This is a genomic window from Vibrio sp., assembly GCF_047973365.1.
Taxonomy (GTDB): domain Bacteria; phylum Pseudomonadota; class Gammaproteobacteria; order Enterobacterales; family Vibrionaceae; genus Vibrio.
The window spans coordinates 1-57,671 of sequence record NZ_JBKEBW010000050.1; the positions used below are offsets into that span (position 1 = coordinate 1).

44 protein-coding genes and 2 pseudogenes are annotated in these 57,671 nt (G+C 42.6%); 18 read left to right on the forward strand and 28 right to left on the reverse strand.

Annotation, left to right across the window (positions count from 1 at the left end; all coding sequences use genetic code 11):
* The 3 genes and pseudogenes from ACK5MF_RS06985 to ACK5MF_RS06995 all read left to right on the forward strand — a co-directional run.
* Positions 1-239: pseudogene (locus ACK5MF_RS06985) on the forward strand (GGDEF domain-containing protein); the annotation flags it as partial.
* A gap of 66 nt (positions 240-305) precedes the next feature.
* Complete coding sequence (locus ACK5MF_RS06990; RefSeq protein ID WP_416920783.1) at positions 306-761, forward strand: GGDEF domain-containing protein; 456 nt, start codon at positions 306-308, stop codon at positions 759-761.
* A 114-nt stretch (positions 762-875) separates the two neighbouring features.
* Positions 876-1,787 (forward strand): ZIP family metal transporter, encoded by a 912-nt coding sequence (locus tag ACK5MF_RS06995; protein ID WP_416920681.1) that lies wholly within the window; start codon positions 876-878, stop codon positions 1,785-1,787.
* Positions 1,788-2,063: 276 nt separating this feature from the next.
* Here the strand turns inward: ACK5MF_RS06995 and ACK5MF_RS07000 are convergent, their stop codons facing one another.
* The 5 genes from ACK5MF_RS07000 to ACK5MF_RS07020 all read right to left on the reverse strand — a co-directional run bounded on the left by ACK5MF_RS07000 (position 2,064) and on the right by ACK5MF_RS07020 (position 7,115).
* Positions 2,064-2,654, reverse strand: a complete 591-nt coding sequence (locus ACK5MF_RS07000) for a TorD/DmsD family molecular chaperone (protein WP_416920683.1) — start codon at positions 2,652-2,654, stop codon at positions 2,064-2,066.
* A gap of 90 nt (positions 2,655-2,744) precedes the next feature.
* A complete protein-coding gene (locus tag ACK5MF_RS07005) occupies positions 2,745-3,530 on the reverse strand; it encodes a dimethyl sulfoxide reductase anchor subunit family protein (RefSeq protein WP_416920684.1) in 786 nt (261 codons plus the stop codon).
* A gap of 2 nt (positions 3,531-3,532) precedes the next feature.
* Entirely contained in the window at positions 3,533-4,153 is a 621-nt protein-coding gene (locus tag ACK5MF_RS07010) for a DMSO/selenate family reductase complex B subunit (RefSeq protein WP_416920686.1), read from the reverse strand.
* 17 nt (positions 4,154-4,170) lie between these two features.
* On the reverse strand, positions 4,171-6,591 hold the full coding sequence (locus ACK5MF_RS07015) for a DMSO/selenate family reductase complex A subunit (RefSeq protein WP_416920688.1): 2,421 nt from the start codon (positions 6,589-6,591) through the stop codon (positions 4,171-4,173).
* Positions 6,592-6,629: 38 nt separating this feature from the next.
* Positions 6,630-7,115, reverse strand: a complete 486-nt coding sequence (locus tag ACK5MF_RS07020) for a 4Fe-4S binding protein (protein ID WP_416920690.1) — start codon at positions 7,113-7,115, stop codon at positions 6,630-6,632.
* Positions 7,116-7,452: 337 nt separating this feature from the next.
* Here ACK5MF_RS07020 and ACK5MF_RS07025 point away from each other — a divergent pair, with 337 nt between their 5' ends.
* Entirely contained in the window at positions 7,453-8,574 is a 1,122-nt protein-coding gene (locus ACK5MF_RS07025) for a 5-methyltetrahydropteroyltriglutamate--homocysteine S-methyltransferase (RefSeq protein WP_416920692.1), read from the forward strand.
* A 148-nt stretch (positions 8,575-8,722) separates the two neighbouring features.
* On the opposite strand, the gene ACK5MF_RS07030 is transcribed toward ACK5MF_RS07025, so the two are convergent.
* The 12 genes from ACK5MF_RS07030 to ACK5MF_RS07085 form a co-directional block, all read right to left on the reverse strand.
* Entirely contained in the window at positions 8,723-9,763 is a 1,041-nt protein-coding gene (locus tag ACK5MF_RS07030; RefSeq protein WP_416920694.1) for a TRAP transporter substrate-binding protein, read from the reverse strand.
* Between the two features lie 78 nt (positions 9,764-9,841).
* Positions 9,842-11,164, reverse strand: a complete 1,323-nt coding sequence (locus ACK5MF_RS07035; protein WP_416920696.1) for a TRAP transporter large permease — start codon at positions 11,162-11,164, stop codon at positions 9,842-9,844.
* Positions 11,161-11,670, reverse strand: coding sequence for a TRAP transporter small permease subunit (locus tag ACK5MF_RS07040; RefSeq protein WP_416920698.1), 510 nt, complete (start codon positions 11,668-11,670; stop codon positions 11,161-11,163). The genes ACK5MF_RS07035 and ACK5MF_RS07040 overlap by 4 nt, the downstream gene beginning before the upstream one ends.
* A 585-nt stretch (positions 11,671-12,255) precedes the next feature.
* Entirely contained in the window at positions 12,256-13,815 is a 1,560-nt protein-coding gene (locus ACK5MF_RS07045; protein WP_416920700.1) for an AbgT family transporter, read from the reverse strand.
* A gap of 460 nt (positions 13,816-14,275) precedes the next feature.
* Positions 14,276-15,319 (reverse strand): substrate-binding domain-containing protein, encoded by a 1,044-nt coding sequence (locus ACK5MF_RS07050; protein ID WP_416920702.1) that lies wholly within the window; start codon positions 15,317-15,319, stop codon positions 14,276-14,278.
* 88 nt (positions 15,320-15,407) lie between these two features.
* Complete coding sequence (locus ACK5MF_RS07055; RefSeq protein WP_416920704.1) at positions 15,408-16,463, reverse strand: sialidase family protein; 1,056 nt, start codon at positions 16,461-16,463, stop codon at positions 15,408-15,410.
* Positions 16,456-17,979 carry a tripartite tricarboxylate transporter permease gene (locus tag ACK5MF_RS07060; RefSeq protein WP_416920706.1) on the reverse strand — a complete coding sequence of 508 codons (1,524 nt, stop codon included), beginning with the start codon at positions 17,977-17,979 and terminating at the stop codon, positions 16,456-16,458. The genes ACK5MF_RS07055 and ACK5MF_RS07060 overlap by 8 nt, the downstream gene beginning before the upstream one ends.
* Positions 17,979-18,452 carry a tripartite tricarboxylate transporter TctB family protein gene (locus ACK5MF_RS07065; protein ID WP_416920708.1) on the reverse strand — a complete coding sequence of 158 codons (474 nt, stop codon included), beginning with the start codon at positions 18,450-18,452 and terminating at the stop codon, positions 17,979-17,981. The genes ACK5MF_RS07060 and ACK5MF_RS07065 overlap by 1 nt, the downstream gene beginning before the upstream one ends.
* A 68-nt stretch (positions 18,453-18,520) precedes the next feature.
* Positions 18,521-19,474 carry a tripartite tricarboxylate transporter substrate binding protein gene (locus ACK5MF_RS07070; protein WP_416920710.1) on the reverse strand — a complete coding sequence of 318 codons (954 nt, stop codon included), beginning with the start codon at positions 19,472-19,474 and terminating at the stop codon, positions 18,521-18,523.
* A gap of 50 nt (positions 19,475-19,524) precedes the next feature.
* On the reverse strand, positions 19,525-20,469 hold the full coding sequence (locus ACK5MF_RS07075) for a dihydrodipicolinate synthase family protein (protein ID WP_416920712.1): 945 nt from the start codon (positions 20,467-20,469) through the stop codon (positions 19,525-19,527).
* 9 nt (positions 20,470-20,478) lie between these two features.
* Positions 20,479-22,119 carry a hypothetical protein gene (locus tag ACK5MF_RS07080; protein ID WP_416920714.1) on the reverse strand — a complete coding sequence of 547 codons (1,641 nt, stop codon included), beginning with the start codon at positions 22,117-22,119 and terminating at the stop codon, positions 20,479-20,481.
* A gap of 8 nt (positions 22,120-22,127) precedes the next feature.
* Positions 22,128-23,735: an FGGY-family carbohydrate kinase gene (locus tag ACK5MF_RS07085; RefSeq protein WP_416920716.1), complete on the reverse strand. Its 1,608-nt coding sequence runs from the start codon at positions 23,733-23,735 to the stop codon at positions 22,128-22,130.
* Positions 23,736-23,950: 215 nt separating this feature from the next.
* Here ACK5MF_RS07085 and ACK5MF_RS07090 point away from each other — a divergent pair.
* A pseudogene (locus tag ACK5MF_RS07090) lies at positions 23,951-24,079 on the forward strand (IS982 family transposase); the annotation flags it as partial.
* Between the two features lie 136 nt (positions 24,080-24,215).
* On the opposite strand, the gene ACK5MF_RS07095 reads toward ACK5MF_RS07090, so the two are convergent.
* The 8 genes from ACK5MF_RS07095 to ACK5MF_RS07130 all read right to left on the reverse strand — a co-directional run bounded on the left by ACK5MF_RS07095 (position 24,216) and on the right by ACK5MF_RS07130 (position 37,344).
* Positions 24,216-25,235, reverse strand: coding sequence for an HD-GYP domain-containing protein (locus ACK5MF_RS07095; protein ID WP_416920718.1), 1,020 nt, complete (start codon positions 25,233-25,235; stop codon positions 24,216-24,218).
* 30 nt (positions 25,236-25,265) lie between these two features.
* A complete protein-coding gene (locus ACK5MF_RS07100; protein WP_416920720.1) occupies positions 25,266-30,584 on the reverse strand; it encodes a PAS domain S-box protein in 5,319 nt (1,772 codons plus the stop codon).
* 328 nt (positions 30,585-30,912) lie between these two features.
* Entirely contained in the window at positions 30,913-31,374 is a 462-nt protein-coding gene (locus ACK5MF_RS07105) for a low molecular weight phosphotyrosine protein phosphatase (protein WP_416920722.1), read from the reverse strand.
* Positions 31,375-31,642: 268 nt separating this feature from the next.
* Positions 31,643-32,722, reverse strand: a complete 1,080-nt coding sequence (locus ACK5MF_RS07110) for an XrtA/PEP-CTERM system-associated ATPase (RefSeq protein ID WP_416920724.1) — start codon at positions 32,720-32,722, stop codon at positions 31,643-31,645.
* Between the two features lies 1 nt (position 32,723).
* A complete protein-coding gene (locus ACK5MF_RS07115) occupies positions 32,724-34,214 on the reverse strand; it encodes a TIGR03016 family PEP-CTERM system-associated outer membrane protein (RefSeq protein WP_416920726.1) in 1,491 nt (496 codons plus the stop codon).
* Positions 34,171-35,097: an XrtA-associated tyrosine autokinase gene (locus tag ACK5MF_RS07120; protein WP_416920728.1), complete on the reverse strand. Its 927-nt coding sequence runs from the start codon at positions 35,095-35,097 to the stop codon at positions 34,171-34,173. The genes ACK5MF_RS07115 and ACK5MF_RS07120 overlap by 44 nt, the downstream gene beginning before the upstream one ends.
* A 13-nt stretch (positions 35,098-35,110) precedes the next feature.
* Positions 35,111-36,679 (reverse strand): XrtA system polysaccharide chain length determinant, encoded by a 1,569-nt coding sequence (locus ACK5MF_RS07125; protein WP_416920730.1) that lies wholly within the window; start codon positions 36,677-36,679, stop codon positions 35,111-35,113.
* A gap of 17 nt (positions 36,680-36,696) precedes the next feature.
* Positions 36,697-37,344, reverse strand: coding sequence for an XrtA/PEP-CTERM system exopolysaccharide export protein (locus tag ACK5MF_RS07130; RefSeq protein WP_416920732.1), 648 nt, complete (start codon positions 37,342-37,344; stop codon positions 36,697-36,699).
* 705 nt (positions 37,345-38,049) lie between these two features.
* On the opposite strand from ACK5MF_RS07130, the gene ACK5MF_RS07135 reads away from it, so the two are divergent.
* From ACK5MF_RS07135 to ACK5MF_RS07185, 11 genes are all read left to right on the forward strand, one after another.
* Positions 38,050-39,456, forward strand: coding sequence for a TIGR03013 family XrtA/PEP-CTERM system glycosyltransferase (locus tag ACK5MF_RS07135; RefSeq protein ID WP_416920734.1), 1,407 nt, complete (start codon positions 38,050-38,052; stop codon positions 39,454-39,456).
* A 33-nt stretch (positions 39,457-39,489) separates the two neighbouring features.
* Entirely contained in the window at positions 39,490-40,335 is an 846-nt protein-coding gene (locus ACK5MF_RS07140; protein WP_416920736.1) for an XrtA system polysaccharide deacetylase, read from the forward strand.
* Positions 40,328-41,383 (forward strand): FemAB family XrtA/PEP-CTERM system-associated protein, encoded by a 1,056-nt coding sequence (locus ACK5MF_RS07145; protein ID WP_416920738.1) that lies wholly within the window; start codon positions 40,328-40,330, stop codon positions 41,381-41,383. The genes ACK5MF_RS07140 and ACK5MF_RS07145 overlap by 8 nt, the downstream gene beginning before the upstream one ends.
* 4 nt (positions 41,384-41,387) lie before the next feature.
* On the forward strand, positions 41,388-42,608 hold the full coding sequence (locus ACK5MF_RS07150) for a TIGR03087 family PEP-CTERM/XrtA system glycosyltransferase (protein WP_416920740.1): 1,221 nt from the start codon (positions 41,388-41,390) through the stop codon (positions 42,606-42,608).
* Complete coding sequence (gene xrtA, locus ACK5MF_RS07155) at positions 42,598-44,049, forward strand: exosortase A (RefSeq protein WP_416920742.1); 1,452 nt, start codon at positions 42,598-42,600, stop codon at positions 44,047-44,049. Before ACK5MF_RS07150 ends, xrtA begins: the two co-directional genes overlap by 11 nt.
* Positions 44,050-44,064: 15 nt before the next feature.
* Positions 44,065-45,948, forward strand: coding sequence for an XrtA/PEP-CTERM system amidotransferase (locus ACK5MF_RS07160; protein WP_416920744.1), 1,884 nt, complete (start codon positions 44,065-44,067; stop codon positions 45,946-45,948).
* Entirely contained in the window at positions 45,948-47,150 is a 1,203-nt protein-coding gene (locus tag ACK5MF_RS07165) for a glycosyltransferase family 4 protein (RefSeq protein ID WP_416920745.1), read from the forward strand. Before ACK5MF_RS07160 ends, ACK5MF_RS07165 begins: the two co-directional genes overlap by 1 nt.
* Before the next feature lie 55 nt (positions 47,151-47,205).
* A complete protein-coding gene (locus ACK5MF_RS07170) occupies positions 47,206-47,991 on the forward strand; it encodes a glycosyltransferase family 25 protein (RefSeq protein ID WP_416920747.1) in 786 nt (261 codons plus the stop codon).
* 33 nt (positions 47,992-48,024) lie between these two features.
* Positions 48,025-49,185 carry a glycosyltransferase family 4 protein gene (locus ACK5MF_RS07175; RefSeq protein WP_416920749.1) on the forward strand — a complete coding sequence of 387 codons (1,161 nt, stop codon included), beginning with the start codon at positions 48,025-48,027 and terminating at the stop codon, positions 49,183-49,185.
* Between the two features lie 217 nt (positions 49,186-49,402).
* Complete coding sequence (locus ACK5MF_RS07180) at positions 49,403-50,500, forward strand: glycosyltransferase family 4 protein (RefSeq protein ID WP_416920750.1); 1,098 nt, start codon at positions 49,403-49,405, stop codon at positions 50,498-50,500.
* Between the two features lie 9 nt (positions 50,501-50,509).
* Positions 50,510-51,379: a glycosyltransferase gene (locus tag ACK5MF_RS07185; protein ID WP_416920752.1), complete on the forward strand. Its 870-nt coding sequence runs from the start codon at positions 50,510-50,512 to the stop codon at positions 51,377-51,379.
* Between the two features lie 238 nt (positions 51,380-51,617).
* Here the strand turns inward: ACK5MF_RS07185 and ACK5MF_RS07190 are convergent, their stop codons facing one another.
* From ACK5MF_RS07190 to ACK5MF_RS07200, 3 genes are all read right to left on the reverse strand, one after another.
* Complete coding sequence (locus ACK5MF_RS07190; RefSeq protein WP_416920754.1) at positions 51,618-52,709, reverse strand: acyltransferase family protein; 1,092 nt, start codon at positions 52,707-52,709, stop codon at positions 51,618-51,620.
* Positions 52,693-53,967: a putative O-glycosylation ligase, exosortase A system-associated gene (locus tag ACK5MF_RS07195; protein ID WP_416920756.1), complete on the reverse strand. Its 1,275-nt coding sequence runs from the start codon at positions 53,965-53,967 to the stop codon at positions 52,693-52,695. Before ACK5MF_RS07195 ends, ACK5MF_RS07190 begins: the two co-directional genes overlap by 17 nt.
* A gap of 135 nt (positions 53,968-54,102) precedes the next feature.
* Complete coding sequence (locus ACK5MF_RS07200; protein ID WP_416920758.1) at positions 54,103-55,239, reverse strand: glycosyltransferase; 1,137 nt, start codon at positions 55,237-55,239, stop codon at positions 54,103-54,105.
* 179 nt (positions 55,240-55,418) lie between these two features.
* On the opposite strand from ACK5MF_RS07200, the gene ACK5MF_RS07205 reads away from it, so the two are divergent.
* Both ACK5MF_RS07205 and ACK5MF_RS07210 read left to right on the forward strand, forming a co-directional pair.
* Positions 55,419-56,447: a hypothetical protein gene (locus ACK5MF_RS07205; protein WP_416920759.1), complete on the forward strand. Its 1,029-nt coding sequence runs from the start codon at positions 55,419-55,421 to the stop codon at positions 56,445-56,447.
* A 130-nt stretch (positions 56,448-56,577) separates the two neighbouring features.
* Entirely contained in the window at positions 56,578-57,648 is a 1,071-nt protein-coding gene (locus tag ACK5MF_RS07210; protein WP_416920761.1) for an acyltransferase family protein, read from the forward strand.
* The last annotated feature ends 23 nt before the right edge of the window (positions 57,649-57,671 follow it).

Consider the following 57,671-nt stretch of genomic DNA (forward strand, 5'->3'; position numbering starts at 1 on the left):
ACATCGTTATGAACCGTGCGGCATTAAATAAATTATTGCGTGATTCGAACTCTCTTCCACCGATTGAAGAAGATGAACGAATTGGCACCTTTCTGGTTGAAAATATGACGATTGGTTTCGCAAAAAATGAAACAGGAGAATTATTGGTCGACCTTTTCAACCGGGCTTTACGTCTGGTGGATGTGTATTCTATTGTCCGTAATTATGATTACCAACCTAATTGGCGTACTGTAATTTAATATAAAAACAGCTTTTCAACTAAATAACAAATAAACTATAGCTTAGTCTTTATCGCTTTAGCTATTATATTAAGCAGATTATATCGTTTATCAACCAACGATAACATAACCCAACTGCATAACCGATTGTCGCTTTATCGTCGTTTCCGTAGAGGATTCCCAGCGAATATGCATATGGTTTATTTAGATGTGAATAAGTTTAAACAGATCAACGATACTTATGGTCATGACGTGGGCGATCAAATGTTACGCACGCTTGCTCATCATATAAAGTTGCACTGGAAAGGAAAGAGTTATCGTATTGGTGGTGATGAGTTTATCTTGGTGTCACAACGCCCTTATGCATCGATTATGCAGATGTTGAAGCCTATCCAGCAGTTCTCTCTTTTATCAAATAAAACTGGCGAGCTATTGGAGGTGAGTGTTTCCATGGGCATTGTTAAATCCGATGGCTCGCCAATAGATGAAATCATGCATCGTGCTGATCAGGAGATGTATCTCAATAAGCAGGGTAAAAAATAACGGGATAACGTTAAAATTTTCTGATCTGTTGTTCGACGGCATTGCATCAAAGCAGTAGTGAGCGCAATATAACCATATGATTTTCTGTACAAACTAATCATTAGGATTGGCTCTATGAATCACACTCAAGAACAGTCATGGGTTGATGTATTAAGAGGACACTCAAACCAACACCCCGTGATGGCGGGTGGATTGATTGTCTCTTTGCTTTTAATTGCGTTTTTCCTTTTCCAAGCTTTAACGGGTGAGAGACAACTCAACGGGCAATACGCACTTGTTGGTGGGAGTATTGCATTTCTGGCTACCGCGGTCGGTACTCTACCCGCGCTGTTTATTCGTGATATCCCGCAAAAAATGTCAGATTGTATGCTCGGCTTTGCGGCGGGGATGATGCTTGCAGCTTCTGCTTTTTCACTTTTATTGCCAGGTATCGAAACGGGTACAGAATTTTTTGAGAGCGGATTTCTTGGCGGCATCATCGTCATTCTCGGCATGATCATCGGTGTCGCGTTGATGCTTGGGCTAGACGCTTTTACTCCTCACGAACATTTAGAGACAGGTCCTTGTGGACCAGGACACGACAGATGCAGCCGAGCTTGGCTATTTGTATTTGCTATTGCTTTACATAACTTTCCAGAAGGAATGGCAATTGGCGTCGGTTACGCGCAAGGTGACTTATCTGTGGGCGTACCATTGACTTCGGCCATCGCATTGCAAGACCTTCCTGAAGGTTTAGCGGTTGCCCTTACACTAAGAGCCGCGGGTTTTGACGTAAAACTGTCCGTCTTAGTGGCAGCGTTAACCGGCATTCTAGAACCGATTGGCGCTCTACTTGGCGTAAGTTTGGCGGGTGGATTGGTCATCGCTTACCCAATCGGTCTTGGTTTAGCAGGAGGTGCCATGCTGTTTGTTGTCTCTCATGAAGTCATTCCTGATACCCACAGAAATGGGCATCAAACACTGGCGACCGTCGGTTTAATGATTGGCTTTGCCTTGATGATGGTATTGGATACCACGTTAGGCTAGGCATTCCGCAGTTCAATCGCTACTGCCAATTCGATGGATTATGGATGACAATGAGAAAAGGAACCATATCTTCGGTAATGCCAATCAGTTAAGAGAATCCTCGTTCCCATGCTCTGCGTGGGACTGCATATTTGACTCACAGAAAGTCAGATTAACTGCCTATTTTGGCTTTGGTATGCATTCCCACGGGGGACCGTGGGAACGATAACTCTGTCTTTTTGAGCTTAACTGACAGACATTACCATATCTTCGGTTCCTTTTTTATTTTCACAGTCTTTAAAGATAAAGTGTTTTCGCTGCCACTTGGTATTCAAATTCACTTTGCAGCGAAGCAAACAGCTCTTGCGTAATTTGAGCCAGTATTGCGTAATACTGACTAACTTCATTACTCGCGAGCAATTCAAGATAGCGTGCTCCCCAAGGCATTAAATGCTCGGTGATCAACACCATACCAGCTCCAGCATCACCTTTTTCTAATAACTGACTCAAAGCTAACAGCATCAAACCAAACTGGTCTTCGGGCTCTTTCATTGCACTGTGTATTTCTAACCCATTCTGACGAAGAAAAGCTCGGTAATGAGCCGTTGACTCACCGAAGACAATATTATCTTTATCTAGATACACTGAGCCCCAAGGCGGACAAGGCATTTCACCCTGACCTTCAAATAGTACCGAGAACTGATATTCAAGTTCATCTAACTGCAACTCTGGTAATCGTGAAACGAGATCGCCGATTTTGCCTTTATCGGACCAATTGAGTAACTCAGGTAAGTGTTTCAGATTGTCACGCATAGGTTGATTTTCAGCGCTAGGGTGAGAATAGAAGTTCTGTCCAAGCAGTTGAAACACAACAATAAGAGGATTCATTACATTCGCCTTTTGGTTCAAATAATAAGGTGCAGAGAGACATCTCTACACCTTATAACAACATCTATGCTTAATAACGCTTTTATTCGCTTACATGCCAATAGCCCAAAGGTCATAGAAACCAATGCGACCAGCAATTTCACCCACCACAATTAATACCGATGCCAACGCTGCTACACGAGCATTCTGTGCGCCTTTGGTCATAAATGCGGCGGCAATTAACATTACTAGTCCTAGTGCCAGTAATGCGTATTTAGCACCCCAGAACAACATATCTTGTTGATGGAACTGTACGTTCGCTTGAGACAAGAACGAGAAATAACCCGGAGTTAAAGCAAACAATACAACTGTCGCAATAGCCGTTAGCAGCCAAGCTCTTCCGCCGACATTGTTAGCCGTCATGATTGCGCCACCACAAATCACCGCAGTGAACACCATTTGCAGTGAAGTGAACGAGGTATTCCAAGCCGGGATAGTTTCAAGCTGATAAACACCCGGAATAAGGATGATAAGCGCAAGACCGGCAATCGCACCCAAGTAGCCGAAAATGTTCACCGTTGCCTCTGGAATGGTCTTTTTCAAATTGCCAACCACGTAGAGGAATACTAAACCGCCGAACAAGCCACAAGTAATGATCTCATTACTCATTGGCGAACGTCCCATACCAAACAAAGCATTAATAGCTCGTAGCGGTTGACCTAAGTGAGTTAGCGCAGAAATGCCTGCAATAACCACCATCACCAGTGAAATCAAAGCGATTTTGTTGGCTTGATTCTGATTAATCTTCTTCATTGAAGAGCAGATCTGCATCAGGATAAAAGCACCAGCGGAAGCTTGCGCCAATACAGTGAAAAATACTAATGGAAGTTCTTTCATGATTAGACCTCCTGTGGATTTAAGATAGAACCTGACGAATCACCGGTTGGTCTTGCTTGCGCATGCGCTTTAACCACTAGGTTTGGACGAGTCAGATGTGCTTTCGGCAATGGCGCAATTTCGGCTTGTGTACCATATTTCGCCCGTAGGACTTCGATATCATCAAAATCCAACGCGCGTTGTGGGCATGACGTTACACAGACCGGTTTTTCGCCACGGGCAACGTATTCGTAACAGCCATCACATTTAGCCATCACTTTCTTCTCTTCATCAAACTGTGGCGCGCCATATGGACAACGCATTTCACAGTAACGACAACCAATACATACATCTTGGTTGACCACCACAAGACCATCTTCAGCACGTTTATGCATGGCACCCGTTGGACAACCTTCAACACAGGTTGGGTTATCACAATGGTTACAACTGATAGACAAGTAGTAATTAAAAACATCCTGATCGAAGGTGCCATCTGCATTTTTTACCCAAGCACCACCACCGTATTCATAAACACGACGTAGCTTAGGACCGACATCGAGCTGATTGCGATCTTTGCAGCTCACCTGACATGTTTTACAACCCGTGCATTTAGACGAGTCGACATAAAAACCATATTGAGTCATAACTTTATCCTAATTCTTTATGCACGTTTAATTTCGACAAGGTTCGAATGCTGAGGGTTACCCTTCGCCAATGGCGATGGGTGCAGAGTGGTTAATGTATTAATACAACCACCGATGTCGATACCATTACGATTGGTTTGACGCCATGCACCTTGCGGTACGGCAACCACTCCTGGCATGATGCGTTCAGTCACTTTAACTGGCATTTGAACTTGTCCACGGTCGTTAAAGATAATGGTCATGTCGCCATGTTGTAGTCCACGCTGACTTGCGTCCATAGGGTTCATCCAAACTTCGTCTGGCACTGCTTCTCGCAACACAGCCACACTATGGTAAGTTGAGTGAGTACGGCGTTTAGTGTGAAAACCTGTCATTTGCAGCGGGAATTGTTTCATACGTTCTACATCACCCAAACCTTCGCGAGTTGGTAGATATTCAGCGACAGCAGGAATTCGATCACCTTCAGGTAACTCCCACTCTTTATCCAATGTAGCGAGCTGCTCTGAATAAATTTCAATTTTGCCAGACGGCGTTGAAAGCTTGTTCGTTTCCGGATCTTCTCTAAATTCTTTCAGCGCTATATGAGATTCAATGTCTACAAGTTCACGGTCAATAATACCCATGTCATTGGTTGCGCTAAACTCAGGTAAATAAGTACGTTTTTCGCGAATTTTGTTGTAGCTATGCTCAATCCATTGATCGAGTGTGCGACCTTCCGTAAATTTCTCACCAATACCTAACTTATACGCGATATCTGCGAGCACATCGTAGTTAGGACGGTTTTCCCACAGCGGAGTAATCGTCGGCTGCATACGAATCAAATAATGGTATGGACCAGTTGCGTACGAGTTATTCACTAAATCCGCCGCTTCTAACCAAGAAACGTCCGGCAGTAAAATGTCCGCATAACGAGCCGAACTGGTCATGTGGTGATCCCACACTAAGATAAATTCACATTTGGATTCATCAGATAAGATTTCATGAGTACGGTTTAAATCGGAGTGTTGGTTGCCCGTCACACCACTTGAATAACTCCAGAGAAATTTAACTCCAGTCTCTAAGCGAACTTTAACTTTAACGTAACTGTTTTTCGCCGTCATATTCTCATGATCGTCAATCGCCTTAGTCCATAAGAAGCAAGGAATTGAGGTTTTAACTGGATTAGGTAACGCAAATCCCGGGACTGGATAACTAGAACTGTAACCCCAGTTACCACTGTTAGTTCCCTGACGACCAAATTGTTTTGTTATCACAGGCAACATCATGATCGAGCGAGAGGCTTGCTCGCCATTCATCGTACGTTGTAATCCCCAGCCCTGAGAGATCCACGCGGCTTTTGCATTAAAAAGTTCGCGGGCAAGCTGACGAATTCGCTTCGCTGGAATGCCGGTAATTGCCGCCGCCCACTCCGGTGTTTTCTCAGTTTTATCTGTGCCCAAACCTAAAATATAAGATTTGTAAGAGGCGTTTTTCTCAGCCGAAGCTGGCAGTGTCGACTCATCCCAGCCCACCGAATATTTATTGATGAATTCATCGTCGGCCATGCCTTCTTTGATCAGTGTATGACCAATAGCCGCTACTAACGCAGCGTCGGTTCCAGGACGAATCGGCAGCCATTCTGCATTCAAACCTACAACTGAATCAGTGCGGCGAGGATCGATGATAATCACTTTTGCTTGACTGTCTTCTAAAGCACGATAAAGCTCTTGAACCTGACCACCGCCAGACATACGTGTCTCAGCAATGTTCTGACAGAACATCACGACCAGATCCGAATGCTTAATTTGCGCCATGTAACTACCTTGCGGAGTACCGTAGACAAACGGCTCTACACGACCAATTTGCGCGGTCGAATAAGTATTGTGCTGCTCAAGAAAACCACCCATGAGGTTCAATAAACGCTTACAAGCATTTCGCCCATGTAAATTTGCCCCTGTTGAGCCAGAACCGTACTGATAATAGATAGCTTCGTTACCATAGGTATCAATAGTGTGGCGCAATTTGTCGGCGATGATTGTGGTGGCTTCGTCCCAGCTAATACGTTTAAACTTACCTTCACCACGCTTACCAATTCTTATCATTGGGTATTTCAAGCGGTCCGGGTTGTAAGTTTTGTAGCGGTTCGAACGTCCACGCAGACAAGGGCGGATCTGATGCTGACCAAATACTGAATCATCAATGCCATCTTCAGTATTAATACGGACAATTTGATCGTCTTTGACGTGAACTTTTAACGGACATCGGCTACCACAGTTAACAAGGCAAGCGCTCCATTTGATCTTCTCTTCTGAACTGGTTGCAGGCGTTGCCGCATTGGTTACCGAAGAAAATGGGAGGGTTAATCCAGACGTTAATGCAGCAGCGGTAGCGGTTGTCGCGGAGGCTTTCATAAACCCCCTTCGAGACAACTCACTATCTAATAAGGTTTTATTTTTCATTGCTCTTTCCCATTTTAGTTAACCGGTTACATTTCCAGCTATTTCAATATTGATGTTGTTATAGCGTTGACAGGGCAGTGGTATTGGCAGGAATTGCAGCCATTACACAGATCCAAATCAATCGTTGGTTTATTATTCTTTTGCACAGTTATTGCGCCAACTGGACAGCCGTGCTGACATTCAGCACAGTAAAAGGCAGTTTGCGGATTACAGTTCGAAGTGATGACTGGTCGAACGTAACAATCACTGATGGTATGAGAGAGTGCGGATGTCGGACAGACCTCATTACACTGATGACAGTGTGAACAAAAGTTCAGCTCTAAATCGAGTTCCGCAAGTTGATTTTTTACGACGACAATACCGTTTGGGCACGCAGATACACATTCACCACAACCAGTACAAGTTTGAATAAAATCTTTCTCTTCCAACGCAGTTGGAGGACGAGGCACATTTCGAGCAACTGAATTCGATTTATTCGCATGGCGAACGATATTACGAAAGAAGTTGCGTTTCCCCACATCCATAACGCACCCTCACCTACTACTTTTGAGCTATAGTGAGGCATTGCGTTCGGTAACGAATTGATGAATATCAACTCAATGTAACTAAATATTAAAAAATATTACTAGATGATTATCATTCTCATGAATAAGTAGGAAATCAGTGGTTTTCTCTGTGAATAGCAAAGTAATGGGATAAGTTTAACACCTTTTCAATACTGCTAAATTGCGGTCATACCAACATCGTAATTGAAAATAATTCATACACTACATGATAAAAATGCGGTTGAGTTCATATAAATAAAACTTAATTATTTAGCCATCTAGACGTGTTTTTTTTTGTGTATTTAGAGGTAACAAGATGTCTGAACATATTAATCCGATGATCACTCCTTTCTTCGCTGACCAAGTTGGTAGCCTATTGCGCAGTGACAAACTCAAAGCTGCTCGCTTACAAAAGCAAAACAACGAAATTACGGCAGAGCAACTTATTCAAGTTCAGAGGGAAGAAACTCGCTTACATGTTGAACAGCAGAAGTTGGCTGGGCTTACTGCTATTACTGACGGTGAATACTCACGTGCATGGTGGCACTTTGATTTTCTTGAAGGATTAAACGGCGTTGAAGGCTACACACCTGAAGTACCTCTCAACTTTAAAGGCACCAAACCAAAAACTCACAGCATTAGAATCATCGACAAAATTGGCTTCGACTCTAACCACCCTTTTCTTGATGAATTTGAATTTCTAAACTCATTGCTTGAACCAGAGCAACATGTAGCGAAACAGACAATACCAAGTCCCAATATGCTTTTCCTGCGTGGTAAAAATGTCGCTGAATGCTATCGGGATAATGAAAGTCTGTTGATCAACGATTTAATTCAAACCTATCAGGATGCTATCCAGGCTTTTTATGACAAAGGCTGCCGTTACCTACAACTCGACGATACGTCTTGGGCTTCCTTCTTTTCTGAAGGTGGCGTGAATAGCCTTAAAGAGCAGGGATACGATACTAATAAGCTACTCGTGGTTTTCGAACACCTACTGAATGAATCGATTAAAAACAAACCTCACGACATGCTGATCACCATGCACATTTGCCGGGGTAACTTCAGATCGACTTACTTTGGCTCTGGTGGCTATGAAGCAGCCGAAGAAACCATATTTGGCCGGCTCAACGTTGATGGATTGTTCCTGGAGTTTGACGACGAACGCTCAGGCGGATTCGAACCGTTAAGACATGTGACCAAAAAAGATCTTTTCATCGTACTCGGTCTAGTAACATCAAAGACGCCAGAGCTTGAGCCAAAAGAATACATCAAATCACGAATTCTTGAAGCGACAAAGCATATTCCCCTTGAGCAGTTGCGCTTAAGCCCACAATGTGGGTTCGCATCCACGGAAGAAGGTAACATTCTTTCCGAACAAGAGCAGTGGAATAAGCTTAAACATATTGTTGAGATTGCTAACGAAGTTTGGGGATGAAAGCCGTTAACAAAGCAAGCTCACCGATAACTAAAGCTGTGTTGCAAGAGCTCAGTACTCTTTGGAATATTAACTAACTTTTATTAACCACCTAAAACAACATCAGCGACCAAAGCCGCTGATGTTGTGAGTCTCAAAAGGAAACAGATTAGCTATAACGATAAGGTCTGCCTGCTTTTTCCATATCTGAGTTGTATTTCTTAAATATCTCAACCACTTTTGCTTTGGTTGGCGATTCTTTCGCAATCTCATCCCAGAACTTGTGCGATTCAGCTTCAACAGTTGCCCACTCAGCATCTGGAATAGAGGTCAGTTTCATGTCTGCCCCCTCTACACGAAGTTTTGCTTCACCGCCCCAGTACCACCATTGTCGATAATAATGAGAGCTATCCATACAGAGTTGTAGCAGTTCTTTTAGATGTTCAGGGAGCGCATTGTAACGTTCCATATTGGCAAAGAAGTGTCCAATCCATGCACCAGAGATGTTGTTGGTTAGGAAGTAATCCGTCACCTTTGACCACCCCACAGTGTAGTCTTCAGTGATGCCCGACCATGCAATACCATCCAATTCACCGGTTTGAAGGCCCACTTCCACATCTTCCCAAGGAATAGATACTGGAACTACGCCGAACTTAGCAAGGAAACGACCCGCTGTTGGGAAAGTAAAGATACGAAGACCTTTAAGATCATTCAGGCTAGTGATTGGCTTTTTCGTTGCGAAATGACAAGGGTCCCAAGCACCTGCGGAAATGTGTTTCACACCTACTTTCGCGTACTCTTCTTTCCAAATTGCGTCCAAACCGTATTGGTTGAATAGCACTGGAATATCAAGTAAATAACGACTACCAAATGGGAAGTAGCCACCAAAAGTAGTGACTTCTGTTGGCGATGCCATAGAGTCATCATCAGACTGTACAGCGTCGATAATGCCTTTTTGCATCGCACGGAAAAGCTCACCGGTTGGTACTAGTTGGTCTGCAAAATACAGTTCAATTTGCATTTCATCGCCCGCGAGGCGGTTAAACATTTCGATGGCAGGTTTCACTACATGCTCAGCCAACGCAGGACCAGCGTACGTCTGCATACGCCATTTAATTTTCGGGTTCGCTGCAAACGTTTTAGCAGGAGCAAGCAAAGTTCCCGCGGTGAGCGCCGCTGCACTGGTTAAAAACTTACGTCTTGAATTCATGGATATCCCTCCGGTTAATTTTCCCTGTGGACTTCTCGTCCGACTGGTATTTTTATTTCTAAAAAATCGAGTTGTTGCTTATTTTCCGTATACGTAATCAGGCAGCCACAACGCCATTTGCGGAAAAATCATGATTAGGATCAGCGAGAGCACCATAATGGCAACAAAAGGCCCTATGGAGCTGTATATATCCCGTAGCGTAATACCCGGTGGAGCCATGGCTCGCATCAGGAACAGGTTGTAACCAAACGGTGGCGTGATATACGCAATCTGAGACGTGACGGTGTAGAGAACGCCATACCAAATGAGGTCAAAGCCCAATGCGTGAACCAACGGAACATACAACGGAGCCACGATAACCAGCATCGCGGTATCATCAAGAAAGGTTCCCATCACCAAGAATGAAAGCTGCATCAGGATAAGGATTGTCCACGGGCTTAAACCTAGTTGTTCCGTAAACAAAGTTTCGATGGATTTCACCGCCCCTAAACCATCAAACACCGCGCCAAAGCCCAAGGCAGCAAGGATGATCCACATAAACATACAGGAGATGGCTAATGTGCTGCGCACAGAGTTCTCAAACACAACGCGCGTCATACGTCTTTTAAGAATTGCCGCAAGAAACGCAGCCATTGCACCGATAGCTGAACTTTCCACTAGGCTTGTCCAGCCATTGACGAAAGGAACCATCATCACTGCGAAGATGCCTAGCGGCAGAATACCTGCACCAAGCAGACGAAGTTTTTCAGACATCGGAACATTGCGCTCTTCTGCGCTAAGAGCAGGACCAAGACTGGGGTTTATGCGACAGCGAATAGCCACGTAGAGAATAAACAATACCGCCATGACTAAACCAGGTATTACGCCCGCAAGCCAAAGCTGACCAACCGGTTGACGCGCAATCATCGCATACAGAACTAACACCACTGATGGGGGAACAAGTATTCCCAAAGAAGAGCCCGCCTGAACAACGCCCGTAACCATTTTTTTGTCGTACTTGCGTTTTAAAAGCTCAGGTAACGCAATGGTTGCACCGATTGCCATACCCGCAACGGACAAACCGTTCATGGCTGAGACCAACACCATCAGTCCAATAGTACCAATAGCCAGACCACCCGGCATAGGCCCCATCCAAACATGGAACATCTTGTATAAATCGTCAGCAATTTTCGATTCAGACAGGATATAGCCCATGAAAATAAACATGGGCAGTGTAAGCATTGGGTACCAGTTCATCAGCTTTACAGCTGCGGTAAAAGGGATTTCGACCCCTCCGTTTCCCCATAAAAGAATAGCAGCAATGGAAGCAACAGCACCTATTGCAGCAAATACACGTTGACCCGTTGCCATAAGCAACATCATCAACGAGAACATCATTGTTGCGATCATGCCGTAACTCATTTGAGCTCCACTCCTCGTATCGTCGCGATATCTTTAATAAATTGTGAAATAGCCTGAAGGATCATCATGAAAATACCAGCGCACATCAGCGCCTTTATCGGCCACAGCAGTGGTCGCCAAGCCGTGCGAGTGCGTTGTCCATACTCAAGCGAATAGAGTGTGCTTTCCAACCCGCCGTAAAGCAGAACTGCGAGGTAAAAAAGCAAAAAGAAGACGGTGAAAGCATCTACCCATGCTCGCGTTTTGACAGACCATTCGCCATAGAACAGGTCCATACGAACGTTTGCGTTGAGTTGGATAGCGTATGCGCCACCTAAGACGTAATAGGCAACCATCATGAATTGAGCAGACTCAAGCGTCCACAATGACGGCATAAAAAAGGTTTTAGAGATAGAAGACCAAAGCAGGATCCCCACCATGACAAATATGCCATACGTCATGATACGACCAACGCAGCGATTAAACGCGTCGACGTATTTCACGTAGGCAACAACAAATCCGGGCATGAAATTTCCTTATTACCAATCCCTTAAAGTAAAAAGTGCAGATAATTCACTTTATCCATATCAATTCGAAGACTGATGAATCTGCTGTTTTTATAATTAATGTTTATAAACAGTCAGTGTGAGCACTTATTTGGTGAACTAGGCAAAAGACACGCCAATTTGTATTTTTTATACAACTTAGTTAGTGACTTAGGTTATGAAAAGTGAAACATCAGACAACATAACCATATGATTCAAATGGGTAATATTGATAATAAAAATATTATTGCGAATATTTGATACAAGAGGTGACCAACAAAATCTTTCGAAAAATCAAAGATAATTGCACTAAATTAGGATAAACAATAACCATTATGGCGCAGGTTATATTGATGTCTCAAAACGCTTTCGCTAATAACAATTCACACTTAAAAGTGCCCATTGTTATAAGTCATTTAAAATGAGCTGACACCGACTTCACAAGGTCGGTGCCAAAACCATTACAGTCCCCTAATTTAAATCTATTTCGAACGAAGTAATAAAGTGCGAACACTTACTATAAACGTGTGCCATTTAAGTTGGCAGACTTTTGGTTACTTAACGGAATTACATTACGTATTCGTATGGTGCTTGGATGCCTAGTGGAATACCTACCACCCAGTAAGCAAGTAAGAACACAGTCCAGCCAATCAGCATTGCGATAGAGAATGGCATCATCAGAGAAGCTAGAGTACCGATACCTGTTGATTTCACGTAACGTTGGCAGTAAACCACTACTAGCGGGAAGAATACCATCAGAGGCGAAATGATGTTCGATACCGAATCGCCCACACGGTAAGCCGCTTGAGAAAGCTCAGGTGAGATACCCACAGCCATCAGCATTGGCACTAGGATTGGACCAATCAACGCCCATTTCGCAGATGCAGAACCGATGATTAAGTTAACTGAGGCCGTTAGCAGGATCATACCCACGATTGTTGCTTCGCCCGGCAGATTCATAGCTTTCAAACCTTCAGCACCGTACAACGCGAGCATTGTACCGATGTTTGATTGTGCAAAAACCGATAGGAACTGAGCACAGAAGAACGACATTACGATGTATGCACCCATGGTAGACATGGTCGTTGCCATCGCTTTGATGATGTCATTACTGGTTTTAAATGTGCCAGAAACGCGACCGTAGACATAACCTGGAATAATGAACAGGATGAAGATCAACGGAACAATCGACTTCATGATTGGCGCAGAGAACGCGGTAATCTGACCATCAGGAGAGCGCAGTGCTGAGTCTTCAGGCATTAGCGCTGCAATAAGAAACGCGATACCAGCAACCATGGCCCAACCTGCGTAACGAAAAGCTTTTGATTCTAGCTCAGTGAAAGACGCAAGATCCGGTGCCTTTTCTGCGTCTTCATCGATTGGCGTGTTTGCCAAACGTGGCTCAATGATTCTCTCAGTTACGTACCAACCAATGGCAATAACAATAACAGAAGATAAACCAGTGAAGATAATGTTCGCCAGAGGATTGACCACGTATTCAGGGTCTAGAACCTGAGCAGCCGTCTGAGTGAAACCTGCTAACAACGGATCAATACCAGAAGGAATAAAGTTCGCAGAGAAGCCACCAGAAACACCGGCAAATGCGGCAGCAATACCTGCTAATGGATGACGACCCGCTGCGTGGAAAATAATGCCACCCAGAGGAATAACCAGTACGTAGCCTGCATCAGCTGCAGTGTGTGACACAATCGCTACCAAAATCAGCATTGGCGTTAATAGCTTCGCTGGCGTGAAGTTCAGCATTTTCTTCAGACCCGTGGTGATAAAGCCAGACGAGTCAGCCACGCCAACACCTAACATTGCAACTAACACGATGCCTAGCGGAGCAAAGCCAGTAAACGTTGTTACCATACTCGCAAGGAAACTCGCTAGTGACTCACCGGTTAGCAAGTTTTTAATTATCAGAGCTTCGCCAATTCTTGGGTTTACAAGGTCGAATGAAACGTTTGATAAAAGAGCGGACGCGACCCAAGTAATAACGAGTGCCCAAAAGAATAAAATTGCCGGATCAGGGATCTTATTACCTGCTCGTTCAATGTAATTAAGAAAGCGATCCATACCGCTCGGTTTCGGTGATGACGCTTGATTTAATATTTGGTTACTCATAGTAACTCCATAATCAAAGATGTTGGTTACAAAGGCTTTCTAAAAATTATCATTTCAGCCCGTTTCTCAACGTTTGATTCTATTAAATCAGAGGTATAAAAGCACAAAACACTACATAAAATGAAATACTTAGATAAATATTTCAGTAACAATCAAATAATGTATAACAAATAATACACAACCGAAGCCAAAAAATTAAAACAATTGCAAAAGTGATATGAGATAGATTGCAAAGAAACTTGAAAATCACCATGCTAAACGTTATGTGTGTCCAAGTAACTCGATTCTCTTTGTTAACTTAATGAAATATAAAATTTTATTTTATTAAAACCATATACAATCACTCTCCTTTATGTTTTGTGCAACCAAAACATAAAGGGCATAAAAACTCAAACTACGTGAGACTGAAACAATCATAATAAAAGGACTAATGTGCATAACAAATATAAGTATCAAAGAATTACTTGTTCTGCTGTTCGAAATCTCTTTGCCAAGAGCGATCTCTCACAATCAATGAAGGCTCCACTATTTTACAACGATTAAAATCATTTACTGAGTGATTACTAAGTAGTTGTTCCATTAGTTGACTAGAACACTTAGCCACTTCACTAATATTCTGATTGACAGCAATCACAGTATTGGGAAGGAACTCCAGCATATTGTGATCATCATAAGTCGCAATTAACATTTGATTCGGTATTGAACCATAGCGCTGCCTTATGAAGTGTAGAGCTCCTTCAAGAATAGGGAGTGATGAGAAAACTAATGCTTCTGGAATACGCTTGAGTTGATTATATAAACTTTCCATCGCTTGGTAGCCGTCAATATCCGTATTATGTGGTGTAGACACACTCCAGTTAGGATGTAAGTCACGCTCTATTGACTGATGAGCATCGAGAAATCCACGTAAACGATTTTGAATGGTTGGAAGAGAAGCATCACCATAGATATAAAAAACTTCCGATGAAGTCATATCTAACATTTTAAGCGTCATCTCATAACTACCCTTATAGTTATCTGAAATGACCACAGGCAATTCATTGACCCCAAAATCTCGGTCTATAAAAACGATAGGGGTAGATTTGGCTTCTAACGGCAAATTTTTCTGTCTTGCAGAAGAAGAAGAGGCAACAAACAATCCATCGACACTTCGACCTAGTAAGATATCAGTTTGTCTCTTTTCAAGATCAGCATCATCTTGGCTGGACACAGTGATAAGCTGATAGCCGTGTTGTTGAGCAAGTTGCCCTAGCCCCTCAGCCAATTGTGCAAAATACGAGTTCGTCAGGTTTGGGATGACCAACCCCAAAGTTTCGCTTTTCTTAAGCTTCAAACTCCGGGCTGCCTGGTTAATCCTATACCCGTGTTCACGAATATATTCTTCAATAGAGTTTTGAGTTTTCTGTGAAATACGATATTTCTTTGCTTTGCCGCCAATAACTAATTTCACAGTGGTAACAGAAACGCCAATCGCTGCGGCGATTTCATCAATACTTTTACTCATTATCTACCAAATTATTTGTTCATCACTATTACCCACAATAGAGTAATAGTGAAAATTTTCAATAAGATATCAAAGATTTTAACATCTATTAGGATTGCAGGTTAAAGCTTTCATAAACTATGGTTTCTCTGTTACTTGTGTAAGTAACATGGAAACATCCATCACGAAAATAAATCGCTGGATAAGAATATTCCCCTGCTGCGGTCTCAAGGTCAATGAGCTGGCTCCAAGACTGGCCATTATCCTGAGATAATGTGACTGATATTGGAAAACGAGCACCCCAGTTACCAAATACCGGATTATAGACTAATGCAATATGGCCTTCACCAAAGCTAACTAAATCTATGCCACTATTATTATTCGGTAACTCCGTTGGGTAAACCTCACACCATGTTTCACCCCAATCTTTCGAATCACTGCGGTATATAAAACCACGAGTACTTCTCAACAGCATATGGACAAAGCCTGGCTGAGACTCCCAAAGCGTCGGCTGAATCACTCCATCCCAACGGAAAACTGTATCAGCCTCAGTTTCCCATAAAGCACCATCGCTCAAACCTTGCCACACACTCGTATTGTTTACCGATTTTATCACTTGGCTATGATCACAAGGAACCGCTATTTCACGCCAAGACTGACCATGGTCAATGGACTTATCTATTTTCGCATCCCAATAGAGTTCATTTTCAATGGAATTAGGTGCAATCCAATGCCCGTTGCTCAAACGCAACAATTTATTTTTTACTGGCCCCCTAGGAGTACTGCTACCTTCGACCACATCGACAGGCTCAGACCAGTTATCCCCAAGATCATAAGATATTGACACTTTTGTCACCCATGTCTGAACATCTGAGCCACATTTATAAAACAGCCAAATAGTTTCATCTTCATAATGAAGAACAGGGTTCCACTGTGCAACACGTTCATGGTCAAAAATTTTTCTCGGCGACAACCAACACCCTTCATTCTGTCTACTGAGCCAGATTGCTGTGTTAGGATCACCTTCTTTGGTTCCTGCAAAAAATGCCACTAACTTATTGTCATTAGGTAACACAATCACTGTTGAAGCGTGGCATTGCTGAAATGGTAGCACTCCCTCCTCAAACAGCTTTTGCTTTATAGTAATAGGTATCAACTCACTCATGAGGCACACCCTTAAGCGTATCCTGTTCAATTTTACGCTTATTTAATAGTGATTTAACAATTGGGCTCACTAAAGAAGCTACCGTTAAAACCAACAGTCCCAGAGCAATTGGTCGTGTTATAAAAATGCTATAGTCACCATTTGACAAGATCAGCGCCCTACGCAAGTTACTTTCTAACATTGGACCTAAGATAATCCCCAAGATAATAGGCGCAACACCGAACTTTTCACGAATTAAGAAGTACCCAACGAAACCCGAGGCAATCATCAGGAAAACGTCCAATACGTTGTTATTGATACTAAATGAACCAATCACACATAAAACCAAAATCATGGTATTTAGCAGAGGACGAGGCACTTCAGTGATTTTGGTAAAGAATTTAACACCAAATAACCCAAGAACAAGCAACATGATATTGATGATAAATAAACCAGCAAAAATCATATAAATGTCTGAAGCATGCTCTGCAAATAGCAGAGGTCCCGGTTGCAGGCCTTGGATCATAAATGCACCTAAGATAATTGCCGCAACAGCATCTCCCGGAATACCTAGAGTCAATAGCGGCACCATTGCCCCCCCAGTCACCGCATTGTTTGCTGCTTCCGGAGAAACCAACCCTCTTAGATTACCGTTTTCAAATGTTTCTCCATTTTTGGCCGACCGACGAGTCTCGTTATAAGAAATAAATGCAGCTACATCACCACCTGCGCCAGGAATAGAGCCAATAAAAGTACCAATTAAACTCGAACGCAACAAAGTTATCTTAAGCTTGGAAATAAGCTTCAAGTGAGAGAGCGTTTTGCGGAAAGACGTTTTTAATTCGACACTTGCTGTCTCATCCATTCCGTTATCCAAGGTGTTAATAATGATCTGAGAAAATGCGAACAGGCCAATCAATATGGGCACAAAACTAATTCCACTCATTAAATACATCGAGTCAAAGGTGAAACGGGTGTAACCAGTGAAGCTATCCACACCAATGGTAGCAATTAATAACCCGATAACACCGCCGATGAGTCCTTTCGCTAAACACTCCGAGCTTATTGATATGATTATGCTCAAACCAAATACTGACAGTATAAAGTATTCAGCGGCTGAAAATTTCAAAGCAAACTTGGCGAGCATTGGAGACAGAAAAGTGAGAACAAGCGCACTTACAAGGCCACCAATGACCGAGGCAACCGTCGATAAAGTTAAAGCCTTATCACCTTCCCCTCTTTGGGTGAGAGGATAACCTTCCATAGTTGTAACCATTGATGCTGGTGTGCCAGGCGTATTTAATAAAATGGCGGAGATTGAACCACCATAAACAGCACCAACATAAATGCCTAGCAACATCATAATGCCACCGCTACCGTCAAACATCAGTGTCAAAGGAAACAGTACTGCAACCCCCATAGTGACCGAAAAGCCTGGTAATGCTCCGATAGCAATGCCAACAACAACACCAAATAAAGCAGGTAATAAATTAGACAGCGAACATGCCGCCCAGATAGATTCAATAACAACATCCATTATGCTTCCCCCCACAGAGGCAAAGGAATATAAAGAAACTGGATAAATACCCCCCAGACCATCACAAACAAAAAGACCAGTAGCACATAAAGGCTTGGACGTTTTAGCCATAGTTTAAACTCAGCTAAATAGTCCTTAACCACGAAGCGATTCGCTAGTTTAAAGAATGGCGTTATCAGAATAACAAAGGGGAGCGTGCTTAAAACAAAACCAAACTTGAACAATGCCAAAACGTACAGACAGCTGATCAGAGGGATGGTAAAAATGCTAATTTGCACACGTTCTCTTATAGCTCCCTCTTGGTATCGTTGAACGATAACAATGATAGAAAGGAGTATGAGTGCACTAGCGAGAACCTGAGGGAAAAACATGGGTCCTAACGGGTCGGTGGTTGTATGCACAAATTGCGAGGCATACATCAAAATGCTGCTTCCGATACCGATAAAAAGGACAGCGATGATAATACTAATCATAGCGACACCTATATGATTGTCAGATGACAGCAGTACGCCTAACCATACTGCTGTCAGAAACAGAAAACTTACAGTGCAATTTCACTAACGAGCTTTTTGTAGTAGTCGTTATCTTCTTTCACCATTTTGTTTACTTGTTCGACATTCATATTGTTTACTTCAATACCTTGGTTATTCATGAATTTAACAAATTCTTTATCAGCCATGGCTTTAGTAAAAATGTCAGAGAGTGCTTTATAACGCTCGTCATCCACTTTTTGTGGAACAGCTAGTGCTGCCCAAGCACGTACCACAAAGTCATATCCTAGCTCTTTGAACGTTGGTACAGTAGGGAACATCGGCAGACGATTGTCTCCCATAACACCTAGCAGTTTTAATTCCCCTGCTTTTAGCTGACTGTTCGCATTACCAGGTCCAACTGTAATTGCGTCTAAGTGATTTCCCATCAAAGCGGCTACTGCTTCAGAGCTACCGCCAGCATATGGAACATCAACAAATTCAATACCATATTGTTGTTTCATCGCGACAGAAGCTAAATGCCAGATTGAACCAACACCTGAATTACCCACTTTTAACTTGCCAGGATTTGCTTTTGCGTACGCAACAAACTCATCCACCGTATTATAAGGGCTGTCTTTAGGAACAATGAGCCCTGCAGGTTCTGCAATTGGAGCGACAATATATTTGAACGCTGAATAATCGATAGGGGAGCGTTTTAAGTGTGGAAGGATATCCAACTCCACTGTTGTCATCACCAATGTATAGCCATCCGCTTTAGAACTAGCAGCTTGTACCATACCAGTTACACCTCCAGCACCAGGGCGGTTTACAACAATGATATTTTTGTCCACATGGCTTTTGGCGTACTCAACCAGACCACGTGTAGTAATATCTGTACCACCGCCAGGTGACTTAGGCACAATCACGGTGATGTCCTTCGTTGGAAAGTCAGCCATGGCCGCTACCGGGGTCAAAAGACAACTAAAACTAAACAGTGCTGTTAATAGTTTTTTCGCTTGCATTTTATAATTCTCCGTAGGATACATTTGTAGGTTTTGATGTTCTTATTAATTTATTTATTGATAATTTTTTGACTGTATCGATTGGATAAACGCTGCAATTGATCAATCAACGTGATATTGGCGTTGCTATAAAACTCCTCTTCATTTCTTGTTCGGCTTACGGTTGTATTAAAATTCCCAATTTGCTTCTGCGCATATTTAGCAGAAACTGGGTAGCTAATAAGCTCACTGAGTGAAGACACCGACAGGAAGTCTGCGACCTCAGTAACCAAATCGGAATGCTCATCATAGTGACTGCAAAGCCAGGTATAGAGGTCACAGTGATAGTTGGCCATCACCCCGCTATATCCAGCCGCCCCCATCCTCAATGAACCCAATAAAGTAGGCCCATTCGCGTTATAAATTTTAAAACTGCTGTTTTTAGCTATTTCAAGACGTTCAGAAAGAACATCAAGAGAACAACAGGTATCTTTTAAAAAAGTAAAACGTTTGGAATTAACACACCACTGCAGTACTTCGTGGCTCAGCAGACGCTTCCACGGTGCCGGGCATTCATAAAGGCCGAGTGGAATGTCCTCAGGTAACGCCTCCGCTATTTTTTCCATGAAATGGATAACTTCACTGTCTGTCGCTGACTGAGGCCCCAAACGATTAGTGATAAGGACCACCCCATCAACACTGGCTTCCACCATGTTGTTAAGCTGCACAATTTGATCGTCAAACTTATCTGCAGTATGACCTGATGCAATCACCGGAACACGGTGATCCACTTTCTCAACAATGAAGCGCACCATGTCTTGCATTTCTTGATCGCTTAAATGCATGATTTCACTAGATTGACAAGCAGCAAACAAACCCACGGCACCGGAGTCGATATACCACTCAATCAGTAACGCTAAGCTATCGTAGTCAACCGACAAATCGCGATTGAATGGAGTGAGCATGACGGGTACAACTCCATTTTGTAATTCTTTAATATGAGCTTGTGTATACATGATAATTCCCTATAAACCCGCAAGCATGACACGCATATTTTGTGTCAGAGCTTGAGACACAAATGCTTCCAATACCGTATCCAAGTGTTTTGCTTCAACATAAGCAACAGTTATATGGTTGCTTTGATGCCCCGCCATCAAATCATCGCGACTGACACCGGTTAATTCACAGTTCATCAAAGGCCATTCTGGAGTGGTTGCCTGAGAACGTCGTGTAAACTCATCCAGAGGAAGTTCTGATGCAGTACCGGTTCCGACATGTAGAATGACTTGTTGACCTTCGTAATGGGCCCTTGCCCAGATAAAGGAACCCGCTTTACATTGACCCGCAATGGTGGAGCCACCTTTAGGGAAGAACATCTTAGGCTGACGATAACCATCTGCACCTGCTATACCACCTTTAATGTGTTCGAATGGCACCGAGCCTGAAATTTCAAAGTCCCAGTAAAACACACCTTGATATTCACTACCCCAACGAATGTCGTGTAGTGTGGTTTCGCTTGGAAGATTTAGACTATCAAGCAGACGGAAAAGCATCGTTTGAGGAATAGCTGTACCCATATCCACTTCATTAATACAAGGAATAGGTTTTCCGGCACGAATGATTTGACCATTCGTATTAGGAATAGGGAAACGTTCTGTCGAGCCTATTGCACCTTCTGCAAAATCCGATGCCGCGCAAACATCTTTTAAACCCTGTTGATATTGAACACCAACACTGGTTAAACCAAATCGTTCCGTCATTCGAGCCATGGCAATCATCATTGCACACTGTTCCATCACCTGATCACGAGTTAATTCTGTGGCTGGGTTTTGACCATAGTGAAAGTTCATGCCTCGTTCTTCATACCAGCGAACACATTGTTCTCTTAGTTCCTGAGGAACTAAGCTCATCTCATACACTAAAGCTGATTGAGAAAGGCTTTCAATTGGCATGCCGATATTAACCATGGACTCCAATGGGAATACTCCGTTCATCATGCCCATACAGAATGAGTCAAATAATCCGATGATCTCTTTGTTTTGCATAATGTAGGCGCCAACTTGTTTGCCTAGCTCTGCAGCCGATGTTTTAGTCATTGGATGTTCATTGGTGATCTCTTTTAAATACGAGGTATCATGCTTGATATGACCCGTTTTCAACCACAAGTCTAATCCTGTATAAAAGAAGTCATCATCAAAATTCTCTGACCATAGTCGGGAGTATTGACCTCCAAGACTAGTCAATGTTCCAGCCATACATAGGGTTCCGACTAAACCCGGCCACGTACCATCAAAATTAGCCAATAACAATATTGGACCCTTGTGATGAACCAAACTCGGAGCTACATGATGCGAATATTGCCATACCGTAAGAAGAACAATTAATGGCGCTTCCGGGTCAATACCCGCAAGAACATTACAGCCTTCACGCTGACTCGAAATAAACCCATGCCCTCTTTCCAAATCAACAGGATGAGCCCTGCGGACGCTATAACCAAAACGTTGTTCAAGAACCTTAGTTAGCTTTTCTTCAAACTTTTGTTGCACCGGCCAGCAATCCACATTGGCAGACTCTCTTAAGTCTCCGTTTGCAATCAATACAATTTCTTTACCTGTTGATTTACGAATTTCAGGTCTAGCAGGTAATGATAAAGACAACTCAGACATATAAACTCCTATTGAAAATTAGGTGTATCTTTCATTAATCGACGATATTTCATTTGGTCTTCGTACATTTCTAAAAAGACCTGATATTTTGCAGCATGGTAACTTTGTGTATGTTTACGGGGCTCTATCCGCGCGCCCACAGACGACATCGCTTCAATCGCTTCTGGAAGAGAAGAAAAATGACCGGAAGCCGCTGCACCTAACATGGCCGAACCAAGCAACACAGCTTCAGAATCACTAGGAAGCACAACGGGACATCCAGTAATATCGGCATGCTCGCGTAGCCAAAGTGGATTTTTCACTCCACCACCACACATATGTATTTCTTCAATTCGATGCCCATTTGCTCTCATGGCTTCAATGATGTGGCGCGTACCATAAGCAACCGATTGAATTGCAGCTAAATAATGAATGGCTAGAGTGTTAATATCTTCGTTCAGGCTCAAACCAGATATCATCCCCTTCAGTGTCGGGTCTGCTCGTGGCGAACGGTTTCCGTGGTGATAACCCAATAAATGCAGTTGCTGAGTCAGATATGGTTCACTCTCTTCAAGTACTTCGATCTGTTTATTCAGCAGTTCATACACCGAACATCCTTCATTCTCTGCAGATTGTTTGAGTACAGAGTGACAGGCTGCGTCGCGAATAACATGATCGACCAACGCTCCTGCAGAACTTTGTCCACCTTCGAGTAGCCAGGTATTAGGAAGCATCGCCCCCCAGTATGGTCCCCATACCCCTTCAACAAACAGAGGCTCAGTGCTGATAGCCATATGGCAGGCAGACGTGCCACTAATAATAGCGAGCGTCGATTCAGGTTTATCTCCCATAATTGCCAGTGCCCCGGCATGCGCATCAATCAGCCCCGTAGCAACAGCGGTCGACGTCACAAGCCCTAGTGCATTCGCAGCTTGTGCAGACAAGTTACCAGCCAACGAACCGACTTCTAGGATCGGTCCTTCTACGCGTCCTTCCTCAAGCAAATCAAGTAAATCTATTTGTGCTAAAAGGTCCTTTGCCCAACGTTGTTCATGAGACAGATAATTCCATTTACAGCTTTTGGTACAAACACTACGTACTGGCTTACCGGTTGCTCTATATACAAGAAAATCTGCCAAATCAAAAAACTTTGCGATTTTCTGATACTGGTTCGGCAAATTCTGTTTTAGCCAAAGGATCTTTGGCAATTCCATCTCAACACTGACTTCCCCACCGACGTACTTTAATGATGGATCGCCCGTCAAATTAATCTGTTGCGCTTGCTCTATCGCACGGTGATCCATCCACATCACTATATTTTGATTATCTTCACCGCTAGGAGAAACCGACACAGGCTGATCACTCTCATCCAAAGCCACCAATGAACATGTCGCATCAAAACCAATACCTTTGATTGCTTCTGGATCAAGCCCGCTAAGTTGTCTTGCCTTCTTCACGGCATGGCAGACCTGCGTCCAAATATCATCTGATGATTGTTCTATAAAATCAGATTGAGGGCGAAATTGCTGGATAGGACTAACAGCCATCGCCAATCTTTTCCCTTCCGCACTGTACACCCCAGCTCGAGCGCTCCCCGAGCCGACATCAACTCCAATAAAATAATCCATGACTTGCATTAACTCATATTGCTATCTCGTGTTAGCAACTTTATAGCAGCGTAATATATGTACAATCAACGAGCAAAAAAAAGACATGTGACGAAGATCTAACCAATTGTGATAACAACGCTAACACCTGTTAGCATTGTCACAAAAACAGTTAAAACGAATGGAACGAATCCTATTTACCTAATTAACCTGCACTAGGGATAAAAAATAGAAAGGAACTAAAAACTCAGATAGAGCATTCTAGATACAGGAATCTGCATGGGTTCATGTTGAACTTACTCGATGGATTAATCGCGTACTGCCTAAAACCAGAAAAGCCATCACTGAACATCACAACCACTGAAAAATCATAATCGATATCGATGGCTTAAACCGATCTCAGGTTAGCTTAGTGAATATCTACAGTAGCAACTAAGCTCACACTATTTAATGGATACAACAACGAAAAGATGCACGATGTACACCTACATAAACAACCATTCAGAACATTTATTCTTCCTCAACATAAGTATCATGAATTTCAATAATCTGGTTTATTGTTTGTTTAAAGTGTTCCACCAATTGAGGATCAAAATGTCGGCCAGCTTCACTAATAATGAGTCCTATTGCATCATCAATTTTCCAGGCTTTCTTATACGGACGTTTCGATGTCAATGCATCAAATACATCTGCAATGGCAACAATGCGCCCTTCTAGTGGGATCTCTTCACCTTGCATACCATTTGGATAACCAGAACCATTCCACTTTTCATGGTGAGTAAGCGCAATGTTATAAGACATCTGTAGTAATGGGTCATTGTGTCGCCCAATGATTTCAGCACCAATAGCCGCGTGCTGCTGCATGGTTTCCCACTCTTGATCGTCCAGTTTCCCTGGTTTTCTGAGCACGGCATCTGGAGTACCGATTTTGCCCACATCATGCATTGCTGCTGCGTAATAGATGATCTCACAATACTGCTCTGATAAGCCCATTTGCTTAGCCAAGATTTTTGCATAGTGACTGACACGGACAACATGTAAACCGGTTTCGTTATCTTTGTATTCGGCAGCGCGCCCGAGACGGCGGATAATTTCAAAGCGTGTTTCTTCAAGGTCTTTAGTTTGCTTTCTGACCTCTTCTTTCAACAAACGTTTCTGATTTTGCAGTGTGATGTGAGTCTTCACTCGCGCCTTAACTACTGATGCACTGACAGGTTTAGTAATGTAGTCCACACCACCGATCTCAAATCCTTGAGTTTCATCGGCAGTTTCAGCAAGCGCAGTGACAAAAATGACAGGAATATGCCTTGTTAGCGGATCTTGTTTTAAGCGTTGACACACCTCATATCCGTTCATATCAGGCATCATTACATCTAACAAAATCAAATCTGGTGCCGTTTTCGCGGCTAAAGCCAGAGCTTTCTGACCATTAATCGCGATCTTTACTTTGTAATCGCTGCCCAAGATACCCACCAAAATATCGATATTATCCGGCGTATCATCAACAACTAAGATGGTTGCCTTATCCATAAATAATCTCTTTAACCTTTTCTCTAAAACTTATCGTTCTAAATTTGCTAATAATTTGGAAATCAAGTCGACGGCTTCGTCGAATTGATACTGATTGATCATGTTCACGGCGGGGTTTAACTGCAGCCACAATTGGCTACTCACCCGAGGTTGTAGTGCATTAATTTGTGCGACGGCTTGTGAGTCTGCATCGTCTAAACGTTCACGTAGTGTTTGTAACTCGTCGATCAACATCTCATCAGAAATCGCTTGTTCATCGCCAGATGGCGCACTTTCTGCTGCCTGTTTTACGCTGTCTATCGCTTCACAAATGGAAGTGACCAGCACTTGAATTTGTTCTAGCACCTCTTGATAAGGCACGCCTTGATTAAGGTTTAGCTCTAACTGAGTTGCTAGTTCTACCAACGTATGAGAAGTCAGATTCCCTGCAACACCTTTTAGCGTGTGCGCCAACCGAACCGCTTCATCTCGCTTTCCGAGTGACATCGCATTGTCAATAGAGACAGAAATATTGCGCTGACTCTCAGCAAAGCGTTCGAAAATGCGTTGATAGAGACGTGATGAGTTCTGAACTAATTGCAAGCCACGGTCGATATCAAGCTCTGGATGCTCAGGCCAAATATGCTGTGACATAACCTTAGTAGATTCACTACTTGCCATATTGCTTTTCACATCAACATTATTTGTATCAGTAGTTGCTTGAAGATGGTTACCCACTAGGTACTTTGCCAGTGTCTGGTACAGAACATTCACTTCAATAGGCTTGGCAATATGATCATCCATCCCCACCGCTAAGCAGGCTTCTTTATCCCCCGCCATGGTGTTGGCAGTCATGGCAATGACGGGAAGTTGAGCGAATGCTGAGTCTTGTCGGATCGCTTGCGTTGCTTGATATCCATCCATCACAGGCATTTGACAGTCCATTAGCACTAAGTCAAACATCTGCTGCCGCAGTTTATCTAGCGCTATTTGTCCATTCGTGGCAGTGGTTACGTTTATCCCTACTTGCTGCAAAAACTCGGTTGCAACTTCGAGGTTCATTTCATTATCTTCGACGAGCAGAACTTGTTTATTGTTTAGTGAAGAGAGTAGTGTTGAATCAATGGTTAATGGCTTTTCGTTACGACGTACTACAAGTTCACCAGACATACCAAATGCATCCATAATGCCGTCAAGTAAACGTGAGGCCGTAATCGGTTTGGTGATCAATCCATCGAGGGAGAGTTCATCAACCTTATCCGTTAACTCTTGGCTTGAATTCGCTGACACCATGAGTATCTTCGGTACGTTGTTCATCTGCTTAATTTGACGCGCGACTTCAATGCCATCAATGCTTGGCATTTTCCAATCAATAAATGCAATGGAATAAGATTTGCGTTGACAATGTTCAATGGCTTCTTGCCCTGTTGATACGGCATCAACATCAAAACCAAAGCTCTCTAACGAACGCTGGATGATCTCTCGTGCTGTCGTGTTATCGTCCGCGACCAACACCGACATGCCTGTCAGCTGCTCATTCACGACCAGTTGTTTATCATCAGAACACTTGAGTTTTAGTGTAAAGTGGAAATTGCTGCCGTAACCGTATAGGCTGTCAACACCAATGCTTCCTCCCATCAGCTCTACTAGCTGCTTGCAAATCGCCAGCCCTAACCCTGTGCCGCCGTATTTGCGAGTCGTTGATGTATCCGCCTGAGAGAACGACTTAAACAATTTGTCTTGTTGGTCGCCAGTTAAACCGATACCGGTATCACGCACGCTAAATCGAAGCGTCACGTCTTGGTTGTTCTGTTCTAGCAAATCAATCGTCAGCAATATTTCACCACGTTCAGTGAATTTCACCGCATTGCCCATCAGGTTGATCAGAACCTGACCTAAGCGCAATGAGTCCCCGACTAAATAACTAGGCACATCTGGCGAAACAGAGAACAGCAACTCCAACTGCTTGTCCGTTACTTTATCAACGAACATATCACTCAGCCCTTCCAAAATGGAATCGAGCATAAATGGCATGGATTCGATATCTAACTTACCAGACTCTATTTTTGAGAAGTCTAAAATATCGTTGATGATCGACAGCAAGGCTTTTGATGCTCGCTCAATCTTCTCAACATAATTTTGTTGTTTCTCACTAAGATCCGTTTGCAGACACAGTTGCGACATGCCGATGATGGCATTCATCGGCGTACGAATTTCGTGAGACATATTCGCCAAAAAGTCACTTTTCGCTTTGCTTGCGGCATCGGCATTTTCTTTCGCTTTAAGTAGCTCGGTTGACATCAACTTCAGCTCAGTAATATCAACCATACTGATAACAGCAGTTTCAAAATTGCCATCACTATCGAGAATTGAGGAGACACTTGCCGACATCCAAGTGACTTGACCATTCGGGTGTGTGAATGATCGTTCACCACGATAATGGCTAATTTCACCGTCGACGAGTTGTCTGTACTTATCTCTAGAGGTTTGCGGATCGGCGACGGTAGAGATGTTAAACATAGACATCCCAATCAGTTGCTCACGAGTACGCCCACCCATGTCTGCACAATATTGTTCATTACAATTGAGGATAATACCGTTGGCATCAACGTTGGCGATACATACGGTAGCACTGTCAAACAGCGCTCTGAAGTGGGCTTCACTGATCGCCAGCTCTTGTTCTATCGCTTTGCGTTCAGTGACGTCCATGACATAGCCATTCCAGATAATAGCGCCATCTTCAGCGGAATGACCGCGTGCACTCGCTTCCATCCAGCGCAACCCACCGTTCGGATGCAGATAACAGAAGGTTCGGTTCCAGTTAAATTGATCTTCACTTTGACCAGACAAACCTTGAGCCAATGCTAAACGTTCTTCATTGGGTATTCGGTCTGCAATCACACAGATATTGTTTTTGATCTCATCAGGGCGCAGACCAAACATCGGTAATACTGCCGATGACAAGAAATTAAATTGACTGTCTTCGACTGTGTTCCAACGAAGTTGATAAACCGTACAAGGCACTGACTCGGCAATGTTAGATAGCTGCAAACGAGACTCTTCCAGTTCATCCAACGCCAGTTTTCGCTGCGTCACATCATCAATGCTGCCATCGACCCAGGCATGCTTACCATCTTCAGAATAAGTGGCTCTGCCACGTTCATGGATCCAGCGAATGCTTCTATCTCTATGACGGATTCGATATTCGATCTCAAAAGTTTTTTGCTCAGTAAGAGCGGAATCGACTCGCTGTTGCAACAGCGGTAAGTCTTCACTCACAATCAGTGATACTAATGTGCGCTGATTATTTGCAATAAATTGTTTAGCGGAGTATCCAGTAATATCAACGATCTTTTCACTGACGTATTCTGTAACCCATTCACCTGCTAAGCGCGTACGATGTACCGCACTTGGAATATTGGTCACTAAGCCACGAAAACGTTGTTCACTGTCGCGAATTTGTTTTTCAACCGCAAGCTGCTTGGTCATATCTCGCACTGAAGCGGCGATTTGCTTACGGCCATTAGAATCCGTAGGTAATGAACTTAACGCAATTTCTGCAATAAATTCCGAGCCATCCGCTTTTACGGCACGAACGCTGTGCGCGTTTTCCATCGGGCGAGAACGTCCTTCTTTGGTGAACGAATCGCGCAGGCTAGCGTGAGCTTGTCTCAAATCTGGAGGCAGTAAATCCTCAACTATCAAATCAAGCATTGCGCCATTTTCATAGCCGAAAAGCTGCTGGCAACTGGTATTAGCAAAGACAATCTTGCCCAAGTGATCCATGATGAGCAAAGCTTCGGGAGCCACTTCCAATACCGCGTTAGACCAGGCTGCGGCAGAAAACTGTTCCGTTACGTCGGTAAACAGCATTTCAATTGACCTCAACTCGCCTGTCGCTGAGTCAAGCTGCTGCATAAAGACTTCGAGTCTTTTCAGTTGCCCAGCATTATTGATCATTTCAACTTGATGCAGCGGAACGCTTTCTCCTTTCAGCGCAGCGTCAACGTATTGCCAGTTTTTTTCATTAATTGGATTTGATGAAAACATTCGCTGGTATTTGCGTTTGAAAAGCTCAGGGGCGACACCCAACACCTTCATTACACTGTCACTTACACGTTCCACTTGACCAAAAACGTCGAGAGAACAATAGAAGCATTTGCCGTTCATACCATCGATAAAACTGGCAAATCGATTGCCACGCAAGTCCAGAATCATCTGTTCACGTTCTGACAATAGTTGTGTCATCTGATTAAAGGTATGACTGAGAGTGATCACTTCCGTTACAGTACCCTTTTCAACTTCGATACGTTGAATTTTACCTTGTCCAAATTCAGCGATTCCTGATTCAAGAGCTTCTAACGGCTGAGTAAGCTTTTTCGATGATACGTAACACACAAAGAAAAGCAGTGCGATACAAGTGATAAGTTCAAGAGTAATGTTACCTAAGTCAGACAATATTGAAGCGACAAATTCCGTTTGAGGAACAGCCACAATCACCTGCCATTTAAGCGTTGGCTCCGTCATAATACTGGCGACGAATGACTCGCCATTTTCATTGACAAAGTTGGCTTTGCCATCCAAACCCCGTTGTTGGAGCAATCGAAAATCAGCGTTCTGTTGCGCATTTCTGTCAAACCAATCGGTTTGGTCATCCAGAATTTTGTTTTGATCTTGGTGATAGATGAGGTTGCCAAAATTATCTAACACTATGAGCTGATGTGCTGGTATTCCAAGCGTTGCCGGCAACTGATTCAACGCTAGGTCAACAGTGACAACACCTAGTGATGTCGATTCAAGTTCACGATGGAAAGATGCAGAATAAGTCACCACAAGGGTATCACTCACTCCCTCGCCAAGGTAGGCATTCGACCAGTGGCCCTTTTTCTGATCAACAACCTGGCTCCACCAATCCCAAGAGCCATCGGTATAGTCGTAACCTTGTGTAGCAATATCCGTGTAGTGAACGAAATTACCATCCCGGTAGACGTAAGGAGCAAACAAATTCCCCTGCGTCATTTCACCCGGTTTATAAGCAATGGCAGAACCGAAAAATTCAGGATTTCTATCCAACCTGCGAACTAAAATGTTTCGAATTTTATCTTGTTCTTCAATACCAAACTGCTCTGACAACGTACCGAGAAAATCAGCAAAGCCCTGTGTTGTCGATTGCGCGTTATTGAGAAGATTTTTTAATCGATGAGAACCGTAAGTCGCTTCTTGCGTAAGCTTGTCAAGCAGACGTTCTTTAGCCGCATAATAGCCAGAGTACGCATTCATACCGTATATAATCAGCATTATCGTTATCAATGGCAGTGCTATATGTGAAAAAATGCGACGACGAAAAGTGCCAGGTCTACGTAAGCCCATGAAGCGTTCCTTAACAACAAAATAGTCAATGTGCTTGAATAACAAACAAGCACAAAAAAGGATGCTCTAATAGAATGATCCACAGACCAAACGAAAATTTGACGTTGTGATGAGACAATTTAGATTCGCAAATAGAGCTTTTGTACTAAGGGAAATGTTACATAAATAAAAGAAATATTTATGTAGGATGGCATTCGCTTATCATTGTAAGAAAATGGCGACAATTTCAGCGTACTGGTACCGTTTTAGATTAAACATGACTAAAAATAACGCCCCATTGCGACTGACTCCTGATTCGAATAACACAAACATTCAAATCAAAACGACCTTAACAGAGCCAATGCCTCATCCAAGCCTCTGCGGCATCGTCAATCTGATTAAAGGCAAGACGAAAAGAGAGATCACCTCTTTTATAAGGGTCTTCAATACATGACGAGTCGATACACTCAGTGAACATAAAAACTTTGTCACTCATGTTTGGGAAACAATCACAAATAGCCGCCATATGTTGTTTATCCATAACTAAGAGAACATCATGCTGTTCAACCATCTCACCGGTCAGTTGTTTCGCTCTATGACGACGTAAATCAATTTGAAATTCGTCGGCCACTCTAACCGCAACAGCGTCAGCACGTTTACCGCTCAAACGCTTTCTTTCGACATCTAATCCCGCGGAATGAATGGTGAACTCAGGAAGCAAATCCTTTAACTTATATTCGCCATAAGGAGAGCGACAAAGATTACCGCTACAAATCACCAATATCTTTTTATTCGCCACGCTTCGTTTCACCCGTTTTCCTTTTCGACTTTCCTTTGTTATACCAAACACATTAATTTCCTGATCAAGTAGACATTGAGTACCGATAAGCAAACCCTCCGAGCCATGGATGGCTCGGCGGAGCCCCATGGAAGGGTCTATGCGTGTTTGCGTTCGGTGCTCATTGTCTAATACTGAACAGATTAATAGTGAAATTGGCATTACCAATGCACGAAACCAGCCTAAGCCTAGTTAAAAAGCCGGTTCATGCTGGTGCCAGTGGCTAAGTACCCAACAGCAACTATTTTTTTTGGTAAATCTCATCATGAATATAAGGGACTGAGGTTTGAGAAAGTTCTTTTCTCTTTTTGACAATCATTTTATCTAAATTCTTGAGAGTCATGGTTTTTCTGTATATTTCTTCATCGAGGACTTTCAATACTTCCGCCAGAGTACGATGAGCTCTCTCTGTATCAAAAAACGCTATTGCTGTTTCAGGCTCAATTTCCTGTGCCTTAATCCCTAAAGGTGAAAACGCTGTCGGCTCTGTTCTTCTTGCTTTGAGCCCACCAGACAACTCTTCCCCCATCTCTTCAATAATGCTGTTGATATGCTCAAGCGCTATGGTGCTAATTCCTTCCATAAAGGCGTACAAAAATAACCTGTCCATAAAGATATTAATCTTTCTTGGGACCCCTCCGGTGTAATGCGCGACCCGCTCAAATAGCTCTGAATCAATGCGAGGATTCTCACTCCATCCAACAGTACGTAACCGATGAAGGATGTAGTTTTTCGTCTCTTCAACGGTGAAAGGTTTCAAATGGCAAGAGGCAATGATCCTCTGTCTGAACTGCTCCATTTCCGGCAGTTCTATAATCGGCTTCAATTCTTCCTGCCCTAATAAAAAGCTTTGGATCAGAGGCTTACCATCCACCTGAAAGTTCGACAGCATTCGCAACTCTTCTATCGTTTCTGCTGACAGATTCTGTGCTTCATCAATAATCAGTAGCGCACGTTTACCCTGTTGATATAAAGCGAGAAAGAAATTCTCTAGCCGACGCAATATGTCTGCCTTATTTAAACCTTCAACCTGAAGCCCAAAATTAGCGGCGACCATAGTCACCAACTGCTCAGGATTTAAACGTGTGGTTGCAATTTGCGCAGCAGCGATAGACTCATCTAAAGAGACAATTAAGCTGCGCGCAATGGTGGTTTTACCTGTACCGATAGGACCCGTAATGACAATAAAACCCTCGCCTAACTCTAGTCCATAACGTAAATAAGAGATGGCTTTTGAATGATGAGCACTTTCGAAAAAAAACTGCGGATCAGGGCTCAGTTTAAAAGGCTTATCTGACAGTCCAAAATATGATTCATACATGCTAAAGCTCTTTCCTTACATTGAAGTAGATTCGGTTTTCCTCATATTGACTATCCAGATTGGATGATGAACGATTCTTATACGTCAACTCGAGGCTTGTAGATAAACTTTCAGTAAAATCATGCTCAAGCTCAATGCCCAACTCGCGGTAGTAATCTGTCTGATAGGTATTGCCCTGTTGCTGAAAATCGTAATACTCATAGAGAAAGCTTGGTGTAATTGTGGTGTTTCTTGAAAGGTTATGGGTGATGGAGAGTTCACCACTATAGGTATCGACAGCCGTATCATCGGAAAGCGTATTGATCGCTTTCTGCTTATCTGCACTGAGATCTAAATTGAATGTGGTTCTTCTCAACTTCAGAACTGAGTTCCAAGTTAATGTTTTGCTTAGGCTCAAATCTTCGATACGGTTCCCTTCGACAAACAAATCCCGGTCATAATTGGTCACTTCTTCGCTATAACGAATGCTGTTAGTCCATCGACGATTACTGTGAGTCAACGAAAAATCATAGGCATCACCATAAAAGCGTTGCGTATACTCAAACTCTATTTGTGTTTTATCTGTCGGTATCAGAACCACAGAACCGCGCCAGTGGTCAGAGTTTTCATCATCTAATGCAAAATCATAACCTATGCTGATATAAGAATTTTTATCTAGATAATATTTAACACCAGGCCCCCAGCTTGATGAATCAGCACTGTCGCTCGTCCCTTGTCCTGTATAGTCCTCATAGTAGAGATGGAGATAAGGACTCCAGTTATCTATTATTTTTAAACCTATTTCTGGTTGTAAACCTATTTCTTGGTCCAACTCGCTGGATTCAGTATCATTGAAACCACTCTTATCGACCGTTTTCTGATAAGAGTAGTCGGTTATCCAAAAATAACGTGTCACTGAGCGGCCTTGAGAAAAATATAAGTCACCGCTATAACGATTATTGTCACCAATATTATCTTCGTAATCCTCTACAGCGCCTTCAATACGAACATTCATATCGATGGCGCCGTCAGGATTGCTTTGATACGACAGACCTAATGTTGCCTCACGACTTTCGATAGTATCGCCTCGGCTTATATCATTACTGGCATTGCTTACGATATCTGAAGCAATATTACTAATAGAAGCAGAAATATCACCCCGGATACGATTTTGCACAGCGAGGCCTTTGTCTGCTTCCAAACTCAGTTCATGAAACAGACCATTTTTTTCTGAATCATTCGAGTAATAAAGTTGCTGCATGGAATAATCTAACGATGCATTTCCATCACTTCCTTTAGCTTCAACCTCTAATCCGGCAGTCAACGACATAATTTCGCTACTGTGTTCATCTGACGCAGTGAAATCCACATTATCCGTATAAGTCACACCGCCTTCCACATTTGGTGTCATCGTGATATCAGCGGCAAAACCGACACTGGAGAACATGACAAAACTAATGAGACAACTTTTATTTATTTCTGTCCTTCGAACCATAGCCATATCCGTACCCATAGCCGTAACCGTAGCTGTAGCTCGTTTTATGCACAGCTTTGTTAATGATAAATCCTATATTCATTTCACTGTTCAATAAGGAAACAGCCTGTGTGATATCCGACGTCTTGGTTTTATTCTGCTCGACCACAACTACAGCTTGGCCAATGAGATTGGATAAGGTGACCGTTTCCACCACCCCAAGAAGAGGAGGACAATCTAATACAACAATCCGGTCAGGATATCGGCTCGCTAACTCCTGCATCAGTAATATCATTCGATCACTGGATAACAGCTCATAACTCATGTGATGGGCTCTACCCGCGGGCATAATGCGTAGATCCGGAACCGTAGTCGAATAAATAATTTTGCCAACATCATCAATTTCGCCAGTCAAATAGTCGATTAACCCCGCTTGCTGCCCTAACTCAAGAACGTCATCCACACTAGGACTCAGTACATCTGCATCAATCAGTAAGACGGTTTTGTCTTGTTCAGACGCAATACTTAGCGCTAAGTTGATAGAGATAAAGGTTTTTCCTTCATTAGAGCGGGTACTTGAAACCATGACTAAATTGTTTTTTCTGCAAGCTAAACTCGTATTGGTCGCGAACGCATTCTTTAACAGTTTTTGTTTAATGACCCGAAACTCATCGCGAACTAACCGCTCCTGAATTGTGGTGTTCGAGCTGATCATCCCTAACTCTTTAAGCCGCATGTCATCAATGACAAGAACATTTTGCTTTGTCTGAGACGGCTCCAGGTTCTGTTGATTTTGCTGCCTAACCGGTTGATTTTGTCGTTCATTCTGCTCATGAAACGCAATAGATTCTGTCTGCTTTACTAAGCCAAAAGTCCCGGGAGAACGATCCAGTTTCGCCATTGCCTTTTCGATAGTACTCACAATAAAGTCATCCCTAAATCAATCGGTTATTCAAAATCACATTGATGCTTTTAACGATATCCTCTCGGACCATCGGCATCATGTTCATCGCTACAAATGCGGCAAATAGAGCAAGTAATAGTACGTTCGAAAAAATGAAAGCCCTCATTTTACGTTTTTCCCATCGAGCTAAACCGGATACTTCTGTAGCCGACACCACGCCCAAAACAGGTAGATCAAACAGTTGAACCAGATCCCGGCTAGAAGAAATCACTGGCGATACCTGACTAACCAAAAAAGAAACGCCAACACCGGCTCCCATCGATAGTACCAATACACCGACTAGCAATATCGTTCTTGGCGGTCCGGATGGCTTAGTCGCAATTCGCGGTGGATCAATAATACGAAACTTAATATCATCAGAAGAGTTATCGACACTTTTAGAAATCAACGCGCTCTCTTTTCGCGATAATAACTGCTCATATTTATCTTTAGTAATATTGTAATTACGGGTTAAAGCGGTAAGCTTTGCTTCCACATCGGGGACTTTATCCAGGCTCTGTTGTAATTCAGCAATGCGTGACTTGTACTGCTCAACCCGGGTACTTAAAGAAGCAACTTCATTTTCCAACTGACTAAAGTTTATCTTCAGATCTTGATAGACCATGTTGCTTTTTAACATCTCATCTGTTGTATAACCCGACAACTTCGCTTTTTTGAGTCCATTGAGCTGTTCCAGTTGACGGCGAGTTTCAATGACGTCCGGGTGTTTTTCGGTATAACGAAACAGCAAATCATCCAGACGGTGTTGTAGTGAATCAATACGATCGTCATATTCAGTACGCATTTTTTCCAACTCGCTGGTTGATTTACGCTGCTCCTGAAGCATCTGACTTCGAACCGAATCAAACCGCGAGCGAGTTTCATTTAGCTGCAATTGAGCTGTTTCCAACGCCGCTTTATTTTGTTCAAGTTGCTGACGATATCCTGAACCACTTCCAGGCATAAAATTAAAATATTCCCTCTTAAATGCAGCCAACTTCTGCTCAGCATCGATCAGTCTCGTTTCATAATCTGCAATTTGCGAGGTAATAATTTTACTGGCGTTGTCCGTATCGATCCTCTGCTCCGACAACGTATTCTCAACAAACACATTGAGTGCAGCCTGCACCACATTTTTAACGTAAACCGGATCGGCCCCTGAATAGCTAATGGTATAGAGGTTCTCTCTGCCGCCAGACTGGATCTCGATATTCGTTTCCAGATCTTTAATTATCTGCTCATATTGATGGCTATTATGCGCTCTGACATCGGCATCCACATTTCTCGCAATAATTTCTAAGTTCCCTCTGCTGAGCAATGTTTTAACCATTAATTCCAACTCTTTTGTTGGATCGGTTTGAATCGCTAGACCACGTAACAAAGGTTGCAAAATAGAGCGAGTATCCGCGTGTATACGAGCTTCAGATGAATACTGACTCGGAAGCATGGTAACCAATGCCCATCCAATAGGACAAACTATCCAGACCACCATCAGGATATAACGCCTCTTTAACCAGACACCGCGCAGATAGCCGATCATCTGTTCAAATATTTCCTGCATATAACTGTTACCCTAATTTAAAACCACGCTTCAGGAATAATAATGATATCGCCAGGTAAGATATCCACGTTGGCCTGCATATCGCCCTCTTGGATTAAATCCGCCATTTTCAGCCGATACTGTTGCTGTTTGCCATTAACAATGCGAACTAAGCTAGCACTATTACCGTCGGCATATTCAGTCAGGCCCCCGACTTGGATCATGACATCCAGCAATGTCATATTCTCCGCATAACTGATCGCTTTAGGATCTAACGCCTCACCGAACACCCGAACTTGTTCACTGAAGGGGCCTTTAAAATCATTAACAATCACAGAGACAATCGGGTCTTTTAAATACAGTGACAACTTATTCTCTATTTCACGTGCTAGCTGCGTCGGTGTTTTACCTGACGCGACGATGTCTTCCACCAGAGAGGTGGTGATTTTTCCATCGGGTCTAACAATATAGTTCCCTGATACTTCAGGATTTCCCCAAACAAAGACATTTAGCGAATCACCGGACCCGATCAGATAGTTATAATTATCAATATCTTTGGTCAAAGAGGGATGGATAGTCGCTGTTGGTAGCTCAGAGAAAGAGCTCGAACATGCGGCAATTAACAGAATCAGGCTTAGCACGACAACACGCCTAAACCTACCTAGCCATTCGTCAAAATTTTTCATGGTAATACCCACCGTCTAATTGAATATTGTTCCGTGTTTGTATTATTAAACTTTCTATAACCACTTAGTTTTCCATAACCACTTAAGGGTGAACGAACGTAGACCCCATAGCAAAACATAAAGCGCTGCACCTTCGAATAGGAAGAATATATCGTTTACCTTCTCAGTTTAGTCCTAGTTAGGTCACGAAAGCCTTTATGATATTTATTTAAGACTACTAAAACCAATAATTAAATAAAATTCCGTGATTAATCATCCAAAAGATAAATGATGAACATTAATACCACAAGATTTTCCCAAAATAGATCTCGATCCAAGAATACGATAGTAAGAATATGATAATAAATGTCATAGAAAATACATAAATGTCAATATTTAACCATGAGTTAAATTTAAATTAATCCATTTCTAATCTTAGGTTAGATCAAAAGTTCAGAATAAATAAAATTTTTCTAATACTTTTAAATATTACTCTAAACATAATAATGAATTTTTGTTTTTCTTATTTTTGCAACGATTATTTTATTGCCTTAACAGGCATAAATAAGATAGTTATAGATTAATATAATATGTGAATCGTTTTCACTCTTACTGACAATCAGAATCAAGCCATAAACATAATCAAATGAAATCTATGGTTATTTTACTAAATAATAGCCGTAGATGCTTGTGTTGGTTATGCAAAAAAATCACTAAGGAATGTATATGAAAGGGTCGCACTACAGCGAATTTAAGCCTAGCAGCAGCGTGATTGTCACTTCAGATGTAGTCTCTATCTTATGCTCATTTCTTATTTATGAGATAGTTATAAATAAATATACATCGCTACCTAACCTAATACATGACATATGGAATCATTCTTATGTTTATTTATTCATTTCTTTTCCCATCTTGTTATTAATGCTTCTGGCCGTTGGCTTATACAACGGTCGACTAAGAGTCGATCATTCAGGAATTAATCGACGAATACTAATGGCCGTTTGTCTTGCTTATATACTGGTAAAATCCATTTATCACATCACACTCTTCACTGAGCCATCAAACCATTTCATCGAATATAATTTCTCCACCGTGCTCATCGCTCTTATGTTCGTACGGTTTATTATCAGTAAAACACCTTATCAAGATTTATGGGTAAAACGCATTTTAATCCTTGGTGTTGGAAGACGGGCTAGCCTTATTGAACAATATATGCGACGTAAAAGTGACCGAGTTGGTATCGATATTGTCGGATTTGTAAAGATGAAAGGGGATGCTGAAGGTAGCATTGAAAATAACAAAACGATTGTTTTAGACCAGGCATTAGAATCCTTTGTTGTGATCAATAATATTGATGAAGTGGTCATTGCATGCGACGAAAGAAGAGATGTTCTGGTTAATGACAGCCTGTTCAATTGTCGACGTAATGGTGTAAAAATAATTGATATTATTGATTTTTTTGAACGAGAAACCGGTCAAATTGCAGTAAACCACATTTATCCATCATGGATCATTTATGGTACTAGCCATATCCTTGACAGCCCACTGCGTAACACTTTGTACTGGGCATTTAATACTGTTATTGCCTTATGTATTTTTGCCGTTACTTGGCCCTTTATGTTGATAACCGCCATCGCGATTAAGCTTGAAGATGGCTTAAATGCGCCTGTGTTGTATTCACAAAAAAGAACGGGATTGAACGGCAAAGTATTTAGTATTTATAAGTTCCGTAGCATGCGAATTGATGCCGAAAAAGATGGCATTAAATGGGCGCAACAAAGAGATCCTAGGGTGACCCGAGTGGGGGAACTGATACGTAAATACCGAGTGGATGAACTCCCGCAATTATTTAATGTTATCAGAGGAGATATGGACTTCGTTGGTCCCCGGCCAGAGCGCCCAGAGTTCACCAAGGTTTTTGTCCATGCGATTCCCTACTACGGACACCGCTTCAATGTCAAACCTGGCTTGACCGGTTGGGCCCAGCTCAAATACCCCTACGGAAGCAATGAAAATGATGCGCTTGAGAAACTGAAATACGACTTATATTACATAAAAAATCGTGGCTTCCTGTTTGATATTTTGATTTTACTCAGGACAGCAGAAATCATTCTGTTTGGCAAAGGGCGTTAGAAATCTAACCAAAACAAAGGTGATAAGTCGGCCATGGAAAAGGTTAACCGTAATGCCATGACGGTAGATGTCGAAGACTATTTTCAAGTCGCTGCATTTGCCAACCAAGTTCCATTTTCAGATTGGGGGCAAAGCAAGTTTCCAATTAGAGCGGAGAATAATACCGATAAACTATTAGATTTGTTTGCAAAACATAATGCCAAGGCAACGTTTTTTGTCTTGGGCTGGATAGCAGAGGCTCGACCACAAATAATTAAAAAGATCGTCGCACAAGGTCATGAATTAGCAAGCCATGGTTATGCGCACCAGAAAGCCAATACTCAAACACCCGAAAGCTTTCGTGCTGATGTTTACCGTAGCAAAGCATTCTTGGAAGATACTGCGGGGGTTGCAATCAAAGGGTATCGAGCACCCAGTTTTTCGATAGATCCAAGTAACGAATGGGCCTTTGAGATCCTATCCGAACTCGGCTTTACGTTTAGCAGCAGCACTTACCCAATTAAACATGATTTATACGGTGCCCCTAACTGGCCTCGTTACAAGTACCTTCGACCTGAAGGCATCATAGAAATTCCTATTCCGACCAGCAGAACCGCAGGAATTAGCCTGCCGGTTGGCGGCGGGGGGTTCTTTAGGCTGTATCCATATTTACTGAGCAAACTATTGATTAATGGTTTCATCAAGCAGACTCAGCAACCTTACTGTTTTTACTTCCACCCATGGGAAATTGATCACACACAGCCAAGAATGACCGGTGCACCTCTGAAGTCTAAATTTCGCCATTATCTGAATCTGCACCGCATGGAAGGCCGCCTTGAACGGCTGTTGCATGATTTTAACTGGGACACGATGAGTAAGGTATACCAACTGCATGGATAATAAAATTGCACAACAGTCAGAGATCCGAACCGCCACTAGTGAAGATTTATCTTTATGGGATGCGTATGTTCACCAACACCCGAAAGGAAGTTTTTTTCATCTGTCGGGTTGGATCACAGTGATCACTCATGTTTTTCAACATCGGCAGCGCTATTTAATCGCGATGCAAAATGACCAAGTGGTTGGTGTGTTACCTTTGGTAGAACAAAAAAGCTGGCTATTTGGTCATGCACTGATATCGACCCCTTTTTGTGTTTATGGTGGTGCCATCGCAGACAGTGAGACGATTGAACATCAACTGGAAGCCGCAGCCTACCAACTAGGCTGCCAGTTGAACGTAGACTACGTTGAACTTCGGGACAGAGACTATAAACAGAGTCAGTCACCTTGGGTCGAACATTGCCATCATTCTACATTTTTCAGCCCAATCGCTGATACTCCTGATGAAATTCTGGCCGCAGTCAAAAGAAAGCAACGGGCGGTAATCCGTCATTCGTTAAACAACGGATTGGATTGGGATAACCAATCCAATCCCTACCTCTGTTATGACATTTATGCCGAAAGTGTGCGCAACCTGGGCACTCCAGTGTTCAGTAAACAGTTATTTATTTTGTTGACTCAAGTATTTAGCAAACAATGCGAAACGTTGATTGTTCGTTCCCGCGACGGCGTGCCGATTTCAAGTGTACTGAGCTTTTACTATAAAGGGGAAGTCCTGCCTTACTATGGCGGTGGAACTGCGGATGCTCGGACACTCAAAAGTAATGACTATATGTATTACCAACTGATGTGCCTTGCCCGAAATAAAGGTCAGCAACGATTTGATTTCGGGCGCAGTAAAAATGATTCCGGATCATATCACTATAAAAAAAACTGGGGCATGCAAGAGCAACCACTGCATTACCGGATCGCACTGATCAACAGCCGAGAGATGCCGAACCTATCACCAAATAACCCAAAATATAGATATTTTATCTCGCTCTGGCAGAAGTTGCCGCTGTGGCTTAGCCGGGTCCTGGGTCCTTATTTGTCTAAATATCTGGGATAAGACTATGAAAGAAAAATTACTCTATCTTTGTCATCGGATCCCCTTTCCTGCAAATAAAGGAGATAAAATAACCACCTGCAATATTCTCAGATTTCTTAATCAGCACTACGAGATCTATCTGGGGTGTTTTATTGATGACCCTTTTGACCATAAGTATAAAGAAAATGTACAAGCCTTATGTAAAGAAGCTTTTTTTGTCGATTTGCATCCTAAGTTAGCCAAAGTTAAAGGGCTACAAGCCTTCTTCTCCGGTGACCCAATAACACTGCCGCACTATTTCAGTTCTAAAATGCAGCAGTGGGTAAAGCGGACTGTCGACGAGAATCAAATTGAAAAAGCGCTTATCTACTCAGGATGTATGGCTCAATATGTGCTGAATGCTAGAGTCCCAAAGCTACATAAAGTTATGCACTTTGCTGATATCGATTCCGATAAATGGAAACAATACGCGCAAAAGTCATCCGGAGTGATGCGCTGGGTGTACAACCGTGAACACCGAACTCTGGAGCAATACGAAAGGCACGTTGCTCAGTGCTGTGATATCAGCTGCTTTATTTCTGATACTGAAACCGCACTATTTCGCTCCCAGCTTTCACCTGAGGAGAGAAATAAAATTCAAACACTGAGCAATGGTCTTGATAGTGAATTTTTTTCCCCTTCTGCTCAGCACCAACTGGCTGAAAACTATCCATTAAATAGCCAGAATTTTCTGGTGTTCACTGGTGCTATGGACTATTGGGCGAATGCGGATGCTGTGGAATGGTTTGTGAATAATGTTTGGCGGGATGTTCACCGTAAGCACCCGGACAGTTATTTCTACATTGTCGGCTCATCGCCAAGCAAAGATGTACTTAATCTGCAACAAGTACCCGGGGTGGTTGTTACCGGACGAGTCGAAGATGTCAGACCTTATATGTACTATGCGAAAGCATCTGTTGCACCAATGCAAATCGCCCGCGGAATTCAAAATAAAATTCTTGAAGCAATGGCGATGGAACGTCCGGTTATTACCACCCGATTAGGTATCGAAGGGATCGATAACTACCCGACAGAAGCCGTGTTTGTTTCTGATTCGGCAGAAACGCAAAAGCAGTGGGCGGAAGATTTATTAAGCCAGGCATCCAGGAAAGCAACCACCTCACGCCGTTGGTTACAAAGTCACTATAGCTGGGATGCCAAACTGAACTCACTGCTCAGCTATTTAGAGAAACAGTATGAGTCATAGCGTTCATCTGGTCACCAGATTCACTCTGCCATTATTTGTCTGGTTATTAGCCTTTTGGCAATCCATCGACAATATGGTTGGCGTGTGGGCGCAATCAAAAACTTACGAACATTGTTATCTGATCATTCCCATCTGCCTGTGGCTTGTATGGCAAAAAAAACCACAAATCCGCAACACGCCGCTGAGTATTGCCTTTCTGCCGGCATTACTGGTGATCTTTCCAAGTTTACTTTGGATAGTAGGACGCACGGCTGGAATTGCCTTTTTTGAACACGTTGCGGTGGTGACCAGCCTGCAATTAATCCTCTGGGCACTCATTGGACATCCACTGGCCAGGGTACTCGCCTTTCCACTGATTTACCTCGGATTTTGTATTCCGTTTGGTGAAGAATTAATTCCATTGCTCCAGAGCGTAACCGCGCACTTCTCGGTCGTCATGGTACGGTTGTCCGGCGTTCCCGTATTCAGAGAAGGACTCTATTTAACGCTGCCCAATGGGCAGTTTGAAATTGCTGAAGCTTGCTCTGGTATCCGTTTTTTAATATCCAGTATTGCGCTCGGCACCTTATTCGCTCATGTCTTTTTTGTCAAAAAATGGAAATTCTTTCTATATGTCCTGTTTTCTTGCCTATTTCCTATTTTGGCGAATGGCATACGTGCTTACGGCATCATTATGATTGGTTACCTGAGTGGTATGAAATACGCAACCGGAGCAGACCACCTCATTTATGGTTGGCTATTCTTTGCGTTGGTCATCGCGATGATGTTGTTATTTTCCTGGCGATTTCAGGATATATCCCAAGATCAAGCTTCTCTCTCCCCAGTATCTAAACAGCCCCACGACGTTAAACCGAGTGGCGACCAAATCACTGCAACCATAATCATCCTGGTGGATATCATGCTTGGGGTACAACTGTGGAACCATTCCATTGAATCTAAAGAGCAGGTACTGCGTCACCCTATTAATCAGCCGCAAAATACAACTCAGATTGCATCTTCAGATTGGGGGATCCACTTCCCATTAGCCAAACAATCCAGACTTCTGCAGACCAATAATAAGGACACCGAAATTTTTACCGCACTTTACTCCCTATATCAGAAGAAAGGCGAATTAATCAGTTATGAGAATCAGATATACAACAAAGAGTACTGGTCTCTGCTGGGGCAGAAAACGATCCGTTTAAGCTCATTCAATGGTGCATCATTTCCGGCAACGTTACTTGAAGTCGTCAACCACTCTGGTCAAAAAATGAAAATTTTGTATTGGTACTGCATCAACGATAGCTGTTCAAACAATAAATTACGTCTCAAGCTGCAGAAAACCGTGTCTGTACTTTCAGGAGAACCCGGTTTTAGCCAGATTAACGCTATCGCAAGCCCGGTTTATTCAGAGCATGATCTGCAAATTTTTGCCAGTGACTGGATATCGAACAAGCTATAAAGGAATTAAGTCGTTATGTGTGGAATTTCAGGAATATTCAATTTGCAACAGGCTCGACTCATCGATATAGAGCTGCTTAGACAAATTAATCGTGTCCAAGCCCACCGGGGCCCCGATGATGAAGGCTTTTTTATTGATGAATGCGTTGGACTCGCCCACCGACGTCTTGCGATTATCGATCTGTCCGGCGGGCACCAACCCGTATTCAACGAAGACGAATCTGTCTGTGTGGTTTTTAACGGCGAAATTTATAACTTCAAACCCTTGGTGAGGGAACTCAGCCAGCTCGGCCATCAGTTTTCAACCTTATCGGATACAGAAGTGATTGTGCATGCTTGGGAAGAGTGGGGAGTGCGATGTCTGGAGCGATTTCGGGGTATGTATACTTTTGCCGTTTGGGACAGAAAGACAAAGCAACTGTTTATTGCACGTGACCGTGTGGGTAAAAAACCACTGCACTACACCGTGACCAGCAAAGGACAACTGATTTTTGCTTCTGAATTAAAAGTATTACTTGCCCACCCAGATGTGGATAAAACACTGCGCAATCAAATGGCTGAGGAATTCCTGATGTTTGGCTACATTCCGGATCCTTATACCGCCTATAAAAATATTCATAAGCTCAGTGCAGGGCATTACCTGTTACTCACTCCACAAGGCAAAGTCACGCAAAACGAATATTGGGATTTACCTGCGCCGGCGCAGTTTCTATCCTGGGAACAAACACAAGGTGAGTTGATTGAGCGAATTCAGGAAGCGGTAAAACTTCGCATGTTAGCCGATGTGCCGCTTGGCGCATTTTTGTCCGGCGGTGTCGACTCCAGTGCCATTGTCGCGTTAATGGCCGGTTTGCAAAACGAAGCTGTGAATACCTGCTCAATCGGATTCGACGAACAGGCATTTGACGAGAGTGAATACGCGACGCAAATTGCTGAGCGTTACCACACAAACCATTTAAGCAAAGTGGTTTCGGCTCAGGAATACGACCTTATCGACCAACTGGTGGACATTTATGATGAACCTTTCGCAGACAGCTCAGCTCTGCCGACCTATCGGGTATGTCAGTTGGCACGGCAATCGGTCAAAGTGGTGCTGTCTGGTGATGGAGGAGACGAAATTTTTGCCGGCTACCGCCGACATCGATTACAACTTGCAGAAGCCCGTTTACGCAATAAATTGCCTCACGCGTTTCGCCAACCCTTGTTTGGCACTTTGGGCAAGATCTACCCGAAAGCAGACTGGGCGCCGCAGCGCTTTCGGGCTAAAACAACTTTTCAGTCGTTGGCAATGAATTCTGTCGAAGCGTATGGCAATACCATGTCCCGTTTACGAGCAGGGCAACGGCAGCAACTATTTACAAAAGAATATTTGGACTCGCTCAGTGGTTATTCAGGAAATGAAATCATCAAGCATCACGCCATGAAAGCACCAACGGACGATCCGCTGAAGTTCATTCAATATCTCGATATAAAAACCTGGCTACCCGGAGACATTTTAACCAAGATGGATCGCGCCAGCATGGCCAATTCGCTCGAAGTAAGAGCCCCCTTACTTGACCACAAACTGATGGAATGGGCCTTTGCGATTAACAGCTCAGACAATATACGTAACCATCAGGGTAAGTATGCATTTAAGAAGGCTCTGGAACCTTATGTGGATCATAACATCCTTTACCGCCGCAAAATGGGCTTCAGTATTCCGATATCGCAATGGTTCAGAGGCCCTCTAAAACACAAGCTAGAAGAGAATGTTTTATCGCAGACGATGTTCGACAGCGGCTATTTTGCTCCTCAGCGTTTAAAACAACTCGTGAATGAACATATCAGTGGTCGTAGCGATCATGGTGATTCACTCTGGTGCCTGCTGATGTTCAGTCAATTCCTCAATCGGTGTCAATAATGAAAATACTCACTGTCAGTACGTTATTTCCGTATCAGAATAACCCAAAGCATGGCATCTTCGTCGAAACACGCCTTCGCCATTTAATGCAGCATGATCCTGATATCGAAGCGAAAGTGATTGCACCTATCCCTTATTTCCCGTTTACACATCGTGTATTTGGTGGCTATGCAGAAAATGCAAAAGCACCCATGTTTGAAGTTCGACATGGCGTTGAAGTCTATCACCCGCGATATCTTGTGATTCCCAAAATAGGCATGACATTAACACCAACAACACTCGCCAATGCGATTTATAGACAGGCAAAAAAGATCATCGCCAGTGGCTATGATTTCGACCTGATAGACGGTCACTATTTTTACCCTGACGGAGTGGCCATTGAAATGGCGGCAAAAAAATTGAGCAAGCCATTTACCGTGACCGCCAGAGGAACAGATATCAACCTGATCCCTCAGTTTGAAAAGCCTAAAAAGCAGATCCAGCATGTACTGAAAACCAGCGGCCATAATATGGCGGTATGCGAAGCGCTAAGACAAGAAATGCTCCGCTTAGGAGCCAATCCGGAAAAGGTCACCACATTGAGAAATGGCGTTGACTTAGATCTATTCACGTTTTCAAACAAACAGCGTCAACAACAACTCAGGCAACAACTCAATCTGCCGGAAAAACAATCAATCATTATTTCCACCGGACACTTGATTGAACGTAAAGGTCACCATCTGGTAATTGAAGCAGTCAGTCAAATTGCCAATGGATTGCTACTTATTGCTGGTGATGGTCCGGAAAAGAAAAACCTTCACCATTTGGTCGAAAAAATCGGTTTAGAAAGCAGAGTTATCTTTCTCGGCAGTATTAGCCAAAGGGAATTAGCCCTGTATTACGGAGCCTCTGACGTTTTAGTACTCGCCTCCAGTCGTGAGGGTTGGGCAAATGTTCTTCTAGAAGCCATGGCATGCGGCACCCCTGTGGTAGCAACCGATATTTGGGGAACACCAGAGGTGGTAAGAACGGCGATAGCGGGTAAGTTAGTCAAGCGCGAAGCCAGTCAAATAGCTCAGGGGTTAAAGCAATTACTCAATGCCCTTCCGCAAAGAGAGTTCACTCGACGCTACGCAGAACAATTTGATTGGAGTTCAACCTCACAGGGACAAGTGAGTATATTTAAACAAATGCTCCGTCAGCAGAGAGAAATTAGCAAATAAACCCCTGATGTTTTTAATTATCTAGCGGTTATTATTTAGTAGATAAGGAAATCATATGTTAGCTAAAGTCATATCCCTAAAAAACTGTATTCGGCGAAATACCATTGGCGAAAGATTAAAAGGAATATCGTATACTATATTTAATGCCATAGATATCAACACAATAGATATCAACAACGATGAACAAAAAAATATTTTTGATTCTACGATAGCCACTATTGTTTATGGCAGAAAACTGATGCCTAGCGAAATCGGCTGTTCCATTAGCCATTTTTTGCTTATAAAGGAATTCGTCAACAACAATTCGCATGATGAATGGCTAGTCATATTTGAAGACGATATTACAGCAGAGCCTTCCCTTAATATTTTTTTAAACAATATAGACACGATAACCTTAGACAAACCGACGATTCTTTTGTTAGGTCATAGCCACACAAGAAAAAACACCATTAAATTGCAGAAACTTAAACAACCACTACATGATAAAAGAGACGTTAATGGCGTCCAGTTTGGTGTCAATGACCACATAAACTACTGTGGTGCCGTTGCGTATATGGCAAATCGTTCCGCAGTACGATTAATATCCAGTCTAAATAAAGTTTTTTGGTTATCTGATGACTGGGAAAAAATAAAAAATTTCGGCATCGAGGTTCTACATCCCGAAACACCACTCGCTTATGAAGACCCCAGTTTTGAAAGCACAATAGGAAACAATCAATATAATTTCCATAGTTTAAGCCATCGACCAGTATTTCAATTAATAAAAATACTTGTTTCACAATTTCGCCACATAATGAAATATAACGATCCAAAAAATACTTTTTTCAAATTTAGACCTTAAAGATCGTCTCATAAATAGGATTTAATAAAAATAATGAAAATACTTTATCACCATCGCATTGCTTCTAAAGACGGACAATATGTACATATTGAGGAAATCATTAAAGCCCTTAAAGCGATGGGACATGAAATTATTATGGTTTCACCTCAGGTGGCTGAAAATGCCCACTTTGGTAACGATGGTGGTTGGGTAGCCAAAATCAGGTCAAACGTACCGCGAATCATTTCTGAGCTATTAGAATTTACCTATGCGTTTTGGGTTTTCTTCAAGCTATGCCACGCCATCATCAGGCATCGTCCGGATGGTATCTACGAGCGGTACAACTTATATCTACCCGCGGGGATATGGGCCAAAAAGTTATTTCGACTAAAACTATTGCTCGAAGTGAATTCGCCCCTCTATGACGAGCGCAAGAAATATGGCGGCTTAGCACTGGATAAACTGGCCAAGTGGTCAGAATATTATACTTGGCGTAATGCGGACCACGTATTGCCTGTGACGCAGGTTTTAGCTAACTACATTACCAAGGCGGGGGTTACGAGCAATCGTATTACGGTGATACCTAATGGTATCGACCCTGATCGCTTCTATCCTTCGGATCAAGGTAATCGAGATAAACGATATCAACACAAACTCGTTATCGGTTTTGTCGGATTTTGCCGTGAATGGCACATTCTTGATGAAGTCATGGCGCTCATAGCAAGAGAAAACAATCCGGGGCTGGTATTTTTGATTGTTGGTGACGGGCCGGTGGCAGGGCAACTTATACATCAATCCCGAAGCTTAAATATTGAAAACAATTTTCACATCACAGGGTTGGTAGAGCGTGTCGATATGCCCTATTGGCTAGACCAAATCGATATTGCGATTCAACCCGCCGTAACCCCTTGGGCATCACCACTTAAACTGATCGAATATCTCGCTAAAGGCAAAGCCATCGTGGCTCCGGATACGCCCAACATCAAAGAGCTTCTGGTCGATAATGTTAATGCTGTGTTGTTCAATCACAACGACCAGAGCAATATGATTGAGAGTATAAAAAAAATCATAAGCGACGATATATTGCGACAACAACTGCAACTCGGCGCACAGAAGACCATTCAAGAACGCGGGCTAACCTGGCGACAAAACGCTCAATGTATTACCCACTTATTCGACTACAGGCCCGAAACATCCGAGGTTACACCATCCTAGGTAAAAATATGATCAGATTGAACATCGATGGAACAGCGAATGAGCGTCGAACACAAACACGCCTTATTTTTTATAAGAGCGGCCTTCCATGGGGCTCCGCCGAGCCATCCATGGCTCGGAGGGTTTGCTTATCGGCGCCCATTCACTGATCAGAAAGTTTTCCAGGATGGTATTAAAGCGTAACCAGAAAATATTACCTCTCAATAAGCGGATTACTATGGATAAGCAACCGACAACAAAACACATCGCCTTCCTGATTAATGACATTACTCAACTCGGTGGCACCGAAAGGATGTGTGTTCTCATTTGCAACGAATTAAGCCGACTAGGTTATAAAATAACCATTATTAGCCAAACAGAAGCCAACAAAGAGCCCTTTTTTTTGCTGGATAGACAAGTCACCACAGAGCGGCTATTTGAAAAAGAACCCTCTTTAACCAATAAACTCGCTTTGCCTGTCGTTATTGGCAAAAAGGTGAAAAGTATCTGCGCGGATCTCTATATTAGCTGTGATACTCAGATGTGTCTGTTTTCATCAATACCTCTGCTAGGTAAAAAACACATCGGCTGGGAGCACTTCAATTCACAAATCGTTACCACATTCGGCAGTCGCTGGTTCGGAAGACGCTTAGCATCATTGCTGTGTGACAAAATTATTGTGCTCACTGAATCGGATAAAAAGCATTGGGTCGACAAGCTCAATACCAATCACGCCAAACTTGCTGTGATTCCTAACCCATTACCCGTCCCAAGAGCAAAACAGATCGATAATTCCAACCGTCAAAACATAGTATTAGCCATGGGCAGAATGACGGAGCAAAAAGGTTTTGATCTCCTGATCCAGGCCTGGAGCCATATTCCTGAAATTAACCGCAAAAACTGGATCTTGAGAATCGTCGGTCCCAATGGAAGTGCAAAACCCGCACTTGAGATGATGATAACTAAACATCACCTCGAACATTGCGTGCAGCTCATTGCCGAAAGCAAACAAGTAGAACAAGAGTATCAGCAAGCCGCAATCTACGTATTAAGTTCGCGATATGAAGGTTTCGGCCTGACCCTGATTGAAGCGATGGGACAAGGATTACCTGTTATAGCCTACGATTGCCCAATGGGCCCTGCAGAAATCATTGCTAACGACTATGGGCGGCTTGTGAAATCTGGTGATATCCAAGGTTTGGCGGAGTCTATTGAAGAATTCATAGCAGATAGCCAATTACGCCAAAAGTATAGTGATCTCGCCTACCAGCGTTCCGCCATCTATTCACCCGACATCATTATTCGTCAATGGGTGTCCATTATTCAACAACCTTGAGGAAGTCATATGCCAGAAAACACACTGCCAATCCGAGTCAATATCGTGGCGTATAATGAAGCACTGTTTATCGAGGAATGCCTTAATTCTATTAAGCTCGCCCTGGAATTGGCTTGTCATTCTGATGCTGTAGTCAGCATCATTGCTAATGGTTGTTCGGATAATACATACGAGATTGCCAAATCCTACTGCAAACAACTTGCGACTTGGACAGCCTATGAATTACCACTTGGTGATAAAGCCAATGCTTGGAATTACGCGATCACTCTGGATGACGCCAGCGGTAAATCATTGAGCATATTTGTTGATGGCGATTGTACTATTGCAGAGCAATCCATCATCTCTTTGCTAAATACCTACCAAAGCTCCCCTGCTGCTTATGCTATTGCGGGAGTGCCGGGGACAAAAGGCAATACCACCGAAACCACGATAAAACGAACACTTGCAGGCGATGCTCTCAGCGGGAATTTTTACGCACTCACCCCCAATTTTTTAAACAAAGTAGCAAGCCAGCAATTTCGGTTGCCCGTCGGTCTCATCGGAGATGACAGCCTTCTGGCATGGGTAGCAAGTCATGACTTCAAATTAAGCAACGGTGTGGTGAGTGGTTACCTGGTTGGCAGCGCTGGCGCAGATTTTTTCTACCACCGTCTTACCCCGGACTCCTTACATAACATCAGGCTTTACATAAGACGGATCCACAGATACAGCTTGCGCCACCTACAACAGAGTTGTATTCGGGAGTATCTGAATCAAGTGAATGATTTCAATCAATTACCACCCAATATCAGTGAGATTTATCAATATAAGAAAGCCAAACATATTCGATCAAACAGCCTATACGGTATGTTTGATGTGATTAACTACTGCCTAATTTAATATAGCCGGTTTAATGCAGACAGTTTCATTAATACCATTGTGGAAAAGTTTCTGATCAGTGAATGGGCATCGATAAGCAAACCCTCTGAGCCAGGGATGGCTCAGCGGAGCCCCATGGAAGGCGTTTTTATAAACAAATAAGGCGTGTTTGTGTTCGATGCCCATTCGCTGTTCCACCAATGCCCAATACGATCATATTTTTACCTAGGACGGTATAAGCCGTCGTAATCAATAATGCTTAATTGCTTAGCTCTCGTTTTTGTCTTTGATTATCTTCTTTAGTGATCAGTTTCGTGGTTAACCAGCGTTTAGCCGGAAGCTCTAAGTAGTGATAAAGAAAGTGAGAACCACCTAATACGATAACAAAATAGAGCAATAACCAATCCCATGGTGCTTGCTCTGTTTGTAAAAACAACTTCATAATATCTTTTGTTAAATAGTGAATAAGATAAACCGAGTAACTTATATTCCCCAACCATAGAAGCCATCTGGGGACTTTGACATCTGCATCAGACTCTAAACAGATAAAATAACTCACAAACAGCACCATAAACAGTGGTATCCAGCTATAGTTGGGTAACTCCAGCAGAACAGCGATGAACAGCAGAATGCCCATGCTAATAAGTAAATTCTTTTTGGCTAGCGGATTTAAAAGACCATCACGATACAAACTGAAAATGACCGTGCCAAGCATAAACTCAAACAGACAACGCCACATACCGAGTAACGGAATGAATTCACCAATATTCGTGGCACCTTTTTGACTGAAAATCACCAAAATCGCACCACAGCACAGCCCGATAACTATTGGGGGAAAATAGCGCTTACGTATACGGTTCAGATAAGTAGTAATGAAAGGAAAAGCCAGATAGCTGGCGAATTCAACACTGATAGACCATGACGGCACGTTCCAACTCAGCGTTTGAGAGAATCCCCAGTTATTCATTAACATCAGACTCATGAAGTAATTAGTGACATCATAACGTCCACCGCTTGGAAGTGCTCTCCCTGTATAAAAATAAGCAGCTGGTAAGACGAGATAAAGCAACATCACCGCTAGATGTAGCGGATAAATTCGCGCGATACGTTTAATGTAAAATGAGTACAAGTTGTGCCGATTCGGATACAGAGCCAGTTGTTCCTGATGGGTCATTGCAATGACAAACCCACTCAGTACAAAAAAGAAATCAACCGCGATATATCCCAGACCAGCAATATCTATCACCCAGTTAGGTACAGTGTGTACAAACTGAGGAATGAGATGATAGCAAGCGACCCATAACGCCAGTATTCCTCGTAATCCGGTGAGGGTATCAAAGTTTTTTCGCATCGATAGCTTTCTCGTCGAATTCTTTGTTCGCTATAGTGTGATGAGCGGCAGAGATAGCAATCAATTGATAAATGATTGGCTTAAAAGCTACGCCTATAAATAAGCCACCAATACAGTATATATAGATAGCGTGATTCATCGCCAAGCAAAAATCTTTGGTTTTATCATCGATATCATGACGTTTTATCAGTGAGTGATTAAGGCGAACTGCCGCAATAATTAACCCGAGAAAGATCAATAAACCAACATAGCCATGCTCACCTAAAACTTCAAAATAAATGCTATGAAAGGCTCGTACACCAACAAAGTCGACCAGCTTATCATCATACCGCCCCAGTTCTCCGGCATTATCCAAATAGCTTTGAAACCCACCGCCCATCAGGGGCTTATCGGCCACATAATCCATAGTCCATTGCCACACCGCCACTCGCTGTGATGCAGTGGTATTCCCCATTCGCTCAAACCATGACTGCGGAGCCACCTGAGAAATCACCACCGCAGCGATTAGGACAAGCGGAAGCAACTTAATCATATTTCTCAAGTTAAATGAACGAATACCAATATAAGCGACCAATGCCACCAATCCTGTTCGCGCTGTGGTTCCAACAACCGTTGTAATACATAAAATGCCTGTGAGTAGCCATATGATTTTTTTGTTTTGTAAAAAGGGCATCAGGGAAATATGTTTATTCAAATACAGTATAATCGGCAATGTCATCACGGCGACACAGGCCAAAGTCGAGCTTTCTGACAAGCCGAAATTTGAGCCATTAAGAATCAATCGTGCCCCATATCCCCCACCGCTCAAAATTGTTTTAGGTCCCGCGGATGCCATGTAAAACATGATAGAACAGAAAAATACCAATACGACGAACTCGAGTTGCTTGCGGGTTGTGATGGTAAACATTAATAAAAATGCCATCAGCAATGTTTTAAACGAAGGATCCCATTTAATCCATGCCGCCATAGGAAACCTTGCGTGCAAAGTGGTTAACGTTATCCAGATAAGAAAAATAACAAACAGCACTGGAATATTTTTGGATAGAGGGAAACGGAGTTTTTTTCCCGCCAACAATAGACTCAAAAAGCAAACTAAAGCCATTATCATAGAAATCGGCTTGCCTGCTAGAAAGCCAAAGACAAGTCCCTGAGGCACTACGAGGTCAGCCCACAGATATCCGGCAAAAGCCATGTATGGCCGCGTCAATCCTGGCAGAATAAAAGCCAGTAAGACCACTAAGATAATTAAATCACGCACGGCGGTTATGCTTACTATTGTGTGGTTTATCTTTTCTTTCTGCTCTCAGCATAAAATATATACTTATCACTATTGCCAAATTTGATAGTAAAAAAGCTAAGTTATCTATCATAAGTATTTCCCTATATTTACTGGCTAATTTATTGTTAAATCATTGCCCAAATAGATGTCCTGATAAGCTTTTACCATCTTATCCTGACTGAATCTTTCAACTATTTGCCGGCGAGCGTACTTTGACATTTCAATATTGTTATTTCTGTTATTAAATAACTTAATCATTGCCTGACAATAGGCGGTGATCTCACCTGAAGGTACAGACAATCCAGTTTTCTCTTCGATGATAACTTCAGAAATCCCCCCGACATCAGTGACCAAATGGGGTACAGACATCGACATGGATTCGAGTAATGTCATAGGTATGCCCTCAGCAATTGATGACATTAGAAAAATATCAAACTGCCGATAAAAATCTCTGACATTATTTTTTTCTCCAAGCAAAAAAACTCTATTTTCCAATACGGGATGATCAACAATGTATCTCGATAAATGATCTTTATCGGGACCATCTCCAATAATGACCAGCACACAGTTTTCCTTAAATACCTCAAGCCTTTGACATGCCAAGAGAAAAGATTCAAGCATAAATATTTGATTTTTTATTGCGTGTAAACGAGCAACATGGCCGAAAATAAACTTTCCTTGTAATACATTTAATTCATTGTCGTCGAAAAGATCAGGGTGAAAGTAGTTCGTATCAACTCCGTTAACAATCAAACGCAATTTGTTTCCTGAAAGTCCAACGTCCTTCGCGAGCCAGTTATGCAGATCCTGCGAGACGGTGACAATTTTATGGATAGGGTAGCTGCATATTTTTCGCAGCCACTGATATTTAGTCACGCTACCGTTCGGATCATAGCTATCCCTACCATGCTCAGCATGAACTCTCATCGGAACACGAGCAAGAAGACCTATCCACTGGTATTCAATCGCCCCTAAATTATAGGTGTGTAACACATCCGGCCGCAGCTCTCTCAACAAGCGGTATAGCTTAAGATTAATAGAAAAATCCTTTCCTGATTTTTTATTTAAACAATAATGATCGATGGGAACAGTTATCTGTGAAATAAAGCTTCCGGCTTCAGTCAGAGATATAATCGTATGGTGAAACGTCTCATTATTGAGATGATTAATACAATTAACGATGATTCGTTCTAACCCACCCACCTCAAAACTAAATACCAAGTGGCATATATGTGTTTTATTTACTTGCATACAATCCTTTTGCATTAAATAAAGTCTAATTATTTTGTATTAGTTTGGAAATAAAAAATACAGTAGATTTCTTTTTGTTTTGTTTCTAGTGTAAACACAGAAATATTTACTATTAACTTACTACAAGTTAATTATAAAACAACGTTAAATTTGGTTCTAATATAAGGAGAATTTATATTATGCTCGTTCGTTCACGCTCTCCTCTCAGATTAGGACTTGCGGGAGGAGGCACAGACCTTTCGCCGTACTGTAATAATTTTGGCGGTTGTGTGTTAAATGCCACAATCAATATGTATGCGAACTGCACGATAGAGTTAGTTGAGCCACAAAATGGTATTACTTTTATTGCTCAGGATATCAACAAAGAGTTTCATTCCCCTTTAGCCGCACATCTAAAACCGGAAGGTGATTTAATTCTGCATAAAGCGGTCTACAACCGAATCGTCAGAGACTATCACGATAATGAACCACTGCCCGTCAAAGTTTACACCTATTCTGATGCGCCTCCCGGCAGTGGCTTAGGTTCTTCCTCAACCATGGTTGTCACTATCATCAGCGCCTACCAGCAATTATTACAGCTACCACTGAGTGAATACGATATCGCTCGTATGGCATATGAGATTGAACGGATTGATTGCCATTTAGCAGGAGGAAGACAAGATCAGTATGCGACGACATTCGGTGGTTTTAACTTTATGGAGTTCTACGAGCATGAACGCGTCATTGTTAACCCTTTACGTATTCGACAAAGCATCATTAATGAGCTGGAAAGCCAGTTGGTACTCTTCTTCACCGGTGTTTCAAGATCATCGGCAAAAATTATAGATGATCAGATTAAAAGTACTTCGGCAGACAACAGTAAAGCGCTTGATGCGATGCACGACGTCAAACAGCTCTCTTATGCGATGAAAGAGTGCTTATTGCGATCAGATATTAATGGCATGTCTGAACTGTTTAAGAAAGCGTGGGTTGCAAAAAAATCCACTTCCAGCTCTATATCAACACAGCATATTGAAACCATTGCGGACAAAGTACTCAGTGCTGGGGCCAAGTCGCTCAAAATCAGTGGTGCAGGTGGAGGCGGATTTATGATGTTATTTGTCGACCCTATTCGTCGTGTTCAGGTAGAACGAGTCCTTAGCGAGCTGGACGGAAAAGTACAACCATTTCGCTTTACCCAGCAAGGAACCCAGTCTTGGCGGGTCTGACGATAGTCCGCAAAAGATACTCCGCAAAAGAGTGATAACAAGGGAAATCGCCATTGCTGTACTCAAACTATTTGGAGCGCAGCCAACGCAATTGCAGCTTCAAATAGCAAGAGTATATTAAGGATTGATAATGAAGAGCAGAGTCGAACATATAGATATTGCAAAAGGAATATCTATTACCTTGGTTGCTATGTTCCATAGCAAGTTAAGGATCTACTGCCCGGAAATTGTCGACCCGATGTCGCTATTCCGGATGCCGCTGTTTTTTCTATTGTCGGGTATCTTCTTCTCATGGACTGCTAACCCAAAAGTCTTTTTATTGAAGAAGTCTGAAGCGTTACTAAAGCCCTATTTTTCAGTGTTGTTATTGTTACTTTTCACCAGCATGGTGGCCGGTGAACATGGCTTGATAAGCCAATTTGCAGGAATACTCTATGGTAATGCGGATACGATTAGATGGTATCCTATGTGGTTCTTACCCCACCTGTTTGCTGTTTATGTTTTTGCGTATATTCTCTTTCGTTATATTGGCTTAGCACAATTACCGCCATTAAGTATCATTGCGATAATAAGCGGATTTTTAGTTATCGGCTGTATCTGGACCGATTACTTTTGGAATAAAAACATCGCCTTTTTCTCGCAATCTTTCACCATTCCAGGATTGCCATTTTCGGCAGATATCATTTTAGTCTCATCTTGTTATTTTATACTCGGTCATCTACTCAAAGCGCATTTAATGAACTTTACGCCTAATTTATGGATCTTAGCATTATCGATCGCTCTGTTTGTGTTCATTGTTCAGACTACCGATGCCCACATTGACTTGAACCGAAGAGTTTACAGTGCCCCGATATATGCAACCCTTGGTGCACTTAGTGGCATCTATATGATCATTAGCCTATCTTACGCTCTCTGTCAAAAGCACTGGCTTAGTTTTATACCTTTGCGCATCGGCCAGGCAAGCTTATATATACTCATATTTCATGACTTTATAATGTATAAATTATTTAGCTATTTCTCTGCCAATGTTGTTGAGAAAAGCAATTTGGTGTTATTAGCTTTTGTTTGTTTAGCATTAGCCGTTTTCATCCCTGTGGCGATTAAATGGGCTGTAGAACGCAATGATTTACTCTCTTTGGCATTTTTGCCATTTAAATCCAACAAATTACTTCAACGTATGGGTTTTATTACCAATAGCTAATAGCAATCAACGACTCCCTACGT

Bases quoted from the DNA above. Each gene is read 5' to 3' on its own strand.
- ACK5MF_RS07185 (WP_416920752.1), top strand. From the start codon at position 50,510: ATGCCAGAAAACACACTGCCAATCCGAGTCAATATCGTGGCGTATAAT.
- ACK5MF_RS07060 (WP_416920706.1), bottom strand. From the start codon at position 17,979: ATGGATGTTGTTATTGAATCTATCTGGGCGGCATGTTCGCTGTCTAAT.
- ACK5MF_RS07210 (WP_416920761.1), top strand. From the start codon at position 56,578: ATGAAGAGCAGAGTCGAACATATAGATATTGCAAAAGGAATATCTATT.
- ACK5MF_RS07095 (WP_416920718.1), bottom strand. From the start codon at position 25,235: ATGGATAAGGCAACCATCTTAGTTGTTGATGATACGCCGGATAATATC.
- ACK5MF_RS07130 (WP_416920732.1), bottom strand. From the start codon at position 37,344: ATGAAAAATTTTGACGAATGGCTAGGTAGGTTTAGGCGTGTTGTCGTG.
- ACK5MF_RS07205 (WP_416920759.1), top strand. From the start codon at position 55,419: ATGCTCGTTCGTTCACGCTCTCCTCTCAGATTAGGACTTGCGGGAGGA.
- ACK5MF_RS07150 (WP_416920740.1), top strand. From the start codon at position 41,388: ATGAAAGAAAAATTACTCTATCTTTGTCATCGGATCCCCTTTCCTGCA.
- ACK5MF_RS07040 (WP_416920698.1), bottom strand. From the start codon at position 11,670: ATGCCCGGATTTGTTGTTGCCTACGTGAAATACGTCGACGCGTTTAAT.
- ACK5MF_RS07160 (WP_416920744.1), top strand. From the start codon at position 44,065: ATGTGTGGAATTTCAGGAATATTCAATTTGCAACAGGCTCGACTCATC.
- ACK5MF_RS07025 (WP_416920692.1), top strand. From the start codon at position 7,453: ATGTCTGAACATATTAATCCGATGATCACTCCTTTCTTCGCTGACCAA.
- ACK5MF_RS07075 (WP_416920712.1), bottom strand. From the start codon at position 20,469: ATGTATACACAAGCTCATATTAAAGAATTACAAAATGGAGTTGTACCC.
- ACK5MF_RS07035 (WP_416920696.1), bottom strand. From the start codon at position 11,164: ATGAGTTACGGCATGATCGCAACAATGATGTTCTCGTTGATGATGTTG.
- ACK5MF_RS07135 (WP_416920734.1), top strand. From the start codon at position 38,050: ATGAAAGGGTCGCACTACAGCGAATTTAAGCCTAGCAGCAGCGTGATT.
- ACK5MF_RS07055 (WP_416920704.1), bottom strand. From the start codon at position 16,463: ATGAGTGAGTTGATACCTATTACTATAAAGCAAAAGCTGTTTGAGGAG.
- ACK5MF_RS07180 (WP_416920750.1), top strand. From the start codon at position 49,403: ATGGATAAGCAACCGACAACAAAACACATCGCCTTCCTGATTAATGAC.
- ACK5MF_RS07050 (WP_416920702.1), bottom strand. From the start codon at position 15,319: ATGAGTAAAAGTATTGATGAAATCGCCGCAGCGATTGGCGTTTCTGTT.
- ACK5MF_RS07015 (WP_416920688.1), bottom strand. From the start codon at position 6,591: ATGAAAAATAAAACCTTATTAGATAGTGAGTTGTCTCGAAGGGGGTTT.
- ACK5MF_RS07065 (WP_416920708.1), bottom strand. From the start codon at position 18,452: ATGATTAGTATTATCATCGCTGTCCTTTTTATCGGTATCGGAAGCAGC.
- xrtA (WP_416920742.1), top strand. From the start codon at position 42,598: ATGAGTCATAGCGTTCATCTGGTCACCAGATTCACTCTGCCATTATTT.
- ACK5MF_RS07175 (WP_416920749.1), top strand. From the start codon at position 48,025: ATGAAAATACTTTATCACCATCGCATTGCTTCTAAAGACGGACAATAT.
- ACK5MF_RS07165 (WP_416920745.1), top strand. From the start codon at position 45,948: ATGAAAATACTCACTGTCAGTACGTTATTTCCGTATCAGAATAACCCA.
- ACK5MF_RS07170 (WP_416920747.1), top strand. From the start codon at position 47,206: ATGTTAGCTAAAGTCATATCCCTAAAAAACTGTATTCGGCGAAATACC.
- ACK5MF_RS06995 (WP_416920681.1), top strand. From the start codon at position 876: ATGAATCACACTCAAGAACAGTCATGGGTTGATGTATTAAGAGGACAC.
- ACK5MF_RS07140 (WP_416920736.1), top strand. From the start codon at position 39,490: ATGGAAAAGGTTAACCGTAATGCCATGACGGTAGATGTCGAAGACTAT.
- ACK5MF_RS07100 (WP_416920720.1), bottom strand. From the start codon at position 30,584: ATGGGCTTACGTAGACCTGGCACTTTTCGTCGTCGCATTTTTTCACAT.
- ACK5MF_RS07000 (WP_416920683.1), bottom strand. From the start codon at position 2,654: ATGAATCCTCTTATTGTTGTGTTTCAACTGCTTGGACAGAACTTCTAT.
- ACK5MF_RS07085 (WP_416920716.1), bottom strand. From the start codon at position 23,735: ATGCAAGTCATGGATTATTTTATTGGAGTTGATGTCGGCTCGGGGAGC.
- ACK5MF_RS07010 (WP_416920686.1), bottom strand. From the start codon at position 4,153: ATGACTCAATATGGTTTTTATGTCGACTCGTCTAAATGCACGGGTTGT.
- ACK5MF_RS07110 (WP_416920724.1), bottom strand. From the start codon at position 32,722: ATGTATGAATCATATTTTGGACTGTCAGATAAGCCTTTTAAACTGAGC.
- ACK5MF_RS07030 (WP_416920694.1), bottom strand. From the start codon at position 9,763: ATGAATTCAAGACGTAAGTTTTTAACCAGTGCAGCGGCGCTCACCGCG.
- ACK5MF_RS07190 (WP_416920754.1), bottom strand. From the start codon at position 52,709: ATGCGAAAAAACTTTGATACCCTCACCGGATTACGAGGAATACTGGCG.
- ACK5MF_RS07125 (WP_416920730.1), bottom strand. From the start codon at position 36,679: ATGCAGGAAATATTTGAACAGATGATCGGCTATCTGCGCGGTGTCTGG.
- ACK5MF_RS07045 (WP_416920700.1), bottom strand. From the start codon at position 13,815: ATGAGTAACCAAATATTAAATCAAGCGTCATCACCGAAACCGAGCGGT.
- ACK5MF_RS07115 (WP_416920726.1), bottom strand. From the start codon at position 34,214: ATGGGTACGGATATGGCTATGGTTCGAAGGACAGAAATAAATAAAAGT.
- ACK5MF_RS07200 (WP_416920758.1), bottom strand. From the start codon at position 55,239: ATGCAAGTAAATAAAACACATATATGCCACTTGGTATTTAGTTTTGAG.
- ACK5MF_RS07005 (WP_416920684.1), bottom strand. From the start codon at position 3,530: ATGAAAGAACTTCCATTAGTATTTTTCACTGTATTGGCGCAAGCTTCC.
- ACK5MF_RS07145 (WP_416920738.1), top strand. From the start codon at position 40,328: ATGGATAATAAAATTGCACAACAGTCAGAGATCCGAACCGCCACTAGT.
- ACK5MF_RS07020 (WP_416920690.1), bottom strand. From the start codon at position 7,115: ATGGATGTGGGGAAACGCAACTTCTTTCGTAATATCGTTCGCCATGCG.
- ACK5MF_RS07070 (WP_416920710.1), bottom strand. From the start codon at position 19,474: ATGCAAGCGAAAAAACTATTAACAGCACTGTTTAGTTTTAGTTGTCTT.
- ACK5MF_RS07080 (WP_416920714.1), bottom strand. From the start codon at position 22,119: ATGTCTGAGTTGTCTTTATCATTACCTGCTAGACCTGAAATTCGTAAA.